The organism is Streptomyces sp. NPDC045968, assembly GCF_056430475.1.
The window spans coordinates 375,633-431,507 of sequence record NZ_JBWKLF010000004.1 but is presented as its reverse complement, the minus strand read 5'-3'; the positions used below and the strand labels follow the sequence as shown (position 1 = coordinate 431,507).

Annotated in this window: 53 protein-coding genes (1 of these 53 cut by a window edge); 27 read left to right on the top strand and 26 right to left on the bottom strand. The window is 71.7% G+C overall.

The window, feature by feature from the left end; genetic code table 11:
• The 8 genes from AC07FA_RS14815 to AC07FA_RS14780 form a co-directional block, all read left to right on the top strand.
• A protein-coding gene (locus tag AC07FA_RS14815; RefSeq protein WP_479075691.1) for a zf-HC2 domain-containing protein crosses the window boundary here: on the top strand, positions 1-606 show its 3' portion. The gene continues 351 nt to the left of window position 1, outside the view; the window shows 606 of its 957 coding nt (coding positions 352-957); its start codon lies beyond the left edge, outside the window; the stop codon is at positions 604-606.
• Complete coding sequence (locus AC07FA_RS14810; RefSeq protein WP_479075690.1) at positions 603-1,382, top strand: ABC transporter ATP-binding protein; 780 nt, start codon at positions 603-605, stop codon at positions 1,380-1,382. The genes AC07FA_RS14815 and AC07FA_RS14810 overlap by 4 nt, the downstream gene beginning before the upstream one ends.
• Positions 1,379-2,695 carry a hypothetical protein gene (locus tag AC07FA_RS14805; protein WP_479075688.1) on the top strand — a complete coding sequence of 439 codons (1,317 nt, stop codon included), beginning with the start codon at positions 1,379-1,381 and terminating at the stop codon, positions 2,693-2,695. The genes AC07FA_RS14810 and AC07FA_RS14805 overlap by 4 nt, the downstream gene beginning before the upstream one ends.
• Positions 2,696-2,769: 74 nt before the next feature.
• Positions 2,770-3,366 (top strand): hypothetical protein, encoded by a 597-nt coding sequence (locus AC07FA_RS14800; protein WP_479075943.1) that lies wholly within the window; start codon positions 2,770-2,772, stop codon positions 3,364-3,366.
• 120 nt (positions 3,367-3,486) lie between these two features.
• Positions 3,487-4,164 carry a spermine/spermidine synthase domain-containing protein gene (locus tag AC07FA_RS14795; protein ID WP_479075687.1) on the top strand — a complete coding sequence of 226 codons (678 nt, stop codon included), beginning with the start codon at positions 3,487-3,489 and terminating at the stop codon, positions 4,162-4,164.
• Positions 4,165-4,396: 232 nt separating this feature from the next.
• On the top strand, positions 4,397-5,134 hold the full coding sequence (locus AC07FA_RS14790; RefSeq protein ID WP_328905824.1) for a response regulator transcription factor: 738 nt from the start codon (positions 4,397-4,399) through the stop codon (positions 5,132-5,134).
• Positions 5,131-6,207: a HAMP domain-containing sensor histidine kinase gene (locus AC07FA_RS14785; protein ID WP_479075686.1), complete on the top strand. Its 1,077-nt coding sequence runs from the start codon at positions 5,131-5,133 to the stop codon at positions 6,205-6,207. The genes AC07FA_RS14790 and AC07FA_RS14785 overlap by 4 nt, the downstream gene beginning before the upstream one ends.
• A 258-nt stretch (positions 6,208-6,465) precedes the next feature.
• A complete protein-coding gene (locus AC07FA_RS14780) occupies positions 6,466-10,293 on the top strand; it encodes a multifunctional oxoglutarate decarboxylase/oxoglutarate dehydrogenase thiamine pyrophosphate-binding subunit/dihydrolipoyllysine-residue succinyltransferase subunit (RefSeq protein WP_479075685.1) in 3,828 nt (1,275 codons plus the stop codon).
• A gap of 87 nt (positions 10,294-10,380) precedes the next feature.
• Here AC07FA_RS14780 and fxsT read toward each other — a convergent pair whose 3' ends face one another.
• The 8 genes from fxsT to AC07FA_RS14740 form a co-directional block, all read right to left on the bottom strand.
• Positions 10,381-13,380 carry an FxSxx-COOH system tetratricopeptide repeat protein gene (gene fxsT, locus AC07FA_RS14775; RefSeq protein ID WP_479075683.1) on the bottom strand — a complete coding sequence of 1,000 codons (3,000 nt, stop codon included), beginning with the start codon at positions 13,378-13,380 and terminating at the stop codon, positions 10,381-10,383.
• 91 nt (positions 13,381-13,471) lie between these two features.
• On the bottom strand, positions 13,472-14,860 hold the full coding sequence (locus AC07FA_RS14770) for an aKG-HExxH-type peptide beta-hydroxylase (RefSeq protein WP_479075681.1): 1,389 nt from the start codon (positions 14,858-14,860) through the stop codon (positions 13,472-13,474).
• Positions 14,857-16,026, bottom strand: coding sequence for an FxsB family cyclophane-forming radical SAM/SPASM peptide maturase (locus AC07FA_RS14765; protein WP_479075679.1), 1,170 nt, complete (start codon positions 16,024-16,026; stop codon positions 14,857-14,859). Before AC07FA_RS14765 ends, AC07FA_RS14770 begins: the two co-directional genes overlap by 4 nt.
• Positions 16,027-16,258: 232 nt before the next feature.
• The gene (fxsA, locus tag AC07FA_RS14760; RefSeq protein ID WP_479075677.1) at positions 16,259-16,471 is read right to left on the bottom strand and encodes an FxSxx-COOH cyclophane-containing RiPP peptide; all 213 of its coding nucleotides are present in this window, start codon (positions 16,469-16,471) and stop codon (positions 16,259-16,261) included.
• A gap of 141 nt (positions 16,472-16,612) precedes the next feature.
• Positions 16,613-19,993, bottom strand: a complete 3,381-nt coding sequence (locus AC07FA_RS14755) for an SAV_2336 N-terminal domain-related protein (protein ID WP_479075675.1) — start codon at positions 19,991-19,993, stop codon at positions 16,613-16,615.
• 7 nt (positions 19,994-20,000) lie between these two features.
• Positions 20,001-21,026: an AAA family ATPase gene (locus AC07FA_RS14750; RefSeq protein WP_479075673.1), complete on the bottom strand. Its 1,026-nt coding sequence runs from the start codon at positions 21,024-21,026 to the stop codon at positions 20,001-20,003.
• 103 nt (positions 21,027-21,129) lie between these two features.
• Complete coding sequence (locus AC07FA_RS14745) at positions 21,130-23,172, bottom strand: VMAP-C domain-containing protein (protein ID WP_479075672.1); 2,043 nt, start codon at positions 23,170-23,172, stop codon at positions 21,130-21,132.
• Positions 23,173-23,228: 56 nt separating this feature from the next.
• Positions 23,229-23,801 (bottom strand): CU044_2847 family protein, encoded by a 573-nt coding sequence (locus AC07FA_RS14740; protein WP_479075670.1) that lies wholly within the window; start codon positions 23,799-23,801, stop codon positions 23,229-23,231.
• 171 nt (positions 23,802-23,972) lie between these two features.
• Here AC07FA_RS14740 and AC07FA_RS14735 point away from each other — a divergent pair, with 171 nt between their 5' ends.
• A complete protein-coding gene (locus AC07FA_RS14735) occupies positions 23,973-24,158 on the top strand; it encodes a DUF6104 family protein (protein WP_003966321.1) in 186 nt (61 codons plus the stop codon).
• A gap of 24 nt (positions 24,159-24,182) precedes the next feature.
• Here AC07FA_RS14735 and AC07FA_RS14730 read toward each other — a convergent pair whose 3' ends face one another.
• Positions 24,183-25,013, bottom strand: coding sequence for a hypothetical protein (locus AC07FA_RS14730; protein WP_479075669.1), 831 nt, complete (start codon positions 25,011-25,013; stop codon positions 24,183-24,185).
• A 156-nt stretch (positions 25,014-25,169) separates the two neighbouring features.
• On the opposite strand from AC07FA_RS14730, the gene AC07FA_RS14725 reads away from it, so the two are divergent.
• The gene (locus AC07FA_RS14725; protein WP_479075667.1) at positions 25,170-26,027 is read left to right on the top strand and encodes a DUF4097 family beta strand repeat-containing protein; all 858 of its coding nucleotides are present in this window, start codon (positions 25,170-25,172) and stop codon (positions 26,025-26,027) included.
• A gap of 1 nt (position 26,028) precedes the next feature.
• Entirely contained in the window at positions 26,029-27,012 is a 984-nt protein-coding gene (locus AC07FA_RS14720) for a PadR family transcriptional regulator (protein WP_479075665.1), read from the top strand.
• Between the two features lie 48 nt (positions 27,013-27,060).
• Here the strand turns inward: AC07FA_RS14720 and AC07FA_RS14715 are convergent, their stop codons facing one another.
• Positions 27,061-27,936 carry a sigma-70 family RNA polymerase sigma factor gene (locus AC07FA_RS14715; protein WP_479075664.1) on the bottom strand — a complete coding sequence of 292 codons (876 nt, stop codon included), beginning with the start codon at positions 27,934-27,936 and terminating at the stop codon, positions 27,061-27,063.
• Between the two features lie 83 nt (positions 27,937-28,019).
• Here AC07FA_RS14715 and AC07FA_RS14710 point away from each other — a divergent pair, with 83 nt between their 5' ends.
• A complete protein-coding gene (locus tag AC07FA_RS14710) occupies positions 28,020-28,478 on the top strand; it encodes a carboxymuconolactone decarboxylase family protein (RefSeq protein ID WP_479075663.1) in 459 nt (152 codons plus the stop codon).
• Between the two features lie 90 nt (positions 28,479-28,568).
• Here the strand turns inward: AC07FA_RS14710 and AC07FA_RS14705 are convergent, their stop codons facing one another.
• The 4 genes from AC07FA_RS14705 to AC07FA_RS14690 all read right to left on the bottom strand — a co-directional run bounded on the left by AC07FA_RS14705 (position 28,569) and on the right by AC07FA_RS14690 (position 31,906).
• Complete coding sequence (locus AC07FA_RS14705) at positions 28,569-29,144, bottom strand: Clp protease N-terminal domain-containing protein (protein WP_479075661.1); 576 nt, start codon at positions 29,142-29,144, stop codon at positions 28,569-28,571.
• Positions 29,144-29,353, bottom strand: a complete 210-nt coding sequence (locus tag AC07FA_RS14700) for a helix-turn-helix domain-containing protein (protein ID WP_173315878.1) — start codon at positions 29,351-29,353, stop codon at positions 29,144-29,146. Before AC07FA_RS14700 ends, AC07FA_RS14705 begins: the two co-directional genes overlap by 1 nt.
• Positions 29,354-29,444: 91 nt before the next feature.
• Positions 29,445-30,410, bottom strand: coding sequence for a zinc-binding dehydrogenase (locus tag AC07FA_RS14695; RefSeq protein WP_479075659.1), 966 nt, complete (start codon positions 30,408-30,410; stop codon positions 29,445-29,447).
• 236 nt (positions 30,411-30,646) lie between these two features.
• On the bottom strand, positions 30,647-31,906 hold the full coding sequence (locus tag AC07FA_RS14690; RefSeq protein ID WP_479075658.1) for an NAD(P)-dependent malic enzyme: 1,260 nt from the start codon (positions 31,904-31,906) through the stop codon (positions 30,647-30,649).
• Positions 31,907-32,428: 522 nt separating this feature from the next.
• Between AC07FA_RS14690 and AC07FA_RS14685 the strand changes: the two genes are divergently transcribed.
• Genes AC07FA_RS14685 through AC07FA_RS14675 form a run of 3 tightly spaced genes read left to right on the top strand, consistent with a single transcriptional unit; the run spans position 32,429 to position 35,122 of the window.
• Complete coding sequence (locus AC07FA_RS14685; RefSeq protein WP_479075656.1) at positions 32,429-33,385, top strand: ABC transporter substrate-binding protein; 957 nt, start codon at positions 32,429-32,431, stop codon at positions 33,383-33,385.
• A 28-nt stretch (positions 33,386-33,413) separates the two neighbouring features.
• Positions 33,414-34,364: an amino acid ABC transporter permease gene (locus AC07FA_RS14680; protein ID WP_479075655.1), complete on the top strand. Its 951-nt coding sequence runs from the start codon at positions 33,414-33,416 to the stop codon at positions 34,362-34,364.
• Positions 34,361-35,122, top strand: a complete 762-nt coding sequence (locus AC07FA_RS14675; RefSeq protein ID WP_479075653.1) for an amino acid ABC transporter ATP-binding protein — start codon at positions 34,361-34,363, stop codon at positions 35,120-35,122. Before AC07FA_RS14680 ends, AC07FA_RS14675 begins: the two co-directional genes overlap by 4 nt.
• A gap of 184 nt (positions 35,123-35,306) precedes the next feature.
• Here AC07FA_RS14675 and AC07FA_RS14670 read toward each other — a convergent pair whose 3' ends face one another.
• Positions 35,307-36,068: a class I SAM-dependent methyltransferase gene (locus tag AC07FA_RS14670; protein ID WP_479075651.1), complete on the bottom strand. Its 762-nt coding sequence runs from the start codon at positions 36,066-36,068 to the stop codon at positions 35,307-35,309.
• A 90-nt stretch (positions 36,069-36,158) separates the two neighbouring features.
• Here AC07FA_RS14670 and AC07FA_RS14665 point away from each other — a divergent pair, with 90 nt between their 5' ends.
• Entirely contained in the window at positions 36,159-36,788 is a 630-nt protein-coding gene (locus tag AC07FA_RS14665) for a CGNR zinc finger domain-containing protein (protein ID WP_479075650.1), read from the top strand.
• Here AC07FA_RS14665 and sodX read toward each other — a convergent pair.
• Positions 36,692-37,129: a nickel-type superoxide dismutase maturation protease gene (sodX, locus tag AC07FA_RS14660; RefSeq protein ID WP_479075648.1), complete on the bottom strand. Its 438-nt coding sequence runs from the start codon at positions 37,127-37,129 to the stop codon at positions 36,692-36,694. The genes AC07FA_RS14665 and sodX overlap by 97 nt on opposite strands.
• Before the next feature lie 181 nt (positions 37,130-37,310).
• Here sodX and sodN point away from each other — a divergent pair, with 181 nt between their 5' ends.
• Positions 37,311-37,706: a superoxide dismutase, Ni gene (sodN, locus tag AC07FA_RS14655; protein ID WP_479075646.1), complete on the top strand. Its 396-nt coding sequence runs from the start codon at positions 37,311-37,313 to the stop codon at positions 37,704-37,706.
• 154 nt (positions 37,707-37,860) lie between these two features.
• Here the strand turns inward: sodN and AC07FA_RS14650 are convergent, their stop codons facing one another.
• The 4 genes from AC07FA_RS14650 to AC07FA_RS14635 form a co-directional block, all read right to left on the bottom strand.
• Positions 37,861-38,742, bottom strand: coding sequence for an NmrA family NAD(P)-binding protein (locus tag AC07FA_RS14650; RefSeq protein WP_479075645.1), 882 nt, complete (start codon positions 38,740-38,742; stop codon positions 37,861-37,863).
• Positions 38,739-39,089: a DUF952 domain-containing protein gene (locus AC07FA_RS14645; RefSeq protein ID WP_479075644.1), complete on the bottom strand. Its 351-nt coding sequence runs from the start codon at positions 39,087-39,089 to the stop codon at positions 38,739-38,741. Before AC07FA_RS14645 ends, AC07FA_RS14650 begins: the two co-directional genes overlap by 4 nt.
• A gap of 116 nt (positions 39,090-39,205) precedes the next feature.
• A complete protein-coding gene (locus AC07FA_RS14640; RefSeq protein ID WP_479075642.1) occupies positions 39,206-40,195 on the bottom strand; it encodes an NAD-dependent epimerase/dehydratase family protein in 990 nt (329 codons plus the stop codon).
• A gap of 122 nt (positions 40,196-40,317) precedes the next feature.
• Positions 40,318-41,271 carry a LysR family transcriptional regulator gene (locus AC07FA_RS14635; RefSeq protein WP_479075640.1) on the bottom strand — a complete coding sequence of 318 codons (954 nt, stop codon included), beginning with the start codon at positions 41,269-41,271 and terminating at the stop codon, positions 40,318-40,320.
• 304 nt (positions 41,272-41,575) lie between these two features.
• Between AC07FA_RS14635 and snpA the strand changes: the two genes are divergently transcribed.
• Entirely contained in the window at positions 41,576-42,241 is a 666-nt protein-coding gene (gene snpA, locus AC07FA_RS14630) for a snapalysin (protein ID WP_479075639.1), read from the top strand.
• A 139-nt stretch (positions 42,242-42,380) separates the two neighbouring features.
• On the opposite strand, the gene AC07FA_RS14625 is transcribed toward snpA, so the two are convergent.
• The 4 genes from AC07FA_RS14625 to AC07FA_RS14610 all read right to left on the bottom strand — a co-directional run bounded on the left by AC07FA_RS14625 (position 42,381) and on the right by AC07FA_RS14610 (position 46,489).
• Positions 42,381-43,049 (bottom strand): DUF6304 family protein, encoded by a 669-nt coding sequence (locus AC07FA_RS14625; RefSeq protein ID WP_479075638.1) that lies wholly within the window; start codon positions 43,047-43,049, stop codon positions 42,381-42,383.
• 173 nt (positions 43,050-43,222) lie between these two features.
• Positions 43,223-43,819 carry a GNAT family N-acetyltransferase gene (locus AC07FA_RS14620; RefSeq protein WP_479075637.1) on the bottom strand — a complete coding sequence of 199 codons (597 nt, stop codon included), beginning with the start codon at positions 43,817-43,819 and terminating at the stop codon, positions 43,223-43,225.
• An 81-nt stretch (positions 43,820-43,900) separates the two neighbouring features.
• Positions 43,901-44,944: a family 2 encapsulin nanocompartment cargo protein polyprenyl transferase gene (locus AC07FA_RS14615; RefSeq protein WP_479075636.1), complete on the bottom strand. Its 1,044-nt coding sequence runs from the start codon at positions 44,942-44,944 to the stop codon at positions 43,901-43,903.
• A 138-nt stretch (positions 44,945-45,082) separates the two neighbouring features.
• Positions 45,083-46,489, bottom strand: a complete 1,407-nt coding sequence (locus AC07FA_RS14610) for a family 2B encapsulin nanocompartment shell protein (RefSeq protein ID WP_479075635.1) — start codon at positions 46,487-46,489, stop codon at positions 45,083-45,085.
• Between the two features lie 177 nt (positions 46,490-46,666).
• On the opposite strand from AC07FA_RS14610, the gene AC07FA_RS14605 reads away from it, so the two are divergent.
• The 4 genes from AC07FA_RS14605 (at position 46,667) to AC07FA_RS14590 (ending at position 50,007) form a co-directional block, all read left to right on the top strand.
• The gene (locus AC07FA_RS14605; RefSeq protein WP_479075633.1) at positions 46,667-47,113 is read left to right on the top strand and encodes an RrF2 family transcriptional regulator; all 447 of its coding nucleotides are present in this window, start codon (positions 46,667-46,669) and stop codon (positions 47,111-47,113) included.
• A gap of 45 nt (positions 47,114-47,158) precedes the next feature.
• Positions 47,159-48,355: a globin domain-containing protein gene (locus tag AC07FA_RS14600; protein ID WP_479075631.1), complete on the top strand. Its 1,197-nt coding sequence runs from the start codon at positions 47,159-47,161 to the stop codon at positions 48,353-48,355.
• Positions 48,356-48,497: 142 nt separating this feature from the next.
• Entirely contained in the window at positions 48,498-49,088 is a 591-nt protein-coding gene (locus AC07FA_RS14595; RefSeq protein WP_479075630.1) for an N-acetylmuramoyl-L-alanine amidase, read from the top strand.
• Between the two features lie 22 nt (positions 49,089-49,110).
• Positions 49,111-50,007: a 1-aminocyclopropane-1-carboxylate deaminase/D-cysteine desulfhydrase gene (locus AC07FA_RS14590; RefSeq protein WP_479075628.1), complete on the top strand. Its 897-nt coding sequence runs from the start codon at positions 49,111-49,113 to the stop codon at positions 50,005-50,007.
• Here AC07FA_RS14590 and AC07FA_RS14585 read toward each other — a convergent pair.
• Entirely contained in the window at positions 50,004-51,605 is a 1,602-nt protein-coding gene (locus tag AC07FA_RS14585) for a Na+/H+ antiporter (protein ID WP_479075626.1), read from the bottom strand. The genes AC07FA_RS14590 and AC07FA_RS14585 overlap by 4 nt on opposite strands.
• A 35-nt stretch (positions 51,606-51,640) precedes the next feature.
• On the opposite strand from AC07FA_RS14585, the gene AC07FA_RS14580 reads away from it, so the two are divergent.
• The 3 genes from AC07FA_RS14580 to AC07FA_RS14570 all read left to right on the top strand — a co-directional run bounded on the left by AC07FA_RS14580 (position 51,641) and on the right by AC07FA_RS14570 (position 53,496).
• Positions 51,641-51,901: a UBP-type zinc finger domain-containing protein gene (locus tag AC07FA_RS14580; RefSeq protein ID WP_479075625.1), complete on the top strand. Its 261-nt coding sequence runs from the start codon at positions 51,641-51,643 to the stop codon at positions 51,899-51,901.
• Between the two features lie 231 nt (positions 51,902-52,132).
• Entirely contained in the window at positions 52,133-52,546 is a 414-nt protein-coding gene (locus AC07FA_RS14575; RefSeq protein ID WP_003966375.1) for an ATP-binding protein, read from the top strand.
• Positions 52,543-53,496, top strand: a complete 954-nt coding sequence (locus tag AC07FA_RS14570) for an RNA polymerase sigma factor SigF (RefSeq protein ID WP_479075623.1) — start codon at positions 52,543-52,545, stop codon at positions 53,494-53,496. The genes AC07FA_RS14575 and AC07FA_RS14570 overlap by 4 nt, the downstream gene beginning before the upstream one ends.
• A gap of 26 nt (positions 53,497-53,522) precedes the next feature.
• On the opposite strand, the gene AC07FA_RS14565 is transcribed toward AC07FA_RS14570, so the two are convergent.
• Positions 53,523-53,900 carry a hypothetical protein gene (locus tag AC07FA_RS14565; protein WP_479075942.1) on the bottom strand — a complete coding sequence of 126 codons (378 nt, stop codon included), beginning with the start codon at positions 53,898-53,900 and terminating at the stop codon, positions 53,523-53,525.
• Between the two features lie 213 nt (positions 53,901-54,113).
• On the opposite strand from AC07FA_RS14565, the gene AC07FA_RS14560 reads away from it, so the two are divergent.
• Positions 54,114-55,082 carry a diacylglycerol/lipid kinase family protein gene (locus tag AC07FA_RS14560; protein WP_479075622.1) on the top strand — a complete coding sequence of 323 codons (969 nt, stop codon included), beginning with the start codon at positions 54,114-54,116 and terminating at the stop codon, positions 55,080-55,082.
• 319 nt (positions 55,083-55,401) lie between these two features.
• Complete coding sequence (locus AC07FA_RS14555; protein WP_003953983.1) at positions 55,402-55,659, top strand: WhiB family transcriptional regulator; 258 nt, start codon at positions 55,402-55,404, stop codon at positions 55,657-55,659.
• Positions 55,660-55,875 lie beyond the last annotated feature (216 nt).

Here is a 55,875-nt window from a genome sequence, read left to right as displayed (position 1 = left end):
GCCGCCGGGCCCGCCCTGCGGGGGCCCTGGTTGCTGGCGCTCGTGATCGTGGCCTCGGGGGCTCTCGCCCTGGCGTACGGGGCGGGGCTCGGCGGGTCGGTCCGGCCGTTGCTCCTCGTCGTCGCGCCCGTGCTGCCGCTCGCGGGGGTGTTCGTCTCGTACGGGCGGCACGCCGATCCCCTGTACGAGATCACCGCCGCCACCCCCGCCGGTGGACTGCGGCTGCTGCTGACCAGGACCGCCGCGGTGCTCGGGGCGAGCATCCCGGCACTGACCCTCGCCGGGGCCGCCCTGCCCCCGGAGGTGGGCGGGCCCGGGGCCGTGGCGTGGCTGCTGCCCGGGCTGGCGCTGACGCTCGCGGCCCTCGCCCTCGGTTCGTACGTCGGCTGCCGGACCGGCGCCTCGGCCGTCGCCGCGGGCTGGGCCTTCGCCGTCGCCCTTCCCTCCGTCGGCGCCTCGCCCCGGGGGCCGGCCGCGCTGGCCGCCGAGGCCGCCCCGTACTTCGCGGGGCCCGGCGTCCAGGGCTGCTGGGCGGCCGGCGCCCTGGTGTGCGCGGCTCTCCTCGCCGCACGCCGTAGATCCTTCGACCATCTGGAGACGTTGTGAGCGCAAGGGTCACCGGGCTGACCGTCCGGCACCGCAGGAAGACCGCCCTCGACGCCGTCGACCTGGACTTCGCGGCGGGCGTGCACGGACTCCTCGGCCCGAACGGCGCGGGCAAGACCTCACTGATCCGCGTGCTGGCGACCGTGGCTCCACCCGCCGGGGGGCGGGTGGAGCTGCTGGGCCACGAGGTCGGCGCCGCGTCGGGACACCGCGACCGGGCGACGGTGCGGCGCAGACTCGGCTACCTGCCGCAGGAGTTCGGCTTCTACCCGGGCTTCACGGTCCGCGAGTTCGTCGGGTACGTCGCCTGGCTCAAGGAGATGGACGGCGCGGCCACCCCCGCCGCCGTGGAGCGGGCCGTGGAGCGCGTCGGCCTGGCGGACCGGATCGACGCCAAGGTGAAGACCCTGTCGGGCGGCATGATCCGCCGTGTCGGCATCGCGCAGGCGATCGTCAACCAGCCGGACCTGCTGCTGCTCGACGAGCCGACCGCCGGTCTCGACCCGGAACAGCGGGTCGAATTCCGGGCACTGCTACGGGAGTTGGGACGTACCGCCACCGTGATCGTCTCCACCCACCTGGTGGAGGACGTCGCCGCCGCGTGCACCGACGTGACGCTGATCGAGGCGGGCCGGGTCGCCTACCGCGGCACGACCGCCGAGCTCGTCGAACTGGGCGGCGAGACCGTGGAGCCGGGCGGGCCCGACGCCAATCCCATCGAGCGCGGCTACACGGCGGCGCTGCGCGCCCACCGTACGGCGGTGACCGCCCGATGACGGACGTACTGAGCCCGCCGGACGGCGCCCGGAGTAAGACGGCCGGCGACCCGACGCGTTCCGCGCTCGGCGCCGAGCTCCGGCGGGGCTTCGCCCCCTGGACCGGGCCGGCGGTCGCTCTCACCCTCCTCGTGACCATGGCGGCCAAGGCGGGCCAGTGGCAGGGGAGCTGGGGCGAGACCCAGAGCCTGCTGCACTCCGGCGCCACCCTGCTCACCGGCCCGCTCACGGCCGCCGCGGGCTGCTGGCAGGGCGGTCGCGAGCACCGCCGCCGGACCGACGGCCTCTGGCTGTCCGTCCCCCGCAGCCGGCTGGCGCGCTCGGTGACCGCCGCCGCGCCCATCGCCGTGTGGGCGGTCGCCGGGTATCTCGTCGCGCTGGCCGGAGCGTTCGCGGCGACCTGGCCGTACACCGGGGCGGGTGGCCCCTCGCTCACGCTCGTCCTCGCGGATGTCTGCTTCCTGGTGTGCGCCGCGTTCCTGGGCTTCGTGGTGGGGCGGGTGTGCCGGTGGCGGCTGACCGCACCGGTTCTCGCGGCGGTCACGTACGTCTGCCTGGGCGCCCCTTCGTACGTCGGCTCCGACCTCCGGTACCTGAGCCCCGCCGAACAGATTCCCTTCGGGGTCCCCGTGTGGTGGTTCGGGCCGGTCATGGCCGCCTGGTCCGGCGGGCTGGCGCTCGCGCTGCTCCTCGCGTACGCGGCCCGGCACCGGTTCCTCGCCGTCGTACCGCTCGCGGTGGCCGCGTCGGTGGCGCCGCTGATCGTGCACACCGGCTCCGGCCTGTTCCGCACCGACCCGTCGGCGACGCGGCTGGTCTGCGGGGACACCACCCCGCAGATCTGCGTGAGCGCGCTGGACGAGGCGCTGCTGCCCCAGGCCTCCGAGGCCCTCGCCGGGCTGCTCTCCCGGCTGGAGGGTGTGCCGGGCGCACCCGTCCGGTACGTGGACCCCGCTGTGCGTCCACGCCGGGGCGAGTCGGCGCTGCCGCCGATGACCCGTGGATGGACCGTCGTGCGCGACGAACTCCTGCGCCCCGCCGACTACGCCACCGGCACCCTGCACGATCTGATGCCCGCCCGCGACTGCCCCGACCAGACGTACGAGGACGAGTCCGCCGCCCGGATCTGGGACACCGACCTGGCCGTCCGGACCTGGCTGGTCCCCGGGGCCGACGCGGGCTCCCCACCGGATTCACCGCATCTGGCCCTCCTGGCCCGCCTCACCGCGATGCCCGAAGCGGACCGCAGGATCTGGCTCGGCCGCTATCTGGCCTCGCACGGCTGCGATCCGAAGGAGGTTCCCCTCCTGTGACCACTCCCGCGCCCCCGGGGGTGACGGCCCCTGTGCCCGCTGCCGCGACCGCGCCGAGACACCGCGCGCGCCACCTGCCCGCGCTCTGCCTCCGCTCCCGCGCCCTGCCTCTCACCGCCGCCGCCCTGACCTGCATCGTCCTGGTCGCGGCCTGGGCCGCGGACTGGCTGGAGGACCGGCCGTACTTCGACCACACCGCGCGCGTCCCCGTCCTGGCGCTCGCCCCGCTTCTCGCCTCGGCCGCCGTCGGCACCGGCCTGCACTCGTACACCGACGAGCTGGACCGGACCGCCGTCCGCCGCTGGTGGCCGCTGCGGCTGCTGTATCTGGTGGGCCTGACCGCACTGACGGCGGGCGCGCTCGCGCTGGCCGTGCCGGGGCATCCGGAGGAGTTCGGCGCCCCCGCGATGGTCCGCAACGTCCTGGGCGCGACCGGGGTCACCGCGGCCGCGGCCGTCCTGCTCGGTGCCCGGCTGAGCTGGCTGCCGATGACCGTCTACGGCGGCGCGGTCTACCTGGCGGCGCCCCGTGCCCCGGGTGGCGCGGCGGCGTTCTGGGCGTGGCCGATGCAGCCGGGACCGCAGTCGGCCGCGTGGGCCGTGGCCCTGACGGTGTACGCGGCCGGGGCGGCGCTCCTCGTGGCGCGCGGCGCGCGTCCGGAGTCCGGCTGAGCGCCTCCGCGCACCCGATGCCCCGCCGCCGCCCCGTCAATTCGCTGGTACGGGACGGCCCCGCGCGCCAGGATGGTTCGTCGGACCGACCGCCACCACCGGAGACCGGAGAGCCACGCCATGTCCGCCAGCACCGCCCCCGTCACGCTCGACCGCCGCGAAGGACCGTTCGGCGAGGTCGTCCTGCGTGAGCGTGGGGACGACTTCGAGATCATCGCCAACGGGTGTTTCCTCATGGACACCTCCGACGGACGGTCCGAACGGCTGCTGATCGACGCGGCGCTCGCGGCGCTCCCCGCCGGCCGCACCGCTCCCGCCGTGCTCATCGGCGGCCTCGGTGTCGGGTTCTCGCTCGTCCGGGCGGCCGAGGAGGAGCGGTGGGGGCGGATCGTCGTCGTCGAGCGGGAGCAGGCCATCGTCGACTGGCACCGGCAAGGGCCGCTGGACCGGATCTCCGGCGCGGCGCTGGCCGATCCGCGGACCGAGATCGCGCACACGGACCTGGTCACCCACCTCCGTACGACCACGGAGCGTTACGACGCACTGTGCCTGGACATCGACAACGGACCCGACTGGACCGTCACAGAAGACAACGGAAGCCTCTATTCCGCCTCCGGTCTCGCGGTCTGCAAGGACCGTCTCACGCCGGGCGGAGTCCTCGCCGTGTGGTCCGCGCAACCCTCCCCGGCCTTCGAGCAGGCGATGCGGAATGCCGGATTCAGCGCGGTACGCACTGAAGAAGTAGCCGTTGCCCGAGGTGTGCCGGACGTGGTCCATCTCGCACTGCGGACCGACTGACCCCCCACCCGGTATGCACACCGCCCGCAGGCCAAGGGCCGGGAGTCCCGAGGCCGGCGATCCGGTGTCCCCGAGGAGTGAAACTCCTCACGCGGGACAACACCCTGCGTAGCCGTGGACCGCCCGCTGCCTCTACGCTGCTGACCGGCACATGGGATCACCCACGAAATTCACAAGCGAAGACCGTGCCTCCGGGGGAATGGCTCCCGCGAGAACGGGCAGGGGCGGGGCGATGGAACAGACACACACCACCCACAACGGCGTCGCGGCCACCCCGGGTGCGCAGCGCCGGGTTCTGGTGGTCGAGGACGACTCCACGATCGTGGACGCCATTGCCGCGAGACTCCGGGCCGAGGGCTTCCTGGTCCAGACCGCGCTGGACGGCCCCGCGGCCGTGGACGCGGCCGAGGCGTGGCAGCCCGACCTGATGGTGCTCGACATCATGCTCCCCGGCTTCGACGGCCTGGAGGTCTGCCGACGCGTGCAGGCCCAGCGCCCGGTGCCGGTGCTGATGCTGACGGCGCGCGACGACGAGACCGACATGCTGGTCGGGCTGGGCGTCGGCGCCGACGACTACATGACGAAACCGTTCTCCATGCGTGAGCTGGCGGCCAGGGTGCACGTCCTGCTCCGCCGGGTGGAGCGTGCGGCGCTCGCCGCGGTGACGCCGCGCAGCGGCATCCTGCGTCTCGGCGAGCTGGAGATCGACCACGCGCAGCGCCGCGTCCGGGTGCGGGCGGACGACGTCCACCTCACCCCGACCGAGTTCGACCTGCTGGTCTGCCTGGCCAACACCCCGCGCGCGGTGCTCTCCCGCGAGCAGCTGCTGGCCGAGGTCTGGGACTGGGCCGACGCCTCCGGCACCCGTACCGTCGACAGCCACATCAAGGCCCTGCGCCGGAAGATCGGTGCCGAGCGGATTCGTACCGTCCACGGCGTCGGCTACGCGCTGGAGACGCCCGCGCCATGAACCGGCCCGGCTGCCGACTCAGACCCTTCTCCATCAAGGCCAAGCTGGGCACGCTGGTCGTGATCTCGGTGTTCATCACCACCGGCCTCCTGCTCGTGGCGCTGAGGACCCGGACCGAGCTCCGGTTCATCACGGTGTTCTCGGTGATCGCGACCCTGCTGATCACCCAGTTCGTGGCACACGGTCTGACCGCGCCGCTGGACGAGATGAGGGCGGTGGCCCGGTCCATCTCGCACGGCGACTACACCACGCGGGTGAGCGGGGCCGGCCGCCGCGACGAGCTGGGCGATCTCGCCCAGACGATCAATCGCATGGCGGACGATCTGGAGGCCGAGGACCGGCACCGCAAGGAGCTGGTCGCCAACGTCTCCCATGAACTGCGCACCCCCATCGCGGCGCTGAGAGCCGTGCTGGAGAACGTCGTCGACGGGGTGTCGGCCGCCGACCCCGAGACGATGCGTACGGCGCTGAAGCAGACGGAGCGGCTGGGCAGGCTGGTGGAGACCCTGCTGGATCTCTCCCGGCTCGACAACGGAGTGGTGGTGCTGAAGGCCCGCCGCTTCGAGGTGTGGCCGTATCTCTCCGGGGTGCTGAAGGAGGCCAACCTCGCGGCGTCGCAGCGCGGGCTCTCCTCCGGCTCCGGCAACCACTCCCGCCTCGACGTCCATCTGCACCTCGACGTCTCGCCGCCCGAACTGACGGCGCACGCCGACGCGGAGCGTCTGCACCAGGTGGTCGCCAACCTCATCGACAACGCGGTCAAACACAGCCCGCCGCACGGCCGGGTCACCGTACTGGCCCGGCGCGGTGCGTACCCCGAGTCCCTGGAGCTGGAGGTCGTCGACGAGGGCCCCGGCATCCCGGAGGCCGAGCGCCACCGGGTCTTCGAGCGGTTCAACCGCGGCCAGGCCCCCTCCCCGCACGGTCCGGGCAGTGACGGCGGTACGGGACTGGGGCTGGCGATCGCCCGCTGGGCGGTCGAGCTGCACGGAGGCCGCATCGGCGTGGCCGAATCAGCACGCGGCTGCCGGATACAGGTCACTCTTCCGGGAGCCCGTCAGCCGCGAGGTTGACATAGAGTTCGAAGCGGAAGGGCACGTTCTGCGTGCGGTTCCCCGCGTGGATACGGTCGAGTGGCCGTAACCGCGCTGTCGCGTACCCGAACTGTGGCGGAACCCCGCTTGTTTCCCGCCAATTCCTGCGCCGAAACCCGGCTTCGGATGTGATGTACGCGACGAAGGCAGGCCCGGACTGCACGTTACGGCCGGGGAGGCGTAGCCTTGATTTCCGCTGTCCATCACCTTGTGAAGCGGAAGAGGGCGGTTGCCGCCGTGTCGTCTCAGTCCCCCAGTAACTCGAGCATCTCGACCGACCAATCGGAGCAGGGGAACAATCCTGCCGCCGCATTCGGCCCCAATGAGTGGCTCGTCGACGAGATCTACCAGCAGTACCTCCAGGACCCCAATTCGGTCGATCGCGCCTGGTGGGACTTCTTCGCCGACTACAAGCCGGGCGCATCCGGCACGGCGGAAAAGCCCGGCACCGCAGCCGCGGGGGCTGCGGTGACGCCGGCTCCGGCCGGGCCCGCACCGACCCAGACCACCACCGCTGTCCCGGCCGCACCCGCGCAGACCCCGGCACCGGCCGCGGCGCCTGTCGCTCCGGCCCAGCCCGCGGCGACCGCTCCGGCGGCCCCCGCACCCGCGCCCGCCGCCCCGGCGGCACCGGCGAAGGCCGCGGCGGCCCCGGCCGCCGCCCCGGCGAAGGCCGCTCCGGCGGCCGAGGACCCGGCCGGCCCTGAGTACGTGACGCTGCGCGGCCCGTCGGCCGCCGTCGCGAAGAACATGAACGCCTCCCTGGAACTGCCGACGGCCACGTCCGTCCGCGCCGTCCCGGTGAAGCTGCTCTTCGACAACCGCATCGTCATCAACAACCACCTGAAGCGCGCCCGGGGCGGGAAGATCTCCTTCACCCACCTCATCGGGTACGCGATGGTGCAGGCCCTCAAGGCCATGCCGTCGATGAACTACTCCTTCGCGGTCAAGGACGGCAAGCCGACCCTGGTCAAGCCGGAGCACGTGAACCTCGGCCTGGCCATCGACCTGGTCAAGCCCAACGGTGACCGCCAGCTCGTCGTCGCGGCCATCAAGAAGGCCGAGACGCTCAACTTCTTCGAGTTCTGGCAGGCGTACGAGGACATCGTCCGCCGTGCCCGTGTCGGCAAGCTCGGCATGGACGACTTCTCCGGGGTCACCGCCTCGCTGACCAACCCCGGCGGAATCGGCACCGTGCACTCGGTGCCCCGCCTGATGCCCGGACAGGGCCTCATCATGGGCGTCGGCGCGATGGACTACCCGGCGGAGTTCCAGGGCACGTCGCAGGACACCCTGAACAAGCTGGGCATCTCCAAGGTCATGACGCTGACCTCGACGTACGACCACCGGGTCATCCAGGGCGCCGCCTCCGGCGAGTTCCTGCGCGTCCTGAGCCAGCTCCTGCTGGGCGAGAACGAGTTCTACGACGAGATCTTCAAGGCGCTGCGCATCCCCTACGAGCCGGTCCGCTGGCTCAGGGACATCGACGCCTCGCACGACGACGACGTCACCAAGGCCGCACGGGTCTTCGAGCTGATCCACTCCTACCGGGTCCGCGGCCACGTCATGGCCGACACCGACCCGCTGGAGTACCGCCAGCGCAAGCACCCCGACCTCGACATCACCGAGCACGGCCTCACCCTGTGGGACCTTGAGCGGGACTTCGCGGTCGGCGGTTTCGCCGGCAAGACGATGATGAAGCTCCGCGACATCCTCGGCGTCCTGCGTGAGTCGTACTGCCGCACCACCGGCATCGAGTTCATGCACATCCAGGAGCCGAAGGAGCGCAAGTGGCTCCAGGACCGGGTGGAGCGTCCGCGCCCCGCTCCGGAGCGCGAGGAGCAGCTGCGGATCCTGCGCCGCCTCAACGCCGCCGAGGCGTTCGAGACGTTCCTTCAGACGAAGTACGTCGGCCAGAAGCGGTTCTCGCTGGAGGGCGGCGAGTCCGTCATCCCGCTGCTCGACGCGGTCATCGACTCCGCCGCCGAGGCCCGCCTCGACGAGGTCGTCATCGGCATGGCCCACCGCGGCCGGCTGAACGTCCTGGCGAACATCGTCGGCAAGTCGTACGCGCAGATCTTCCGGGAGTTCGAGGGCAACCTCGACCCGCGGTCGATGCACGGCTCCGGCGACGTCAAGTACCACCTGGGCGCCGAGGGCACCTTCACGGGGCTGGACGGTGAGCAGATCAAGGTCTCGCTGGCCGCCAACCCCTCGCACCTGGAGGCCGTCGACCCGGTCCTGGAGGGCATCGCCCGCGCCAAGCAGGACATCATCAACAAGGGCGGTACGGACTTCACGGTCCTGCCCGTCGCGCTCCACGGCGACGCGGCCTTCGCCGGCCAGGGCGTCGTCGCCGAGACGCTCAACATGTCGCAGCTGCGCGGCTACCGCACCGGCGGCACGGTGCACGTGGTGATCAACAACCAGGTCGGCTTCACCGCCGCCCCGGAGTCCTCGCGCTCCTCGATGTACGCCACCGACGTGGCGCGCATGATCGAGGCGCCGATCATCCACGTCAACGGTGACGACCCGGAGGCCGTGGTCCGCGTCGCGCGGCTCGCCTTCGAGTACCGGCAGACGTTCAACAAGGACGTCGTGATCGACCTCATCTGCTACCGCCGCCGCGGTCACAACGAGGGCGACAACCCGGAGTTCACCAACCCGCAGATGTACACCCTGATCGACAAGAAGCGCTCGGTGCGCAAGCTCTACACCGAGTCCCTCATCGGTCGCGGCGACATCACGCTGGAGGAGGCCGAGCAGGCGCTCCAGGACTTCCAGGGCCAGCTGGAGAAGGTCTTCGCGGAGGTCCGCGAGGCCACCTCGGCGCCGTCCCAGCCGCACATCCCGGACGTCCAGGCCGAGTTCCCGGTCACCGTGAACACCGCGATCTCCACCGAGGTCGTCAAGGCCATCGCCGAGTCGCAGGTGAACATCCCCGACGGGATCACCGTCCACCCGCGCCTGATGCCGCAGATGCAGCGTCGCGCCGCCTCCGTGGAGAACGGCACGATCGACTGGGGCATGGGCGAGACCCTCGCCATCGGATCGCTGCTGATGGAGGGCACCCCGGTCCGGCTCGCCGGCCAGGACACCCGCCGCGGCACGTTCGGCCAGCGTCACGCGGTGCTCGTCGACCAGAAGACCGGCGAGGACTACACCCCGCTGCTCTACCTCGCCGAGGACCAGGCCCGTTACAACGTCTACGACTCGCTGCTCAGCGAGTACGCGGCGATGGGCTTCGAGTACGGCTACTCGCTGGCCCGCCCGGAGTCGCTGGTCATCTGGGAGGCCCAGTTCGGTGACTTCGTCAACGGCGCGCAGACCGTCGTGGACGAGTTCATCTCGTCGGCCGAGCAGAAGTGGGGCCAGACCTCCGGCGTCACGCTGCTCCTGCCGCACGGCTACGAGGGCCAGGGCCCGGACCACTCGTCCGCCCGCCCGGAGCGCTTCCTCCAGATGTGCGCGCAGGACAACATGACGGTGGCCATGCCCACGCTGCCGTCGAACTACTTCCACCTTCTGCGGTGGCAGGTGCACAACCCGCACCACAAGCCGCTGATCGTCTTCACGCCGAAGTCGATGCTCCGCCTCAAGGCGGCGGCGTCGAAGGTGGAGGAGTTCACCACCGGCGGCTTCCGCCCGGTGATCGGCGACGAGACGGTGACTCCCGAGAACGTCCGCAAGGTCGTCTTCTGCGCCGGCAAGGTCTACTACGACCTGGACGCCGAGCGCGAGAAGCGCGGGGTCACGGACACGGCGATCATCCGTCTGGAGCGTCTGTACCCGCTGCCGGGTGCCGAGATCCAGGCCGAGATCGCCAAGTACCCGAACGCCGAGAAGTACCTCTGGGCCCAGGAGGAGCCGGCCAACCAGGGTGCGTGGCCGTTCATCGCGCTCAACCTGATCGACCACCTGGACCTGGCCGTCGGCGCCGACGTCCCGCACGGTGAGCGCCTGCGCCGCATCTCGCGGCCGCACGGCTCGTCCCCGGCGGTCGGCTCGGCCAAGCGCCACCAGGCCGAGCAGGCTCAGCTGCTCGCCGAGGTGTTCGAGGCCTGATCAGCCGCCGCACGAACCGAAGGGCCCGGTCACGCAAGTCCACTTGCGTGACCGGGCCCTTCGGCCTGTCGGGGGTGTGGGTGCCGGTCAGATCATCTGGGGCTCGAAGTCCCAGAACGGCCGGTTCCGTGAACGGGCGGACACGGTGTGGACGTGCTGCGCGCCGAGGGTCGTCCCCAGGTCGGCCAGGGCCTCCGTCTCGACCTTCTCCGCCCGCAGCCGGTCTCGCAGACCGCGCAGGTCCGCCGCGTGCGCGATCCTGGCGGACAGGGTCAGCGGGTGGGTCCTGCCGAGGGCCTCGGTGGCGCGGGTGACCGTCAGCTCGGTGAGCGCGGCGGCCGATTCCGGGTCGCCCACCAGATTGCGCAGCGCCGAGGCGTTGATCGCGCAGCCCAGGGTCCAGGGGTGGTTCTCACCCACGGCCCGCGTCATGTCCGCGAGTGCCTGTTCGGCGAGCTGGTGGGCCTGGTCCCGCTCGCCGACATTGCGCAGGATCAGGGCGTGGTTGGCCCGGCTTCCCGCGACGTACTGGTGGCCCTCGCCGAGCATCATCAGATACCCGTTGACGACGTAATCGCTTATGGTCCTGGCCTGGTCGATGTCGGCGTGCTCGCGGGCGAAGCAGCTCTGGCCGGCCGCGAACATCAGGGTCAGCGGGTCCTGCTCGCCGAGGACGCGTTCGCAGCGTTCCAGGACCCGGGTGAACGCCGTCGCGGCCTTGCCGCGCTCGCCGGAGCGGTAGCGGCAGAGCGCCAGGTTGAACTCGGCGAGCAGGGTCTGCGGGTTGTCCTCGCCCAGCGCGATCCGGTGCACCCGCGCGCTCTGCGCCTGGAGCGACTCGGCCTCGTTGTATCGGCCGAGGAGCCGCAGGTCGGTGGCGTAGTTGATCTCAGAGATGAGGGTCCAGCCGTGCCGCGCCTTGAGCAGCTGGCGGCGGGCCTCCAGGGTGCGCCGGTTGAGCTCCAGGGACTCCTCGTACCGTCCGAGCAGGCGCAGTGAAATGGCCAGGTTGTTCTGGGCGTTGACGGTACGGGCGTCCTGCTCACCGAGCAGGTCGCGGTAGGACCCCAGGAGCCATCGGGAGAGCTCCAGCGCCTCGTCGTAGCGGCCCAGGCCGCGGAGGTCGGCGGCGAGGCCGTTGGCGGCCCGCAGGTGCTCCAGGTCCTCCGCGCCGCGCTCGGCGCGCAGATGGTCGACGACGGCCCGTTCCATGGCCTCCGTCTCGGCGTAGTCGCCCACCGCCCGCAGCAGGTTGGCGTAGTTGTAGCTGAGGTCCCACACCCGGGGGTGGGTCTCACCGAGCAGTTCCCGCCAGGCGGTCATGGCCCGCTCGCCGAGCTTGATGCCGGCCCGGTACTCCCCGGAGAAGTACATGTAGCGCAGGCAGTTGAGGACCAGCGTCTGTACGGCGGGGTCCCTGCTCCGGAGGACCTCGGCCCACTTCAGGTGGGGGGCGATCTCGGCGTACGCGGGCCAGTACACGGCGTCGATGGGACGCCCGGGGTCGGCGGCGGCCAGGGCCTTGCGGACGACGTCGATGAACTCCTGACGGTCCCGTTCGGGCATGTCGGTGCCGACGATCTTGTGGACCATGCGGTGCAGATAGATCGACTCGCCCGAGGAGGCGGCCTCCTCCACCGAGGACTCGTGGGACTCCAGCCGGACGACGGAGTACTGCCGCAGCTGACCGATCGCGCGGTTCCACAGCAGCGGGTCGTTCATCAGGCCGGAGAGCTGCTCGGGCAGATCACCGGGCGGCATCTCTTTCAGGAGCCGTACGGGGATGGACCCGGGGGCGAAGAAGCTGCACAGCCGCAGCAGGTCGACGGACTCGGGGACGGTCTCCCTGAGCTTGTTCAGCAGTATCGACCAGGCGGTCTGGAAGGCCAGCGGGAAGTCCGCGGACACCTTGACCACGTCCTGGTCGATGCCGCCTTCGAGGAGTTCGATGTACTCCGCGACCGACATGTCGGAGTCGTTGAGCCAGCCGGCCGTCTGGTCGAGGAGCAGCGGGAGGTCTTCCAGCGCGTTGGCCAGCTGATCGGCCTCGGTGTGCGTGAGGCGTGGAGCGCGGCGCCGGATGAAGGAGACCGATTCGTCGCGGTCGTAGACCGGAACCTCCACCAGGTGGCTGTTGTGCTCGCGCCATTCCGGGTTGCGGGAGGTGATCAGCACGTGTCCCGGGCCGGTCGGTACGAGGTCCCAGATCTGGTCGGGGTCGTCGGCGCCGTCCAGGATCAGCAGCCAGTGGGAGTGCGGCTGGCCGCGCCGCAGCGAGTCACGGACGGCGCGCAGCCGCTCCCCGTACTCGGCTCCGGTGACCAGGCCCAGTTCCGGGGCGAGTTCGGCGAGGCGCTGGCGGTAGAGGGCGCGGCGGTCTGCGGGCACCCACCAGACCACGTCGTAGTCGGAGCCGAAGCGGTAGACGTACTCCGCGGCCAGCTGCGTCTTGCCCACGCCGGACATGCCGTGCAGCGTGACGACGCCGGCACCGGGGCCCGCGCCCTGGAGGGCGTGGTAGGCCTCGCTGAGCAGGGCCTCACGGCCGGTGAACCGGGTGTTGCGGCGGGGCACCCGGCTGCTCCACACCTCGGGGGTGTCGGCCGGGAAGCGCGGCCCTGGCCGCCCCCCTTCCGTGCGGGGCAGCGGCTCGGTGGGCAGGCCGAGGTGGGCGAGCATGCGCCGCTCCGCCTCGTCCTCACCGACGTTGGTCAGATCGGCGGCGCCGAAGACCGAGGTGGCACCGGGCAGCGCGGAGGTGGTCACGGAGACGGCGGCGAAGCGCTCGGCCTCCGGAGCAACCACCGTGCGCAGCGCGCGGTTCCACTCGTCGTGGCTGCGGGGTCCCAGCTGGAAGTACCAGTCGCTCAGCACGACGAGGATGCGGCCGGGAGCCAGCATCACGTTCCGCAGTTCGTCCTCGAGAGTGGCCCCCGCCTGGGGGTCCCACCGCTGGTAGACGACCCGTACACCACGCCGTTCGAGACGGTCGCCGATCCAGGCCGCCCAGGCCCGGTTGAACCCGGCGAAACTAATGGTGACGGAATGCGTCCCGGTTGCTCCAACTTGCTTACGCGCTACGGGCATTCAACCGTCTCCCTGCATCGTTATAAGCCTAATCAACATACACCGACGACCGGACGGGTCCGCATGTTCCCGCAGTGACCGCAGCGCCTGTTCACCGTCGTTTCGAGTCGTTCCTCTGCTGCCATATCACCCGGGCCGTACGGACATACGCCCTCGCCCGCGCCTGATGCCCCGTTGGGGCCGGAGATTCCGCCAGACGGTGGTAGAGCGTGATCAACTCGTTGACGATCACCCGCCCCTCGGGCGTCAGGGCCCCGGACCCGGCCAGGACGGGCAGGACGGCACCCACCTGTTCGCGTCTGCGGGCGTGTTCGGACCAGGCCAGGTCCCGCCGGTCGGCGCGTTCGGCGCCGAGTGCGCACTGCTGCCAGTAGTCGGCCAGGGCGGCATGCGACACGGCGCCCTGGAGGAGCCCGTCGAAGGGGCGCGGGTCGGGCCGCCAGGGCGCGAAGTACCGCGCGTCCGGCCCCTCGTGGTGCAGCGGGGCCATCGCGCTCAGTGCGGCGATCTTGGTGTGCTGGAGTTCGTGCACGAGGGTGGAGGCGAAGTGGGCGGGTGTGGCGGGCCGGCTGCTGAGCACGGCGCCGAACGCCTCGCGCCGGGTGCCGCTGCAGTGCGCCGCCCCGCCGCCGGCCCGGCCGGAACCGGGCGGCGGGGTGAGGGGCACGAGACAGCGCAGCAGCACGGCGGCCTCGGTCAGCCGCTGGTGGCCGCCGGTACGCAGCTCGGCCGCCACGCCCGCCCAGGATTCCGCCCAGCTCCTGCGGTCCTGGCCGTCGACCCGGACGGCGGCGCTCAGTCCGTGGGGTTCGGGGCTGTCGCCGGCCGTCCGGTACGGATCGAGGTCGTCCATCGGGACGGGGGCGGCGCCGGACAGCAGCGGCGGCAGGGTGCGCGTCGGCCGCCAGCGCGGGTCCCAGGAGCGCGCCGTGCCGGATTCGAGCTCCACCACGATCTCCGCCACGCCCTCCTGACGGAACGTCACCTCAGCCTTGGCCGCGTCGACGCGCACCTCGCCGGGCCGGACGTCCAGCGCCCCGAGGGTGGGGAGGGACAGCACCGGTCCCCGTGTGGTGAGCCGGGCGGAGAAGGACAGCCGGGCACGGATCGCGGCGGCCGCCGCGAGCGCCCCCAAGTGGTCGAGGTCGGTGAGGAGTTCGGGTCCGGGGGCGGCGCCGGTGAGACCGTGCAGGCAGCGCAGGGCCCAGGGGCCGACGAGCGGGTAGAGCAGTACGGAGCGGGTGGCGGCCCGGTCGGCGCGGTCGGCTGCCTCCAGCAGTGCCCAGTCGGCGGCGACACGCTGCCGCGGCCCGGGCGGACAGACCGTGTCCGGCGCCTGGGACGCCGCGTCGAGCAGGGCCCGCAGGAGGACGAAGCGGCGCGTGTCCTGGTCGCGTACGAGCAGGCCGAGGGTGTCGGCGTCGCCTTCCGTGCGGCCGAGCGCGCGCAGTGCTCCTTCGGGCAGGGCCGCCGGGCTCACGCGGGGTCTCCCGCGGCGGCGTCGGCCAGCCGTCCGGCGATGTGGCGGATCAGCCGGTCGAGGTCGGCGCAGTAGACGGACGGGTTGGTGAAGCCGTGCCCCGCGCGGTAGCGGTGGGCGTAGTGGCCGCCGCCGCAGACCGTGAGCAGGGGGCAGCCGCGGCAGACCGGCGCGAGCGCGTGGGCGCCCGCCTGGCGGGCGGCCACGCCGGGGTGGCGCAGCGCCTCGTCGAAGGTGTGGCGGAAGACGTCGAGTCCGGTGGCCGCCGCCGTGTCGTAGGCGGACTTGAGCGAGTCGACCTGCTCGATGGCTCCGTCGGTCTCCACCACGACGGCGTTGACCGGGTCGAGGCCGAGGGATTCCGTGGCGGCGGGCAGCCCCAGCAGCAGGGCGAGGCACTCCTCGAAGAGCCGGACCCGGGTCTCGCGGCGCCCGGCCGGCCACCAGCGGTCGAAGACGGCGCACAGCCAGTCGCCGTACGGGGTGGGCCGGCCGGAGCCGACGGGCCGTGCCGGGGGCTCGGCCGGGGCGGGCAGTCCCGGGGGCGGTGCGGTCCAGTTGCCGTGCGGCAGCAGCAGGTCCAGGGCCGGGGGCCGCAGGGCGAGCAGCGACTCGTACATCTCGACCGGGTCGGTGCTCGGGTCGACCACGGTGAGGATGCCCGCGTACGCCTGCGGATGCCGCTCGGCGAGGAGCCGGGCGCCGCGCGACGCGGCGGGCCAGGAGGGGCGTCCCGCGTGGTCCAGACGCTGGGTGTTGTGGGCGGCCAGACCGCCGTCGAGGCTGATGCCGACGCGTATGCCGTGCCGGGCGAGGGTGGCGACGCGTGTGTCGGTGAGCAGGGTGGCGTTGGTCTGCACGGTGGTCCGGACGGTGCAGGGGCCAGGGACCCGTGCGCGTACCCGGACGGCGAAGGCGGCGAGCCGGTCCGCGCCCGCGAGCAGCGGTTCGCCGCCGTGCAGGACGAGCGCGACCTCGCTGAGCCGGTGGGTCGCCGCGTGCTCGCCGATGCGGGTGGCCGCGTGGTCCAGGACGGCGGGCGACGCGGCGGCGGGACGGTCGCGCCAGGTGTCGTCGGGGCCCTCGTAGAGGTAGCAGTACCGGCAGGCCAGATTGCAGCGTCCGTGCACCTTGACGATGAACTGTCCGAAAGGGACGGGGGTCACGGGGCCGCTGCGCGGCGCGGCGCTAGAGGTCGCCTTCCGGGACACTCCGGCACCCCCATGCTGTCCAGGCCCGCGTACGACCCCCGCCACCGGCCCGGGTACGGCCCCCGGCACCGGCCCGAATCGAGTATCCCTGGCCTGATACGAGCGCAAACCCGGCGGGGCGAGCACGTCCTGTTCCCGGGGACTCCCCGGCCGAAACCGACCGGGTCGCCCTGCCCGGGCACCCCGTTCAGAAGGCGCTCGTGAAACCCCACAGCGTCTCCCGCGGCTGCTCCGCCCGGTCCCGCAGATCCGCGACCACCGCGGAGAGCACGGGGTGGTCGAGGGTCCGCAGGGCCGCCAGATCGAGCCCGAGCAGGTCCGGCAGCGCCTCGGGTGCGCTGTCCGTCCCGGCGTGCGACGCCATGTCCGGCTCGGTGTTCTCGACGATCGACTGGTCCATCACGACTCCCCGTTGCTGTCGTACTCGGTTCGCGGCCGTGCGCCCGCCCATGGGCGCACACCCCTGACGTACTCCCCGTGGAACAGGGCTCCGAGCGCTCGCCGTTGAACGCTCATCGCCCCAGCACGCACCGTCGGACGCTCATGGCCCGAGCGCGAGCAGCCGCCCCTCGGTCGACTCGCCCTGCGCACCGCCTCCGTCGGGCAGCTTGCGCCACTCCTGGCGGGCGGCCCGGTACGCGTCGCGCGCGGCTCTGGGACGTCCCGCCTCCTCATAGGTCATACCCCGCCAGTGGTTGGCTGTAGCACCCAACTCCACCGCCTGTGCGCGTTCTTGCGGACCGTCCAGCTCCGCTTCCGCGGTCCTGGCGCACTCGGCCGCGTCACGGAACACCTCCGCCGCGTCGTCGAGCCGGGCCGGACGCTGGAGCACGCGGTAGGCGTCGAGATGGGAGCGGCCCAGTTCCAGCCAGCACCGCGCCGCCATCAGCGGTTCGCGCGCCTCCTGCGCGGCGAGGCCGAACAGATGCTCCGCCTCCCGCAGATCCACCCGGTCCTCGGTGGCACGGTGGCGCAGCATCACGGCACGTCCGAGGGCGAGCAGCCGGCCCGCCTGGCGCGGGCTGCCCGCCGCCGTCTCCGTACGGCAGTCGCGCAGCACCCGTACGGCCGAGCCGATCCAGGCGCGTCCGTCGGGCAGTTCGGCCCGGCGCAGCAGGGCGTTCCCCCATTCCGCGAGGAGGTCGGCGTGGTCCTGCGAGTCGCGGGGAACACCGCGGGCCGCCCGGGTGAACCAGTCGGCCGCCGTGACCAGTTCGGACGGGTCGCCGTTCTGCTCGTACCGTGCGACGTGGACGCGGGCCGCCCTGGTCTGGAGCTGGGCGCGCATCCGCTGTTCCCGTACGGTCTCCAGGGCCTGTTCGATCAGGGTCGCGGCCTCGTCCGGCGCGTCGCCGCAGCTCAGCAGCGCGTCCACCAGGTCCAGCAGGATCCGCACCTGGGTGCCGGTCGTGTGCTGGGGGCCGCTGGGGGCGAACGCCTTGCGCAGCGAGCGGGCAGCCTGGCGGGCGTACACCCGGGACTGCTCGGTGTCGTTGGTCGCGCCGGTCAGCCGGAGCAGCACACGGCCGTGGGTCAGCACCAGGCTCGTGGGGCGGTTCTCCTGGTCGGGCCAGACGTCGGCGAACGCCTCCAGCATGCCGACGGCCGCCTGGAGCAGGGCGGTGTCGCCGCCGAGCCGCCACTGCGCCTCCAGGGCCCGCACCCGCTCCAGCGTGAGCCGCAGGGCCTCCGCCGGGTCCAGGCCGGGAGCGGCGCAGGCCACGGTGTACTCGCGGTCCGCGCGGCGCAGCAGGTCCAGGGCGCCGCGCCGGTCCCCGCGCCGCCGCCGGTCGTCCGCGGCGGCGTGCAGCACCTTGGCCAGGACCGCCCGTTCGCGTACGGCCCCGGGGTGGGAGGCGGCACGCTCGGCGGCCTCCTCGGACTCCCGCAGCAGGTCGCTGCCGCCCTGCACCTCCCAGAGCCGCAGCAGACAGCGCGCGTACTCGGCCCACAGCTCCGGGTCGGAGACCGAGACCTGGTCCCGGTAGGTGGCGCCGCGCAGCAGCTGCACGGCGTCGATCAGATACTGCACCATGCTGTCCGACTCGAACTGCCGCAGCAGTGCGCGGGCCCGGACCACCGCCGTGGTGGTCGTCGGGTCGGGCTCGTCGCGCCCGCGCCGCTCGCCGTAGTACGCGAACTGCTCGGGCAGCGGCATGAACCGCTCCAGGACGCGCGCCGCGACCTCCGCGAAGGGGTGCGGGGCGCGCGAGCCGCCGTTCTCCCCGTCCGCCTCGGCGTCGGCATCCGGGTCAGGATCGCCGCCGGCCGGGCGTCCCGTGCGGTAGGCGGAACCGGTCCGCGCGTCGCCCAGTTGGGCCAGGGCCAGCGCCGGGAAGTTCGGGCCCGCCTTGCCGAAGCGCTGCTCGATGTACTCCGAGCAGTGTTTGAGTACGAGCAGGGCCTCGTCCCGGCCGAGCGGTCCGAGCAGCGCCTCCTGGACGCCGGGCGTGAACTCGTACCACTGCCCGCCCTCCGCGCCGTCGTTCCTGCTGCGGGTCAGCAGCCCGCTGAGCAGCACCTCGGCCAGTTCGGAGGGGCCCGAGTCCGGCAGCATGGTCCGCTGCACCAGCTGCATCACCGGCAGATAGAGCGGCGCGGCGGCGAGGTAGACGGCCAGTTGCCCGGCGGCCGGGGAGGCCGCCGAGCGGAACCTGCTGACCAGTTGGAGCGAGGACGGCCGGCTGCCGGTGCGCGGCGGTGCGGCCGCGGGCTGGTCGGCGCGCACCCAGCCGACGGCTCCGGAGATACGCCCCCCTCCGGTGCCGGCGAGCAGCCCGGCCCAGGCGGCCAGGGCGCCGGCCACGGGTGGCAGCACGGGGACGGCCAGCGCGCCGTCGGGCGGCTTCGGGAGTGCTCCGCCGTCCGCGGCGACCTTGATCACGGCTCCGGCGCTGCCCTCGCCGCGGGAGAGGACGCCGTAGGTGACGGGCAGTCCTGTGCGGTTCCACATGCGCTGCGGCAGCGGTTGCAGGACGGCGGTGGGGGCCTGGCGGGCCAGGTGGTGTAGCAGCCGGTGGGCCTGCCCGCTGTGCCATATGGGTCCGGCGCAGTCACTGACCAGGACGGTGACCCGGCGGCCGGTGGGGTCGCTGAGCCGTTCGGCGGAGTTCAGCGGCGCCGCGCCCGGGTCGGGGCTGCGGCTCACGGCGGGCGCGCCGTCGGGCCCCTGGTGCAGATAGCGCACCTGGACGTCCCGGAAGGCCCCCAACTGGCTGAATATCTGCTGGAATTCGGTGAACATCCGGTCCCAGACCCGCATGGACGACGAGGCGTCCATGACGAACTGGAGGAGTGCGTCGGCGCGGGCCACCCCACGGAACACCGGAATGATCAGTCCCCCGGCGCGTGCGCTGAGTTCCGCTGTCGCCACCTCGTCCAGCGTGGTGCGCAGCGGCGGCGCGGCGGGCCGGTAGCGCTGCAACGGACGCAGGGCACGCTGGAGTTCGAGCAGGGCGGGCAGGGCCGGCGCCGCCGGGACGCCCAGCGGAAGCGCGGACGCGCCGCCCGCCCGGCCGACGCGGTGCCCGGTGCCGCCCGAGCGGTCCGGATCGTCCGCGCGCGGCCCGTCCGGGACCGGGTACAGGGAGATGCGGCGGTCCGGGCCGGCGGGCTCCGGCCGCTCCGGAGCCTCTTCCTCCGGCGGCTCCCCCGGCGCGCCCGTGCGGCCGGCGGGGCCGGTGGCGGGGCCGGTGGCCGTCGCCCCGCCCGGCCTGCCGCTGTGCGCGGCCGGTCCTTCGGCACCGTCCGGCGACGCACCGGGGACCTGGGTCCACCGGGCCAGCCAGAGGGCGTCGCAGAGCTGCTCGGCGTCGGGGTCCAGCCCACCCTCACGGAGGCGGGCGACGAGCGCGGTCAGCAGGTGCCCGTCGTGGCGCTCCGGACCCCCGTCCGGTCCGTGCCGTCCCGTGACGTCGGGCATCAGTGCATCACCTCGGCCGGTCGAGTCGCTGGATGAGCAGGTCGGCGAGGCGGTCACGGCCGGCCGGGGCAGCGGCGCCGGTGAGGTAGATCGCGTTCAACAGCTGGTCGGTGGCGAGCAGTTCACCGCGTGAACGCTCCAGGAAGTGCGTGATGAGGTCGTCCCCCGAGCGGGCCGCCTCGTCCCCGAGGTGCGCGCGTACGAACGTGGCCAGCCGCTGGTGGTCGGGGCGGCCGAGCTCCAGGTGGATGCAGCGCCGCATCAGGGGGGCGGGGAAATCGCGCTCGCCGTTGCTCGTGAGGACGATGAAGGGGAAGGCCGAGCACTGCACCCGGCCGCCCTTGATCGCGACCTTGTTCCCGTCGTTGTCGAGGACCACCGCCTCCCCGTCGGGCAGCCGGTCGGCGATCCGCTCCAGCTCCGGAATGGCGAACTCGCCCTCCTCCAGGACGTTCAGGAGGTCGTTCGGCAGGTCGATGTCGCTCTTGTCCAGCTCGTCGATGAGCAGCACCCGCGGCCGGTCGGATGGCAGCAGTGCCGTACCGAGCGGCCCGAGCCGGATATAGCTGCCGATGCCGTCCGTCGGGTCGGCTCCGGCCGCGGCGACGGCCCCGCCGTGCGCGGCGATCTGGACGTCCTGGAGCCTGGCGATGGCGTCGTAGTGGTACAGCCCGTCGAGCAGCGTGGAGCGGCTGACGATGGGCCAGCGCAGCACGCGGCCGAGGCCCAGTTCATGGGCGACCGAGTGGGCCAGGGTGCTCTTTCCGGCGCCCGGGCTGCCGGTGACCAGCAGCGGCCTGCGGAGGTAGAGCGCGGCGTTGATCATTTCGAGTTCCTCGGCGCCCGGCCGGTGCAGCTCGGCCATGTGCCGGTGACTGCCCAGCCGCCGGTCGGCGGAGCCGTCGGCCTCACCGTCCACGGGGGTGCCGCGACCGGCGAAGTCCCGCCAGGGCGGCGGCGCGGGCAGCCGTTCCAGACCCTCGTGCGGTTCGCCGGCGCCTCGGTAGATGAGCCACTCACTGGGTTCACTCATAGCGTTCCTCGTCGTCGCTCGTCCAGCGGGGAGGCGGTTGCCAGGCGTGCTTCACGGTAGCGAGCCGGTGCACGCACCGTAAGGGGCGGGCCGGAGCCTGCGGTCATGGCGCCTCCAGGAGCTGTTCGGATCCGGGCAGGGGCTGGTGCGGATCGTCGTAATAGAGCGTCACGCCGTCCGACCAGTACGTCTCGATACGGCCCGCATGGACACCCTTCCTCAACTCGTGCAGTTTGTACGGCAGTTGCTCGACCGCACGGGTCTGCCCCACCGTGTCGGCCGCCCGCCGGTGGAACTCCGTACAGACCGCACCGCCCTCTCCTCCGCGCCGGCGCCACAGCGCCACACCGAATCCGCTGCTCAGCAGCCGGTCGAGCCCCGCCGCGGCGTCGGGCCGGGCGTCCGTGCCGTAGTGGCACAAGAGAGGGACCGTGCCGTACGCCAGGGTGCGCAGGGCGTCGGCCTCCGGAACGCGCACCGTGATCCCGCCCTCGCAGTCGAGCGCTTCGGCACGCATCATGGCCGCCCCCGTGCGGTTCCAGCGCGCCTTGCGCTCCTTCAGCCATTCCTCGCTCCTCGGCGGCTGGTCGGAGCGGCGGACGACGACGGGGCGTACGGCTCCGAGCGGCGGATCGCCTGGGGACAGCCGCCAGCTGTCGACGTCCAGATCCAGCAGCGACCGGCCGACCGCGACCTGGAGCACGGCGGGCCCGTCCGGCTCGTCGCACCGCCGGAACGCCTCGGCCAGCGGCGCGGCGAGCCGACCCGGCAGATCGGCCAGGGCGGTGCCCCGGACGTCCTCCTCCACGGGCAGGAAGTCCCCGAGGGTGTCGCCGACACTGATCCGCCAGTCGTAACGGCCCTGCTCCCAGCCGCGCAGTTCCAGCGCCAGCAGCACGAAGAGCCGCTCCCTGTGCCGGGCCGCTTCGGCCGGGGGTGCGGCGGCCCCGCGGTGCTCCAGGTCCGGGCGGTGGCGGGCCGCGCTCCAGAGCACGGCCAGTTCCTTGCGGAAGGTCCTGGAGAGATGGTCGTCGGCCATCCTGCGGACCCACTCCCACAGGGACTGCGCGGCGGCCGCGGCGGGCGGGGAACCGTGGGGCCGGTCGGCGGCGATGACCGCCATGCAGTAGCGCAGGACCAGTTCGAGCGCGCCGTCGCCGTCGCGCACCTCGTACAGCGCGCCGAGACCGTCCCGCCAGCCGCGCGGAGCGGGGCGGTGGTCGCGCGAGTGGACGTCCGGAAGTCCGTCCAGGAGGTCGAGCAGGCCGCGGGTGCTGACCGGCGGCGGGAATTCGGCGAGTCGGCCGAGCAGGTCGATGCGCTGCTTCGGGCTGAGGGCGCGCCCCGGCCTGACCGGGAGTTCGCTCTGGGTGTCGGCCCAGGTCCGCTCGGTGCTTGCGGGGCTGTTGTGGCGGTCGGCGTGGTAGCGGTCGTGGGCGTGGAAGACCGCCTGATACGTGTCGGCGGGCGGGTCCCCGGGCGTGGTGCCCGGTACGGGCATGGTGCGCAGCCGTTCGATGCCGATGGCCGTGCCGCCCTGCTCGCCGTCGAGCCGTGACTTGAGGACGCCGACCACCTCGCCCCTGGCCAGGTCGACGACGGGGCCGCCGGACATGCCCGGTTCCAGCCAGTCCCCGCCCAGCCGGATCTGCTGCTCGGCGTCGGCCGGCCCGCCGAACATGCCCTTGACCGTGCAGTCGCCGGTCACCGCCGCCGGCCGGCCGTCGCGCGGACCGGTCCAGCCCACGTAGTGGACGGTGCCGCCGGGCAGCATGGCGGCCGGGCGCTCGGTGACGTACACACAGGCGTGGTCGACGGGCCGCAGCAGACGGATGAGGGCCAGGTCGGGAGCGGCCCAGCCGGTGGCGGGGCGGCTCCCCGGGCCACCGGGCCCGTCGGGGCCGGGCTCGGGGAGTGTCGCGACGACCGTCCCCGCGACGGACGTCTCGGCGGCGCTGTCGCGGTCCGCCCTGAACACCACGTCCACTTCACGCCCCTCCCCCCGCATCGCGACGTGCGCGCATGTGAGGACCCAGCTCGGGGCGATGAAGAAGCCGCTGCCCAGGAAGCCCCTGCCGGTTCCGTCAGGGGCATACCCGGGCTCCGGCCGATGGATGCGTACGGTCGCCGCCATCACGAGGTTCATCAGGGCGAGGGTGGTGCGGTCCCATCCGCCCTCTGCGCCCCCTCCGGCCGCCCCTGTCATGATCTGCTGCCGCCGGGCGCGGGGCCGCCGCCGGGATGCGCCGCTGCGCCGGTGGGCGCACCGGCGGTCGGTTCGCCGGCGGGTGCGCCCGTGGACCGAGCGGAGGCGGGCGGGGCCGACGGAACGGGTGGGACGCGTGGGGCCGACGGGGACGAGGGGCGCGGCGGAGGCGCCTGCGCGGGCACCGGGGGTGTGATCGGCGGGTCGACGGGCGGTCCGCCGCCGTTCCAGGTGAGCGTGACCTTGATGCCGCCCTTGGCCTCGCCGTCCGCCAGCAGTCCGACGACCTTGCCCGCCCTGGCCGTGAGCTCGATGCCGAACTCCACACTGACCTCGTCGGGCCGCACGGCCCGCAGGGACTCGGTGAGCGACCGCGCGACGCTGGTCACGACTCCCGTCAGGCTCTCGACCCGGGCCTGCACCTGATCGGCCAGGTCCCCGTAGCCGATGTCCGTGTAGGCCAGACCGCCTGCGGGCCGCTCCAGTTCCTCCGCCCCGGAGATCCTCGCCCAGACCGGCGTCCCGTCCGGCATCTCAATGCGCGTAATTCGGGCCTCACTGTCACCCATGACACCCCCCGTTCCCCAACTCCCCGCAGGTTAGCGGGAGTACGCGGCCGGTGCGAGGGGCGTGGTGCAGGACGCCGGGGTGCCGGGCGACGGTTCCCGGCCATGTTCCGTCCGGGCACGCCCTACCCTGGTGAGGACCATCACCGTTCTCACCCGGAGCGAGCGCAGCACATGTATTTCACCGATCGTGGCATCGAGGAGCTGGAGAAGCGGCGCGGCGAGGAGGAGGTCACCTTCGAGTGGCTGGCCGAGCAGCTGCGTACGTTCGTCGACCTCAACCCCGACTTCGAGGTCCCGGTCGAGCGTCTCGCCACGTGGCTGGCCCGGCTGGACGACGAGGACGACGAGGACGCGTAGGAGCGGTCGGGTCCGCAGGGCGGCCTACGCTTCCGCTTCGTCCCTGATCCGGTTGTAGGCCAGTCCCAGCGCGCCCTGGGCGAGCAGCACCGCGCCCGCCACCAGCCAGCCGCCGCTGCGCTGCCTGACGCCCGCCAGCAGCAGCGGAACACCCACGACGAGCTGGGTGGCGGCGATCGCGCGGGCCCTGGGGCCGCGCACCCAGGGGCCGAGACTCCCGCTCTCGACGGCGTCGAGTTCGACGCGTACGGCATCGCGCCAGCCGGCCCACTCGATCCGTTCCGTTTCGCGCTGGGCACCGGCGGCGGCACGCAGCCGGTCGGCGGATTCGCCGGGGCCGAGTCCGGGCGGCAGAGCCACTCCCGTGCGGGCGAGGACGGCGAGCAGCCCCCGCAGCCGGGCGCCCGCGTCCGCTTCGGGGTCCGGGAGGGTCAGCGCCTCCAGCGCCTGGACGTCCAGGACGGGATCGAGGCCGAGGCGGGCCGCGAACGTACGCATGGCCTCGTCCTCGCCGACGGGGGTGCCGTCGGCGAGCCAGACGTAGCCGACGGGGCGGCGGAATCCGGACGCGAGGGTGTAACCGGCCCGGTCGCCGTCCCACCACAGCGCGAGAACCGGCCAGGTGGACCCGACCGCGAGCGCGGCCGCCCACCCGCCCAGAATCCGGTCGACGGGCTCTGCCCCGCTCTCGCCGGTCCCCTCGTCCCGCCAGGGCTCGCCCTCCGGTACGAGCACACTCCAGTCGGCCCCGGCGGGCGTGAGCACCATCGGCTCGCGCAGGAGATGGGCCGGCGGCCGTACGGTCTCGGGGGCGGCCCGGCACAGCAGCAGCGCTCCCACGGGTGTCGCGTTCATGCGTCACACGCTAGGGCAGTTTGCCCTTGTTCGGCGCGCTTTGACTCCCGAATCCTCGCCCCCGCGCAGCCTTGACTTCTCCAAGCCGCGATATAGCGTGTTCCACAGCAGACGCGATATGTTGCGTCACCTGCCGCCCAACGGAAGGTCAGATCCATGCCGGTGTCCACGTGGGCCATCGCCGGGCCTCGGAAGCTCACCTTCGACGACCCGCTGACAGCGCTGCGTGTGCGCATCGTCAACGGCGCGGTCAACGTGGTCGGCACGGAGGAAGAGCACGCCCGTCTCGACATCTCCGACGTCGAGGGCCCACCGCTCGTCGTGACCCAGGAGGACGGCGTCCTCACCGTGGCCTACGAGGACCTGCCCTGGCAGGGGTTCCTCAAGTGGCTCGACCCCAAGCACCGCAGGCGCCGCGCGGTCGTCTCGCTCGCCGTACCGGCCGGCTCGTCCGTCGAGGTCGGCGTCGTCGGCGCCGCAGCGGTCGTCTCCGGCATCCGGGGACGTACGGAGGTGCGCGGGGTCAGCGGCGACACCACCCTCGTCGGCCTCTCCGGCGCGGTGCACGGGGAAACCGTCTCCGGCAGCCTGGAGGCCCAGGCCGTCACGGGCGATCTCCGCTTCCACTCCGTGTCCGGCGATCTGACGGTCGTCGACGGCGCCGGAAGTTCCGTACGCGCCGAAACGGTCAGCGGTGACATGGTGCTGGATCTCGACCCGTCCGGGAAGCCCACCGACATCAGGCTGGCCACGCTCTCCGGTGAGATCGCCGTCCGGCTGCCGCACCCCGCCGACGCGAAGGTCGAGGCGAACACCACGAGCGGCACCGTCTCCAACGCCTTCGAGGACCTGCGGGTCACCGGCACGTGGGGCTCGAAGAAGATCACCGGAACCCTGGGCGCCGGCACGGGAACGCTGCGCGCGACGACCGTCTCCGGCTCGATCGCCCTGCTGCGCCGCCCACCGGCCGAGGACGGCCCGTACGACTCCGAGCCGACCGGAAAGGTGCTCTGACATGGCCCCCGTATTCGCCCACGGCCGCCTGCGTCTCTACCTGCTCAAGCTGCTGGACGAGGCCCCCCGCCACGGCTACGAGGTGATCCGGCTCCTGGAGGAACGCTTCCAGGGGCTGTACGCACCGTCCGCGGGCACCGTCTATCCGCGCCTCGCCAAACTGGAGGCCGAGGGCCTGGTCACCCATGCCACCGAGGGCGGCCGCAAGGTCTACTCGATCACCGACGCCGGGCGCGCGGAGCTGGCGGGCCGCAGCGGTGAACTGGCCGATCTGGAGCTGGAGATCCGCGAGTCGGTCGCCGAGCTGGCGGCGGAGATCCGCGACGACGTGCGCGGGGCGGCGGGCAGGCTGCGCAGCGACATGCGGGCGGCGGCCTCGGAGTCCCGGCACACCTCTGGCACCAAGGGCGGGTGGGAGGCAGGCGCCGACCTCGGCGACCTCGGCAACAGCGAGGCGTGGCGGCTGGCGAAGGAAGAGCTGCGCAAGGCCAAGCAGGAGTGGAAGGAGCAGGCCCGCCGGGCGAAGGACGAGTCGCGGCGCGCCCGCGAGGACGCCCAGCAGGCCCGCCGCCAGGCGAAGGAGGCCCACGAGAGGGCGAGCGAGCAGGTCCAGAACGCCGCACGTCAGGTCCAGGAGCACTTCGCGCGGGGCGACTGGCCCACGGGCGTACGGGAGGGTCTGGCGGAGATCACCGGCCAGCTGGGGAGCTTCGCCAGAACCGGCACCTGGCCCCCCTACAGCAAGCCGGAAACCACCGACACCGAACCCGGCCCGGAGTGGGGCAAGGACACCACGGGCTCGGGCGACCCGGCCCGCGACCTGGACCGCCTGCTGGACCGCTTCCGCGACGAGATCCGCGACGCGGCCCGGGACCGGGGCGTCACGGAGGACCAACTGACGGAAGCCCGCCGCCACCTGGCGACGGCGGCGACCCATATCGGCGCGGTGCTGCGGAAGCCGGACGAGAACGGGACGAAGGCCTGAGGCGCCGGGGCCGCCGCATCGAGGACGAACGGCCGTCGCCGCAGGGATTCACACCGGGTCCGGCAGCTCCATGAGCGCGAGTGCGTCCGGGTCGGTCACGGCGGTGATCTCGGTGATGCGGCCGTCGGCGACGGTGAAGGCGAGGACGGAGAGCGGGGTGCCGTCTTCGTTCCAGGAGATGACGCCCGGGCGGCCGTTGACGGTCGCCGCGTGTCCTCGTGCCGCGCTGCCGGCCACGCGCGCGCGGGTGGCGACTTCGGTGGCTCCGATCGTGACGAACCGGCCGTTCGGCGTGTGGACGGTGAACTTCACCTCGGGGTGGAGAACCTGTAGCAGCTGCTCGAACCGGCCGTCACCGGCCGCGGCCAGGAAGGCCTGGACCACCTCGCGTTGTCGGCGTCCGGCGTCCGGCAGCCGCTGGGCGCCCTTTACTTTCCTGCGGGCGCGGCTGGTGAGCATTTTGGTGGCGTCGGTGGATTTGCCGAGAATGGTGCCGATCTCCTCATGGGGCACGGCGAACACGTCGTGCAGCACGAACGCCAGCCGCTCGTCAGGGCGCAGCGAGTCGAGGACCGTGAGGAGCGCGAGGCCGACGGAGTCCCCGAGTGCCACGAGGTCTTCCGGAGCGGGAGCGTCGTCGAGCGTCACGGTGACGCCGGATACCGGGTCGTCCAAGGAGACCTCCGGGCGGGTCCGGCCCGACCGGAGGACATCGATGCTGATGCGGCCGACCACGGTCGTCAGCCAGCCGCCGAGGTTGTCGATGGTGGCGGTGTCCTGGCGGGAGAGACGCAGCCACGCCTCCTGGACCACGTCTTCCGCGTCGGCGTGTGATCCGAGCACGCGGTAGGCGACGCCTCGAAGCCGTTCGCGCTGGGCCTCGAAGGCGTCGACGACCGGATCCGTGGGATGGGTGCCGGGCATGTTGTTACCTCCCTGAAAGCTGCTCCGTCACAGGAATGACGGGCACGAGCCCGGCGACGTAACGCGATGGAGGAAGCACCCCCATGGAAAACCGGCTCAAGAACAAGAACACGGACAACGCCGATGTGTGGACCGCGGTCCAGCACCTCCACAAGGCGATCGCCGCCGGGGGCGTCGACCCGAAGCTGCTTGCCCTGGTCCACCTGCGCGCCAGCCAGATCAACAGCTGTTCGGCGTGCATCCACGCCAGTGTCGCCGGGGCGAAGAAGGCCGGTGAAACCGACGAGCGGCTGCACAACGTAGCGGGCTGGCGTGAGGCGCCGTTCTACACCGACGCGGAGCGCGCGGCACTGGCGCTGGCCGAGGGCGCCACCCGGCTGCAGGACGGTGCGGAGGGCGTCACCGACGAGATCTGGGAAGAGGTCAACGTCCACTTCACCGAGGAGCAGATCGGCGCGATCAACCTGGAGATCGCGCTGACCAACTTCTTCAACCGGCTCAACCGCACCGTCAGGGAGCCGGCCGGCCAGACCTGGGGCTGAGCCGGGCGGGTCCCTTCAGGCGCCGGACAGGCCTGCACGACTGTCCGGCGCCTGGGCTGCCGGCACCCGCCAGACGGCACGCGCCCCCGGTCAGCCCGCCTTCGCCTGCCCCTCTCCCCCGGTTCCGTACATCGCCCGTTCCACCGTCGCGTACGTCGCCCCGTGTTCCGCGAGGACGTCCGCGACCACGCCGGGGCGGGCCGTGAGGGCCAGCAGGAGGTGTTCCTCGCCGATGAAGCGGTCGCCGCGGCCCAGGGCGACCCGCAGGGAGTTCTCCAGGATGCCCTTCGCGCCGCGCGTGAAGGGGCGGTGCCCCGACCACCACCGCCGGCCCTTGTGGTCGTCACCGGCCAGCGCGCCCTCGCCGTGCGCCCCCTCGACCCGGGCCACGATCTCACTGACATCGATCCCGATGCCGGCGAGCGCGTCCGTGTCCGCCCTGGTCAGGCCGCCCCGCCGACGGGCGTCGGCGAGGGCCGCCTCCACCGAGGCGCGGCGGTCGGTGAGACCGAGCGTCGCGGCGGCGAAGGACGCCCGGCTGCCCTCCTGGTCCAGCAGCGCGAGCAGCAGATGCTCCTCGGTCACCGCGTCGGCTCCGGCCCGTTCGGCATGGGTGGCCGCCCCCGTCACGGTGGCGCGGGCTCCCCGGGTGAATCGCTCGAACATCAAAGCCTCCCGTGCTTCTTGTGGACGGCCTGCCGGCTCACACCCAGCTCGGCCGCGATCTCCTGCCACGACCAGCCCTGCGCGCGGGCGCTTCTCACCTGTACGGCTTCCAGCTGCTCCAGCAGCCGCCGCAGCGCGGCGACGGCCCGCAGCCCGACACGCGGGTCACGGTCACCGGCACGCGCGGCAAGATCCGTTGCTTCGGTCATGACGTCAACTTACGTTGACAATCGGAAGGCGTCAACCACCATTGACAGAAGCGGCGGCCGGAGAAGGTGCCGGGAGGACGTCAGGGGGGCCTCAGGAGGACGTCAGCACGATCTTCCCGAACTGGTCACCGGAGGCCAGCCGTTCGAACCCTTCCCGGGCCCGGTCGAGCGGCAGCACCTCGTCGATCACGGGCCGCACACCGGTCGCCGCACAGAACGACAGCAGGCTCTCCAGCTCCTCCTTCGAGCCCATCGTCGAGCCGACGACCTTCAGCTCCAGGAAGAAGATCCGGGTCAGCTCGGCGTGCGCGGGGCGGTCACCGCTGGTGGCGCCGGAGATGACCAGGGTCCCGCCGGGCCGCAGGGACTTCACCGAGTGCGACCACGTGGCAGCGCCCACCGTCTCGATGACCGCGTCCACGCGGTGCGGGAGACGGGCACCGGACTCGAACGCCTCGACGGCACCGAGTTCGACGGCCCGCTTGCGCTTGGCCTCGTCGCGGCTGGTGGCGTAGACCCGCAGCCCGGCCGCCTTGCCGAGGACGATCGCCGCGGTGGCGACGCCACCGCCCGCGCCCTGGACGAGCACGGAGTCACCGGGACGCACCCCGGCGTTGGTGAAGAGCATCCGGTACGCGGTGAGCCAGGCGGTCGGCAGACAGGCGGCCTCTTCGAAGGAGAGCTCCTTGGGCTTCGCCAGCACGTTCCAGGACGGAACGGTGACCTGCTCGGCGAAGGTGCCCTGATAGCGCTCGGTGAGGATGGAGCGCGGCTCGTTCGCACCGACTCCGTGCCCCGTCTGGCCGATGACGGAGTGCAGGACGACCTCGTTGCCGTCCTGGTCGATTCCCGCGGCGTCGCAGCCGAGGATCATCGGCAGCTTGTCCTCGGCGAGGCCGACGCCCCGCAGGGACCAGAGGTCGTGGTGGTTGAGGGAGGCGGCCCTGACATTGACGGTGGTCCAGCCGGGACGCGCCTCGGGCGCGGGGCGTTCACCCAGCTCGAGTCCGTTGAGGGGCTGGTCGCGGTCGATACGTGCGGCGTAGGCGGCGAACATGGCCCTGACGATAGGGCGGAGCGCGTCGCGGCGTAACCGGCCAGGGGTGTGACCCTCACCGCGCGGGCGGGGGCTTCACACACGGCCCGGCACATCCCAGCCGGCCCGGACATCCCGGCCCGTCCGGCGTTCGAGGGCCGGGGCCCGGGGCGGAGCCCCGGGTACGGGAAGGGGCGGGGTGGGGAACAGGCGCGCCGCAGGCGCACCGCCCCACCCCGCCCCACCCGCCCACTGACTCAGCGCCGAGCGACGCCCTCGGCCCGCGCGGCCGCGGCAACAGCCGCGGTGACCGCAGGCGCGACCCGCTCGTCGAACGGCGACGGAATCACGTAGTCCGCCGCGAGCTCGTCACCCACGACATCCGCCAGCGCGTTCGCCGCGGCGATCTTCATGCCCTCCGTGATCCGGGAGGCCCGGACCTGGAGCGCGCCCGCGAAGATGCCCGGGAAGGCCAGCACGTTGTTGATCTGGTTGGGGTAGTCCGAACGCCCGGTCGCCACCACGGCCGCGTACTTGTGCGCGATGTCGGGGTGGACCTCGGGCGTCGGGTTCGCCATCGCGAAGACGAACGCACCGGGAGCCATCGAGGCGACGGCCGGCTCGGGCACCGTGCCGCCGGAGACGCCGATGAAGACGTCGGCGCCGGCCAGCGCCGTCTCCAGCGGGCCGGAGATGCCCGCCTTGTTGGTGATCTCGGCGAGCTCGCGCTTCACGTCCGTCAGGTCCTCGCGGTCCCGGCTGACGATGCCCTTGCGGTCGGCGACGGCGATGTCACCGATGCCCGCCTCCAGCAGGAACTTGGCGATGGCCACTCCGGCCGCTCCGGCGCCGGAGATGACGCCGCGCAGGTCACCCAGGGTCCGGCCGGAGAGCTTCGCGGCGTTACGCAGGGCCGCGAGCGTCACGACGGCGGTGCCGTGCTGGTCGTCGTGGAAGACCGGGATGTCCAGGCGCTCCTGGAGCTTGCGCTCGATCTCGAAGCAGCGGGGCGCGGAGATGTCCTCCAGGTTGACCCCGCCGAAGGACGGCGCGAGCCGCACGACGGTCTCGACGATCTCGTCCGCGTCCGTCGTGGCGAGCGCGATCGGGACCGCGTCGACGCCGCCGAACTGCTTGAACAGGATCGCCTTGCCCTCCATCACGGGGAGGGACGCCTCGGGACCGATGTCCCCGAGGCCGAGGACCGCGGTGCCGTCCGTCACGACCGCCACGACCTGCGACTTCCAGGTGTAGTCGTTGACGAGCTCCGGGTTCTCGGCGATGGCGCTGCACACCTTGGCCACGCCGGGCGTGTACGCGAGGGACAGGTCGTCCTTGTCCCGCAGGGGGACGGTGGCCTGGATGGCCATCTTGCCGCCGCGGTGCAGGGCGAACGCCGGATCGAAGGGCTCGTCCGGAGCGCCGGTCAGGCTGCCCGTACCGCTGATGTCGTTGTCCGCACTGGCCGCACCGTGCGTCTTGCTGTCGCTGCGAGGATTGACGATCTCCGCTGCCATGGTATTGACCCCTTAAGTCTTCATCGTTTGAGGGTGGCCACTCCTGGTTGAGGAGGGGTGGGCGGGGACCGCGTACGTGCCTGGCACCGAACGGGTGGCCCGTTCCGCCAGGGGAGGTACATACGCGCGGGCGCGCCGCACACGCGCCCTGAGCCCCGGATGAGGGGTGTAAACGTCTTTCTTACCGGATGAACCGCACCTCGGACGAGTCGGTATCCACGCGGTGACATGACTCATAGTCGAATATCGGGACAAGTCCACTCAGCGGCATAAACGTCGTCCAGCAGTCGAGACACGCCGGAGATTCTCCGGTCGAAAGACGGAATTCCAACAGAAGGTCCGGCCTTGATGTACCGGCCTGTTGAGGTACGGGGGTGGCCCGTTATCCGATTTTGACATGCCCGGCACCCTGAATGGGCTAGTCCGAATGGCAAGATGCCTGAATCACACAGGGCGGCGACACCCGACAGGACGTTCGCACCCACCTGGCAGCTCACCCTCACCACGCCGGAGGACCCCACCATGACCGCAAGCACCACTCGTCGCACGACCGCTAAGTCCCGGATTGCAGCGGTCGGCGCCATCGCGGTCGCCGGCACCATGCTGCTGACCGCGTGCGGCGACCAGACCGACAGCGGCACCAAGAGCTCCGAGACGTCCGCGACCAAGGACGCCCCCCTCGCCGATCTCCTCCCGCAGGACATCAAGGACAAGGGCGTCGTCAAGGTCGGTTCGGACATTGCGTACCCGCCGGTTGAATTCAAGGACAATTCCGGCAAGGTCGTCGGCATCGACCCCGATCTCGGCGCCGCACTGGGCAAGCAGCTCGGCGTGAAGTTCCAGTTCGAGAACGGCACCTTCGACACGCTGATCACGGGTCTGCGCTCGAAGCGTTACGACCTCGCGATGTCGGCCATGACGGACACCAAGGACCGCCAGAACGGCGTCGACTCGGAGACCGGCAAGAAGGTCGGCGAGGGCGTCGACTTCGTCGACTACTTCACCGCCGGCGTGTCGATCTACACCAAGAAGGGCGACACCCAGGGCATCAGCACCTGGGCCGACCTCTGCGGCAAGAAGATCGCCGTCCAGCGCGGCACCGTCTCGCACGACCTCGCCAAGTCGGAGACCAAGAAGTGCACCGGCGGCAAGAAGATCGCCATCGAGGCGTTCGACACCGACCTGGAGGCCCAGACCCGGCTGCGCGGCGGCGGCGCCGACGCCGGCTCCTCGGACTTCCCGGTCGCCGCGTACGCGGTGAAGACCTCGGGCGGCGGCAAGGACTTCGAGATCGTCGGCGACCAGGTCGAGGCCGCCCCGTACGGCATTGCGGTCGCGAAGGGCAACGACAAGCTCACCAAGGCCGTCCAGGCGGCCCTCGACGCGATCATCAAGAACGGCGAGTACGAGAAGATCATCGCCAAGTGGGGCGTCGACGCCGGCGCGGTCACCGAGGCCAAGATCAACGGCGGCTCCTGACCCGGACCGGCGCTGAAAGGCATCACCTGTGACTGACATCAAGAAGACGGGCCCGGCCGACGAGCCGCCCACTCCCCCCACCCCGGCAGGCGGACCGGAGGCCATCAAGGCCATCCCGGTCCGGCACTACGGGCGCTACCTCTCCGCGACGATCGCGATCGTCGCGTTCGCGGCGATCGTCTACGCCTTCTCCCAGGGCAAGATCAACTGGGACGCGATCCCGGACTACTTCTTCGACGACCGCATCCTCAGGGGTGTCGGGCAGACTCTGCTGCTGACCGCCCTGTCGATGGTGATCGGCGTGGTCGGCGGCATCCTGCTGGCCGTCATGCGCCTGTCGAAGAACCCGGTGACCTCGTCCATCGCGTGGTTCTACATCTGGTTCTTCCGCGGCACCCCGGTCCTGGTCCAGCTGTTCGTCTGGTTCAACCTGGGACTGGTCTTCGAGTACATCAACCTCGGGCCGGTCTACAAGGACGAGTGGGCGTCGTTCATGACGCCGCTGCTGACCGCGCTGCTCGGTCTGGGCCTCAACGAGGCCGCGTACATGGCCGAGATCTGCCGTGCGGGTCTGCTCTCGGTCGACGAGGGCCAGACGGAGGCCTCGCAGGCGCTGGGCATGAGCCACAGCAAGACCCTGCGCCGCATCGTGGTCCCGCAGGCGATGCGCGTGATCGTGCCGCCGACGGGCAACGAAGTCATCAACATGCTCAAGACGACCTCACTGGTCGCCGCCGTGCAGTTCACCGAACTGTTCCGGTACGCCCAGGACATCGGGCAGACATCCGGCGCCCCGGTGGAGATGTACTTCCTCGCCGCGGCCTGGTACTTGATCATGACCTCGGTACTGAGCGTCGGCCAGTACTACCTGGAGCGGTACTACGCACGGGGTTCGAGCCGGACCCTGCCGCCGACACCGCTGCAGAAGATCCGGGCCAACGTCCTGTCCCTGGGCCGCCCGAAGGGAGGCATGGCATGACCGCCATGGTGAAGGCCGAGGGCGTACACAAGTCCTTCGGCGCCGCGCACATCCTCAAGGGCATCGACCTGGAGGTGGCCAAGGGCGAGGTCTTCTGCCTCATCGGCCCCTCCGGCTCCGGCAAGTCGACCTTCCTCCGGTGCATCAACCACCTGGAGCAGGTCACCGCCGGCCGGCTGTACGTCGACGGCGAGCTCGTCGGCTACCGCCAGAAGGGCGACAAGCTCTACGAGCTCAAGGACAGCGAAGTCGCTCTGAAGCGCCGTGACATCGGCATGGTCTTCCAGCGCTTCAACCTGTTCCCCCACATGACGGCGATGGAGAACGTCATGGAGGCGCCGGTCCAGGTCAAGGGCGAGTCGAGGTCCGTCGCCCGCGAGCGCGCCCTCAGCCTGCTGGACCGGGTCGGCCTCTCGGACAAGGCCAAGAACTACCCGTCGCAGCTCTCCGGCGGACAGCAGCAGCGGGTGGCCATCGCCCGCGCGCTGGCCATGGAGCCGAAGCTGATGCTCTTCGACGAGCCGACGTCCGCGCTCGACCCGGAGCTGGTCGGTGACGTCCTGGACGTCATGCGCGGTCTGGCCGAGGACGGCATGACGATGATCGTCGTCACGCACGAGATGGGCTTCGCCCGCGAGGTCGGCGACGCGCTGGTCTTCATGGACGACGGCGTGGTGGTCGAGTCCGGCCACCCGCGCGACGTACTGACCAACCCGCAGCACGACCGGACGAAGTCGTTCCTGTCCAAGGTGCTCTAGCCGGTACGAGGAGGGGCGGTACGGACTCGACGTCCGTACCGCCCCTTCCCCGTACCCCCGCCTCTTCTCCTGCTCCGGCACCAGCTCGGGGCTCAGCATCACCGTGCGCAGCTGCTCACGGCTGAGCGCCGGCGTCCTGAGAAGCGGACCCTGAGAGCGGTGCCCGCACCGCCCCTCTCCGCCCCTACTTGACGGCGAGCACCAGGCTGTCCGACGGCGAGGCCCAGACCGGGCGGGCCTCCGCGAACCCGGCTTCGATCAGGGTGCGGGCGTGCCACTGTGCGGACGGCATGTCGCCGTCGGCGTGCTCCCCGTAGATCGCGAACCGCTCGGCGGTGGGTCCGGCGAGCACCGGGTCCTTGGCGGCGAGGGCCCACCAGTCGGCCCAGTCGAGGACGCCCGCCGCCTTGGCGCGGTCCATCCCGGCGTGGCGGTGGGCGCGTTCGGCCGCGTTGATACGCGGGGTCCCGGCGTCGATCATCCGGTCCGCGTTCATGAACAGGCCGCCGTCGCGGACGAGTTGCCCGATGCGCCCGTACAGTGCGGCCAGCGGTTCGCTGTGCAGCCAGTGCAGTGCCGTGGCGGTCAGGACGGCATCGTAGGAGTCGAAGGGGAGCCGCTCCGCCCAGGCGGGGTCCTTCAGGTCGGCGGTGACGAAGGTGACCCGGTCGTCGCCCTCGAAGGTGCCACGGGCGATCGCGAGCAGCGCGGGGTCGAGGTCGACGCCCGTACTGGTCGCCTTCGGGAACCGCTTGAGGAGCCGGTCCGTGATACTTCCCGTACCGCACGCCAGGTCGAGTACGCGCGGCTCGGGCCCCACCACGGCCTCGACCATGTCCAGCATCACCCGGAACCGCTCCTCGCGGTCCGGCATGTACCACTCCTGCTGCCGGTCCCAGCTCGCCTGCCATGCCGGCCAGTCGGCACCCATCACTGTTTCCGTCACCCGAACCTCCACGTAATACCCAATTGCCGCGACCACCTATTACACTGGTCTCGATGCATCGACCTTAGACCGACGCCGTAAGGACTACAAGTGGAACTGGCCTATTACTCGGACTACGCCGTGCGCCTGGTCAACACCGAGGAGCCGGCCCGCAACAAGGACGGCCTCACCTCGGTCGATGCCGTCCGTGAGCTCTTCGGCGCGAACGCCCAGGCCGCCCGGCGCGCCACCGACGCGGACGTGACCCGGTTCCGGTCCGTACGGGCACGGCTGCGCGCGGTCTTCGAGGCGGCCGACGGCGGCGACGAGACCCTCGCGGTGGACCTGCTCAACTCACTGCTGCTGGAGTTCCCGGTGAGCCCGCAGATCTCCGGCCACGACACCCGGGACGAGGACGGCAAGCCGGACTGGCACATGCATCTGGCCGACCATCCCTCGAACGCGACGGCCGGTTACGCCGCGATCGCGGTGATGGGCCTCGCCTTCCACCTCACCTCGCACGGCGTCGACCGGCTCGGCCTGTGCGAGGCCGTACCGTGCCGCAACGCCTACCTCGACACCTCGACCAACCGGTCACGGCGCTACTGCTCGGACCGCTGCGCGACCCGGGCCAACGTGGCCGCCTACCGGGCCCGCAAACGCCTGGAGACCGAACGGTCGGCGGATACGGGCCTCAGCGCGGACGCCGCCCAGCCCAGCACGCGGAGCACCGACCTCTGATCCTTCTTCAGCGGCCGGAACCGGGCCCGCGCCCGGGCCAGCACCAGCTCCTCGGGCACCGCCCCGTAGTCGGTGCTGTCCCCGCCCGCGAACGTGTTGTCACCGAGCACCCACCAGCCTGCCCCGCGGCGCTCGGCGGCACGCTTCACGACCAGCAGATCCTGCTGGAACGGATGCCGCAGGATCACCACGTCCCCCGGACGCACCGGCGCTCCGAACTGCACGAGCAGCCAGTCCCCGTGGTAGAGCGTCGGCACCATCGAAGGCCCCGTCACCTCGACCACCTGGAACCGCGCCCGCGCGGCCCGTCCTCGCCCCGGCCCCTGTGTCAGCCCCGGCATCTCCCTGGCACCTCCCGGTCCGTCCTCCAGTACACGCCACGCACGGCGCTCCGTACATTCGGCCACTGGTCCCATCCTCACCCTGGACTTTTGGCCTAAGCCCATGGGGGCACCCGCAAAAACCCGGGTCTCACGGAGTAATGTCCCACCTGAGAAGACGATCACGAGGAAGGACAGCTCCATGCTTTCCCGCCTGTTTGCCCCCAAGGTGAAGGTCAGCGCACACTGCGACCTGCCCTGCGGTGTGTATGACCCGGCCCAGGCCCGCATCGAGGCGGAGTCCGTCAAGGCCGTCCAGGAGAAGTACCAGGCCAACGAGGACGCGGACTTCCGCACGCGCGCCATCCTGATCAAGGAACAGCGCGCCGAGCTCGCGAAGCACCACGTCTCGGTGCTCTGGAGCGACTACTTCAAGCCCCCGCACTTCGAGAAGTACCCGGAGCTGCACCAGCTGGTCAACGACACCCTGAAGGCGCTCTCCGCGGCCAAGGGCTCGAACGACCCGGCGACGGGCCAGAAGGCTCTGGACCTGATTGCCCAGATCGACGCCATCTTCAAGGAGACGAAGAAGGCTTGATCACCTTCCCCTGAACCCCGCGGCTCCGCCGCAGGTCGATCGGGATGCCGGAAGGGCCCAACCGCTTCAGGCGGTTGGGCCCTTCCGTGTTACGCCGACGGGGTGACCGGGCACGCATGAGTCCGGTCGGGGCCCCGCCGCGAGAGGACGGCCGTCAGCCGTTGACCAGCAAGTGCCGGTAGCTGTCCGGGTTCTCGTCCAGATAGGTGGCGAAGCTCTTGGCGGGGTGGCCGGTGAGGGCCGGCACGGCGTCCGAGACCGTGGCCATCTCGCCGGCCGCGATCGCCTCGTACGAGGTCACCCAGCCGGCCACTTCCCAGTCCTCGGCACCGTACGAGGCACGGGAGGCGTACGCCTCCTGCGTGGTCTCGGGGACGTACCGGACCGGCCGGCCGGTGCGGCGGGCGAGTTCTTCCGCCGCCTCGGCGAGCGTGAACGCCTCGGGTCCCGTGAGGTCGTGGACGGCGCCGTCGTGGGTGGTGCCCTCGTCGAGCAGTACGGCCGCGGCGGCGTCGGCGATGTCCTCGTGCGCGACCGCCGCCACCCGGCCGTCGCCGCCCGGGCCCCGCAGGACGCCGTCCGCGCTCGTCATCGCCGGGAGCGCGGCGAGATACCAGCTGTCGCGCAGGAAGGTGTGGCGCACATCGGCCACCCGGATGTGCGCCTCGGTGTGCCAGTGGTCGCGCGCGAAGGTGAACGTCGCGTCGGGGGCCGCGCCGAGGAACGACACGTACACGATCCGTTCGACGCCCACCGCCACCGCGGCGTCCACGGCCGTGGTGTGTTCGCGTACACGGTCCGGGCTCTCGTGCGCGGAGACGAGGAAGAGCGTGTGCGCTCCGTCGAGGGCGCGGCGCATCGCCTCGCCGTCGCCGTAGGGGGCGGCCGGGGCCGCGTCGGCGCCGGGCAGGTCGGGCAGCCTGGACGGGTCGCGGCCGAGGAGCCGGACGGGGACGCCGGTCCGGGCGAGCCGTCTCGCCACCCGTCCGCCGACCGCGCCGCTCGCACCGGTCACCGCGATGAGGGGGCCGTTCACTGGAGGTCGTTGTCCTTTCCTTGCCAGGGGAGCACGTCCACGACCGCGTCCACCGGGAGCGGCCCGTAGAGGTGCGGGAACTCCACGCCACCGGGCGCCATCGCCTCGTACCGCACGGGCGCCGTGAGCCGGCCGGTGTCGATGACCAGCACCACCAGGTCCTCGCCATCGTCCCCGTACAGCGCCTTGGCCACGCCGGCGAGCTGATGGGGCAGCGAACAGTGGATGAAGCCCTCCTCCTGGAGGGTCCGGCCGCGCGTGGACATCTCGTACGTCCCGGTTTCGCGGGCGGCCTCCCAGAGGGGTGCTTCGGTGAGGTGCAGCAGGTGCTGAGACGGTGGGGCCATCGGGCCACGCTAGCGGCCCGCCGACGCCCGCGCCGCGACGCGGGCTGCGCGCCGCGGCGAATGCCCCTCCGTCGGCCCCCGGCCGGCCCGTCCCGTCGCCCGCCCGGCCCGCCCGCTCAGCCGGCCAGGAGCCTCGTCTCCAGTCGCGGGTCGAGGCCGACCTGCGGGCGGTCCGGCCGCTGCGGCGCCGTGCCGCCCTGCTCGACCAGCCACGTCCAGGTGTCGGCGACCGTCTCGCCCACCGGCCGGCAGCGCAGTCCGGCCGCGTGCGCCTTGGTGACATCGCCCTGGTGCAGGGTGTCGTACAGCTCCCCGGCGGGCAGCCAGACCGGCAGGTCGCTCCAGGGCTCGACGCCCGCCGCGAGCAGCGTGCCGGGGTCGGTCCACCGCAGGTCGGCATCGGAGCCCGTGACCCGTACACAGGTGTCGAGCAGCTCGCCCATGGTGGTGTGGCCGGGATGACTGACGGTGTTGTACGGGCCGTGCAGGCCGTTCGCCGCGGCGTCCAGGAGCCAGCTCGCCAGGTCGCGGGCGTCGATGTACTGGAGGCCGGCATCCCGGGGCCCCGGTGCGATCACCGGGCCGCCGCGGGCGATCCGTCCCAGCCACCAGGGCAGTCGGCCGATGTTCTCGCCCGGACCGATGATGAGCCCGGCCCGCGCCAGCAGGGCGCGGTCACCGAACGCATCGAGCGCGGCCAGTTCGCCGCCCCGCTTGGCCAGGGCGTACGAGACGTCTCCGCCGGCGTCGGGCGAGGCACCGTCCACCAGGGGGCCGTCCTCCGCGAGACCGGCCGGGGCGGGGTAGTCGTACACCGAACGGCTGGACACGTACGTGTAATGCCCCGCCCGCCCGGCCAGCAGCCGGGCGGCGTCCCGGACGGCCGAGGGGGCGCCGCTCCAGGTGTCGACGACCAGGTCCCAGCTCCCCTCGGCCAGCGCCGCCAGGCCGCCCTCCGTGGTGCGGTCGCCGGTCAGGACCGCCGCGCCGGGCGGCGGCGCGTGATGCCCCCGGTGGAACACCGTGACCTGCCACCCCCGGTCCAGCGCCTCTTCGGTGACGGCGCGTCCGACGAATTCCGTACCACCCAGTATCAAGAGCTTCATACGGCGACTCTGCGGGGCGGGCGGCCGGTTGGGAACGGTGCCTCGCTACGGGCAGAATCCGCGTGTCGCACGACGGTTCGTGCCGTAGGGAACCGGGCGCCGCGCAGGTCCGCGGCCGTGTGTCAGTGCGCGCGGGCGAGCGGGCTGCGGTGGCGCACGAGCCACTGGTGGTAGGAGGCCGCCCGCCGGGCCGCTTCACGGTAGGCCGCCTCCAGTTCGCCGTACACCACGGCCGTGTCGGTTTCCGGCCGGGAGACCAGCAGCAGGCGTACGCCGAGGGGGTCGTCGCGGATCGGGCGGATCGCCATGTCCTCGCGCGGCCCGGAGGTGGGCTGGCAGGGGGCGACCACCTCACCGATGACGACGAGGGAGGCGGCGGTGAGGTAGTCGCCGTGCAGGACGGGCGGATCGAGCCCGGCGGCGCCGAGGACTCTCCGTACGCCGTCCCACTCGCCGTCCACCGTGGGGTCGACCATCCACCGGTCGGCGGCCAGGTCCCCGAGGTCCACGACCGGGCAGGCGGCCGCCGGGTGGTCCCGGGCCAGCGAGATGAACTGCGGTTCCCGGTCGAGGAGCACGTGCTGGCGCAGACCGTCCGGAACGGCGAGCGGACAGCCCTCCACCTCGTGCACGAAGGCGACGTCGAGGCGGCCCGCCTCGACGCTGCGGAGCAGGGCGTGGGCGGAGACGTCGACGCGCAGCGAGATGTCGGTGCCGGGCAGCCCGGCCCGGAGTCCGCGCAGCCAGCCGCCGATGACACGGCTCGCGGTGGAGCCGATGCGCAGGAGCGGGCCGCCCTCCCTGGCCGCGTCGGCTTCCGCCAGGGCTTCGCTGACGAGTGCGCTCATGCCGTCGACGAGGGGGCGGGCACGGCTGAGGACGGACCGGCCCAGCGGGGTCGGCCGGCAACCGGTGCGTTCGCGGCGGAACAGTTCGGCGCCGAGGGTGTTCTCGATCCGCCGCAGCTGAGTCGTCAGGGAGGGCTGGCTGACGCCGAGCTGCCGGGCCGCGCGGTGCAGGCTTCCCGTGTCGGCGATGGCGCAGAGCGCCCTGAGGTGCCTCACCTCAAGCTCCATGCTGTGAGGGTAGGGCGGCCGCGCCAGGTCGCACCAGACGTCCCAACCGCACCAAAGGGCGGCAATTCAGCGACTGTTGGGGCGACGGCCCGGCGGAGGTCGTGTGGGGTCGGTGTGCGGACGATAGGGCGGTGCTATCGCCGGTTGACATCATCCGCACTGGCCCCGCGTGCCTCCACACTCTCTCCGTACCGCACCCGTACCGAGTCCGCACACCGGACAGGTTCGCCCTCCTGGCCGGCCTGACGATGTGCCGGACGCCAATTCAGCGGACGGGTTCATCGGACAGCTAGGAGAGCCCCCCATGAGACACCTCCGCACCTCCTTCGCATCGGCTGCCGTCGGCCTCGGCCTCGGCCTCGTCGCCGCCCTGGGCACGACTCCCGCGACCGCCGCCGCTCCCCCCACCACCACCTCGTCGACGGCTGCGCAGGGTTACGCCGCGTACGCCGGATCGAGTGAGAACGCCGCCGCGAACCGGGCGTTCTTCGAGGCCGTCATGAAGTCCGTCGCCGAGAAGCGGGCCGCCAACCCGGGCGCCGCTTCGGTCACGGTCGTCTACAGCGCCGCCAACGCGCCGACCTTCCGCAACCAGATAGCCACCAGCACCCGGATCTGGAACGGCTCGGTCTCCAACGTCCAGCTCCAGGAGGGCTCGAACGCCGACTTCGCGTACTACGAGGGCAATGACTCCCGAGGTTCGTACGCGAGCACCGACGGTCACGGCAGCGGCTACATCTTCCTGGACTACCGGCAGAACCAGCAGTACAACTCGACGCGCGTCACGGCCCACGAGACCGGGCACGTGCTCGGCCTTCCGGACCACTACACCGGGCCGTGCAGCGAGCTGATGTCCGGCGGCGGCCCCGGCACGTCGTGCACCAACGCCTATCCGAACGCCACGGAGCGCTCGCGGGTGAACTACCTCTGGCAGAACGGCTTCGCGGCCGCTCTGGCCGACGCGTCCTGACGGCCGCGCCGTGGTCCTGACGGCCTCGCCGTTGCTCTGACGGCCTCGCCGTCGTCCTGACGCGAGGGGCCTCTCCTGGTCGGGAGCGGCCCCTCGTGGGCGGGAGCGCGTCCAGGCCCTGGCGCGCTCCTCGTCCGGATCAGGCGTGCTCCAGGGGGAACGCGCCCCGGTGCCCGGTGCCCGCCCCTTCCGCCGGCCGGGCCTCGAACTCCCGGCAGCTCCAGATCTCCTGGACGAAGCCGGTACGCCGGTCCCACAGCTCGGCGACGTCTCCGCCGTCCGCGGCGCCGCGGTACTCGTCCTTGACCTCGCGGAAGCAGGCAAGAGCACCGGAGAGTCCGCGGACCGGCACGGGGAAGTAGTCGGAGAACGCGCAGGCGATACAGGTCTGGAGGCGAATCCCCTCCGGGAGGACGCGCTGGATGGTGGCGAGGGCCGCCGCGAAGTCACCTGCGGCGCGGGCCGATTCGTACACCGCGCCGTCCAGATGCAGCGCGAGCGCCAGGTCCGGGTCGGAGCGGCGCAGCGACAGCAGGCAGCTGAGCGTGGCCTGCCGGAGAGTGCCGGTCACGAGGACCGGGAGCGGGAGATCCCACTCCAGTACGCAGTCGTCGAGCACGCCGTCCGCCAGGGTGAACTCCGCACCCTCCGGCGGAACGCCGGCCACGGGACCGAGGCCGTCGAAGCTCTCGCCCTCGAAGTCCACACCTCTGATCCGGATGCGGAGTTGTTGTCCGTCCGTGGTGAGAATGACGGCAGCGGAGCCGTGACGGTCCCGGTACCAGCCTGCCCACGACTCATCTGTCATGAGCAGGGACTGTAGCCCGTATCCGGCGCCGCCTCGGTGGCACCCTCCGCTTCCTTCCCGGCGGCGCCGACCTGCGGTCCGGCCGACCGGTCCCGACTTCCGCCGGGCGGGCCGTCGGGCGCGTTGCCGGGCGGGTCTTCGGGCGGTCGCTGGGCGGGACTTCAGGCGGGTCTTCAGGCGGGCCGGGGTTCACGCCACATGGGCCACATCGACGGCCCGTCGGGCAGATCGACCGTCCGGCCCATGAAGGTGAAGCCCAGCCGCTCGTAGAGCCCGCGGCTCCGCTCGCTGCTCGCCTCCAGATAGGCCGGGACCCCCTCGCGGTCGCACCGCTGAAGGACCTCCTCGATCAGGGCGGCCCCGAGACCCTCCCCCTGGCGCTCGGGGGACACCCCGATCATCAGCAGGTACTCATGGGCGCGGTCGTGCGGATGGACGGCGCCCGTCAGCCTCCCTACCAGTTCGGCCCTTTCGTTGTCGGGGTCGGCGGTCTCCCGCATCAGCGCGGGGGTGGGGTCCTCCTCCTCGGGCGCCCCCGCGGGCACTGTCAGCCACAGGGCGGCGGCCGTGCCGTCCTCCAGCAGATCGATGTGGCCCTCGTCGAGCGCGGCGTCGACGAAGACGCCGAGGAACCTGCCGTGCACCGCACGGCGGTGCTCCTCGTCCGGGAAGACCCAGCTGCTCACGGGGTCGTTGTGGAACGCCTCGTCCAGAATCCTCGCGACCTGATCCCGGTCCCGCTCGTCCGCCTGCCGCATTCGTACGCCCATGCCCGGCTCCCGCCCCGTCCCGTCCGACCTCAACCGTCCCGCCGCATCCTAGAGTTGGGCCGGCCAGGCGGTTGCGCGAGGTCAGTGCGTCCGGCGGGTGACGAACTCCGCGAGGGCCAGCAGGTCCCCGGCCGAGGCCAGATCGGGAACCGCCCGCGAGAGATGGTGGACGGCCCGCGCCATCCGGTCCCCCGCACAGATCTGCGCCCAGTCCCGCCCGCCGGCCCGGTCCACCGCGTCGGCCGCCCGGCTCACCTCGCCGGGGGTCGTCATGGGGCCCCGGTAGAGCGCGGCCAGTTCGGCGGCGGCCGGAGTGCCGGAGGTGAGCGCGGCCACCACCGGAAGCGACTTCTTGTGGGCGACCAGGTCCGCGCCGACGGGCTTCCCCGTACGGGCCGTGTCGCCCCAGATGCCGATCAGGTCGTCGATGAGCTGGAAGGCGAGTCCCGCCTCGCGGCCGAAGCCGTCCATGCCACCGACCGCCCGCTCGTCCGCCCCCGCGTAGAGCGCGCCGAGGGCACAGGCACAGCCCAGCAGCGCACCGGTCTTGGCCGTCGCCATGGTGAGGCACTCGTCCAGCGAGACGTCGTCCGGTCCGCGCTCCTCGAAGGCACAGTCGGCCTGCTGCCCGGCACAGAGCTCGATGACGCAGGTGGAGAGCCGCGCCGAGGCCCTCGCGGAGGCCGGGTGCGGATCGTCCGCCAGCAGTCGCTGGGCGAGAGCGAGCATGGCGTCGCCCGTGATGACGGCGTCCGGGACACCGAAGACCGCCCAGGCGGTGGGCCGGTGACGGCGGGTGGCGTCCTCGTCGATCACATCGTCGTGGAGCAGGGTGAAGTTGTGCGCCAGCTCCACGGCGACGGCGGCTCTCACGGCACGGTCCGGGTCCCCTCCCATCGCGCGTGCGGCGGCGAGTACGAGCGCGGGTCTGATGGCCTTGCCCGCCTGTCCCGAGGCGGGACTGCCGTCCGCGTTCTCCCAGCCGAAGTGGTACATCGCGACCCGCCGTATGCCACCGGGCAACGACTCCACGGCTGAGCGCAGATGCGGATCGACGGCGCTGCGGGTGCGCTCCAGGAGGACTGCGGCCTCATGGCCTTCCGTCGCGGCGTCCGTACTCGTCATGGTCACGGTCTCTCCTCTTGAGTCGCCCATCGGGCTCCACCGGGTGCCCGGCCGCCGCCGCGGCCGGGCACCTCGGTGGATGTGTGCGGTGTGGCGGGGTGGAGGGCCCGGACGCCCCCGTCCGGGCCCTCCCAGGGGTCACCGCCAGCGGCTGACCTCGACGTTCTCCAGCACGCCGAGGGCGTCCGGCACGAGGATGGCCGCGGAGTAGTAGGCCGTGACGAGGTACGAGATGATCGCCTGCTCGTCGATGCCCATGAAGCGGACCGACAGGCTCGGCTCGATCTCGTCCGGGATGCCGCTCTGCTGGAGTCCGACGACGCCCTGTTCGGCTTCGCCGGTCCTCATGCAGATGATGGACGTGGTGCGGGCGTCGGTGACGGGGATCTTGTTGGACGGGAAGATCGGCACCCCGCGCCAGGCCGGCACGTGGTGTCCGCCGATCTCCACGCTCTCCGGCACCAGACCGCGCTTGTTGCACTCACGGCCGAAGGCGGCGATGGCCCGCGGGTGGGCGAGGAAGAGCTTCGAACCGCGCCGGCGGGACAGCAGCTCGTCCATGTCGTCGGGGCCGGGGGCCCCGTCGTGCGGCTGGATGCGCTGGCCGTAGTCGCAGTTGTTGAGCAGTCCGAACTCCCGGTTGTTGATGAGCTCGTGCTCCTGGCGCTCGCGCAGCGCCTCCACCGTGAGCCGCAACTGCTGCTCGGTCTGGTTCATCGGCTGGTTGTAGAGGTCGGCGACCCTGCTGTGGACCTTCAGCACGGTCTGGGCGACGCTCAGCTCGTACTCCCGCGGCGCCGAGTCGTAGTCGACGAACGTGTGCGGGACGACCGGCTCCCCGACATGGCCGGCGGAGAGGTCGATCGCCGCCTCGCCGTAGTGGTTGGTGCGCTGGTGCGGGATGGAGAGCAGCCCCGCGAGGTGGTCGCGGAGCGAGTCGGCGCGGGCCGCGAGGTTGAGCACGTCGGAGCGTCGCAAGGTGAGCAGGGTGCAGGCGGTGACGGCCCTGGCCGTGTACTCCCAGTTGGCGTCGCCGTCGATCAGGGAATGGTCGCCGAAATAGGCGCCGTCCGCGAGGACGCCGAGTACCGTCTCGTCCCCGTAGAGCCCGGAGCCGATCTTCTCGACCTTGCCGTGCGCGAGCAGGAAGACCCGGTCCGCCGCGTCCCCGGAGGCTGCGAGCACCTCCCCCGGCTCGACGTCACGCTGCTCGCACCGCCGTGCCAGTTCGGCCAGCACCTCCTCGTCGCCGAACTCGCGCAGCGCGGGCAGTTCACCGAGCTCGGCGGGGATCACCGTGACCCGGTCGCCGGTCTGCACAAAGGTCACACGGCCGTCACCGACGGAGTAGCTCAGCCGGCGGTTCACCCTGTACGTACCGCCCTGTACCTGCACCCACGGCAGCATGCGCAGCAGCCACCGCGAGGTGATCTCCTGCATCTGCGGCGCGGACTTGGTGGTCGTCGCGAGGTTCCGCGCGGCCGCCGTGCCCAGACTCTGCTGCGGCGGGACCTGCGTGTCGCGAACCTCTTCACCAACGGACATCTGACGGTCCTCTCGATAAGGGCTGACCTGTGCGAAAAAGCCTTTCAGCAGGAGCGGTCGACGCGCCATTACACAAAAGAGTGCGACTAATCCCCCTTCGGCGGGGCATGTTGCGTACCGTCGCCGCGCGTCCCTTTTAACTTGCATCTGAGATGCAAGTTATCTAGCGTGAGCGCCATGCGGCTGACGAGATTCACCGACGTGGCCCTGCGCGTTCTCATGCGGCTGGCCGTCGCGGAGACCGACGACCCGCCGACCACCCGCGAGGTGGCGGACACCATGCGGGTCCCGTACACCCACGCCACCAAGGTGGTCGCCAGGCTCCAGCACCTCGGCCTGGTCGACGCACGGCGCGGCAGGGGCGGTGGTCTCGCCCTCACGGAAACCGGACGTACGGCGTCCATCGGCGCGCTCGTACGGGAGCTGGAGGGCCCTGACGACGTGGTCGAGTGCGAGGGCGGCGCCCCGTGCCCGCTCCGCTCGGCCTGCGTGCTGCGCGGCGCCCTTCGCCGGGCACAGGAGGCCTTCTACGCCTCGCTCGACCCGCTCACCGTGACCGAACTCGTCTCCACGCCCACCGGACCGCTGCTGATCGGCATCAGCAGCGGCCCGGTCCGGGACTGACACTCCGCCTCCCCCACTTCAGACCCCGCACCCAGGAGTTCACCGATGCTCTCCGACACGTCGACCGTCACCGTCCGCGCCACGCTGCCCGCTGTGGGAGCGGCCGTCGGAGACATCGCGGACCTCTTCTACCGGAAGCTGTTCGACGCCCACCCGGATCTGCTGCGTGACCTCTTCAACCGGGGCAACCAGGCGTCCGGCGCGCAGCGCCAGGCGCTCGCCGGATCGATCGCCGCCTTCGCCACGCACCTCGTCGAGCACCCGGACACCCGGCCGGACGTGATGCTGAGCCGCATCGCCCACAAGCACGCCTCGCTCGGCGTGACGGCGGCGCAGTACAAGGTCGTGCACACCCACCTCTTCGCCGCCATCGCCGAGGTGCTCGGCGAAGCGGTCACCCCGGAGGTCGCAGCCGCCTGGGACGAGGTCTACTGGCTGATGGCCAACGCCCTGGTCGCCGTCGAGGGACGGCTGTACGCCCAGCAGGGCGTCGTGGCGGGGGACGTCTGGCGCGCGTGGGAGGTGGTCGGGCGGACCGAGGAGACCGAGGAGGTCGTCACCTTCCGCATCCGTCCCGCCGACGGCGCGCCCGCACCCGCCTTCCGGCCCGGCCAGTACGTCTCCGTACAGGTGGAACTCCCCGACGGAGCCCGGCAGATACGCCAGTACAGCCTGTCGTGCGCCCCGGGTTCACCGCTGCGCTCGATCACCGTCAAGAGGGTGCGCGGCGGTGACTCCCCCGAGGGTGAGGTCTCGCGGCACCTGCACGCCCACACCCGGCCCGGTGACCGGCTGCGCGTCTCCGTCCCCTACGGGGACCTGGTGCTCGACGCCATCGACGCCCCGCTGCTCCTCGCCTCGGCGGGTATCGGCTGCACCCCGATGCTGTCGATGCTGGACCACCTGGCGTCCACCGGTCACCGTGCACCCGTCACGGTCGTGCACGGCGACCGGTCCCCCGCCACCCACGCGATGCGGTCCGAGCACGCCCTGCTCACCGGCCGACTCCCCGACGCGGCCGCGCACTTCTGGTACGAGAACCCCGGGCCCGGTCACCCCGCCGACCGCACGGGCCTGGTCGACCTGACGGAGCTCGCGGTCCCCGCCGGCACCCACGCGTACCTCTGCGGCCCGCTGCCGTTCATGCGCACCGTCCGCGCCCAGCTGCTGACCAAGGGGCTTCCCGCGGCGGACATCCACTACGAGGTGTTCGGACCCGACCTGTGGCTCGCCCAGGGCTGAGCACGGACGGGGCGATTCCGCAGGCTGCTCGCGGATTCTGTCCGAATCGGCTCGCACGCTGTCCGAACAGATGGTCCGCCGGGCCCGGTTCGGGTACAAGCCCTGTACGGCACTCTCCCCCCATGCGCAAAAGGAGTCGGCCATGTCCTCACCCATGTCCGCGAGCAGCTTCCTCAACGCCCTGAAGGACGAAGGGCTCACTGTCGTCCAGGTCGGCGACTGGCGTACCCACAACCGCAACCACAAGGGCCCCTGGGGGCCGGTGCACGGCGTGATGATCCATCACACGGTGACCAAGGGCACCGCCCGCACGGTCGAGATCTGCCGTGACGGCTACGCGAGCCTCCCGGGCCCGCTCTGCCACGGCGTGATCGCCAAGGACGGCCGGGTCCACCTGGTCGGCTACGGGCGCGCCAACCACGCCGGTCTCGGCGACGACGAGGTCCTGCGTGCCGTCATCGCAGAGAAACGTCTTCCCTCGGACAACGAGGCCAACACCGACGGGAACCGGTACTTCTACGGATTCGAGTGCGAGAACCTCGGCGACGGCAAGGACCCCTGGCCCGCCGTCCAGCTCGAAGCCATCGAACGGGCGGCGGCAGCGGTCTGCCGCTATCACCACTGGGGTGCCCCGTCGGTGATCGGCCACCGGGAGTGGCAGCCCGGCAAGGTCGACCCGCGCGGCTTCTCCATGACCTCCATGCGGGCCCGTATCCACGAACGCCTGAAGTGACCCGCTGCGGGACAATGCACGTGTGCCCCCTGAAACACCCGGTACGCCCCGGCTGCGACCGGCCCTCCCCTCACCGCTCGTGCAGGCCGGGGACGAGCGCTTCGCGCGCCGGGGCGTACAGCTGCTGCTCAAGCGCGACGACCTGATCCATCCCGATCTGCCGGGCAACAAATGGCGGAAGCTCTCGCTGAACCTGGCCTCCGCCGCCGGCCGTACCGTGCTGACCTTCGGCGGCGCCTACTCCAACCACCTGCGCGCCACGGCCGCCGCCGGGCGGCTGCTCGGCTTCCGCACCGTCGGCGTGGTGCGCGGCGACGAGCTGGCGCACCGGCCGCTCAACCCGTCACTCGCCCAGTGCGCGGCCGACGGCATGCGTCTGCACTTCGTGGACCGGGCCACGTACCGCTCGAAGACCGATCCTGACGTCCTGGGCGGGCTGCTGAGCCTCTTCGGGGAGTGCAGTGTCATCCCGGAGGGCGGCAGCAACGCGCTGGCCGCACAGGGCTGCACAGCGCTCGGGCACGAACTGCGCGGCCTGACCGACGTGGCCGCGGTCGCCTGCGGGACCGGCGGCACCCTCGCCGGCCTCGCCGCCGGTCTCGGGCCGGGTCAGCGCGCCCTGGGTGTCCCGGTCCTTCGCGGCGGCTTCCTCGGGGAGTCGGTACGGAGGTTGCAGCAGGAGGCGTTCGGCGGGCCCGCAGGGCAGTGGTCGCTGGACGAACGGTTCCACTTCGGCGGCTACGCCCGTACGCCCCCGGAGCTGCACGCCTTCGCCGACGACTTCGAGGACCGGCACGGGCTGCGCGTCGAGCGGCTCTACGTGGCCAAGCTCCTGTACGCGCTGACCACGCTCACCGAGGAGGGCGCGTTCGCCCCGGGCACCCGCGTGACCGCCGTCGTCACGGGCGCGCCCTTCTAGGCGTCGTCCGTCTCGCGGTAGGCCGCCGCCTCCTCCAGGTCGAGCCGGCGCAGCAGCGTGCGCATCATCTCGTCGTCGATGCGGCGCTCGTCCCTCAGCCGGACGAACACCTCGCGTTCGGCGTCGATCATCTCGCGTGCGAGCCGCCGGTAGGTGTCGTCAGCGGACTCCCCGGTGACCGGGTTGGCCGCGCCGAGCCGCTCCCAGACGGCGTTGCGGCGGCGCTCCAGGACCGTGCGCAGCCGGTCGGCGAGCGGTCCGGGCAGACAGTTGCTCCGGTCGGCGAGCATGTCGTCCAGGCGGGCCTCGGCGGCCGTGGACGCCTGGCTCTGGGCCTGCGCCTCGGCCAGCGTCTCCGCCCGCAGGTCCCGCCCCGGGAGCTTCAGCACGCGCACCAGGAGCGGCAGCGTCAGGCCCTGGATGACCAGGGTGCCGATGACGGTCGTGAAGGTCAGGAACAGCACCAGGTTGCGGGCCGGGAAGTCCTCGCCGTCGTCCAAGGCCATCGGGATGGAGAAGGCGATGGCGAGCGAGACGACGCCCCGCATCCCCGCCCAGCCGACGATCAGGGGCGCTGTCCAGTTGGTCTCGGGCTCGCGCTCCCTGATGCGTCTGAACAGCCACCGCGGCAGATAGGTCGCCGGATAGACCCAGACGAAGCGCACCACGACGACGGCGAGGAACACGGCGAAGGCGTACCAGAGCGCCTCACCCACGCTGTACGTTCCGAGGCCCTTCAGTACGAAGGACAGTTGCAGGCCGATCAGCGTGAAGACGACGGACTCCAGGACGAAGGCGACCATCTTCCAGACCGCCGCCTCCTGGAGACGCGTCGCGAAGTCGACCTGCCAGGAGCGGTGTCCCAGGTACAGGGCGACGACGACCACCGCGAGGACTCCGGAGGCGTGCACCCGCTCCGCCGCCGCGTAGGCCACGAAGGGGATCAGCAGGGACAGGGTGTTCTGGAGCAGGGCTTCCTTCAGGTGCGTACGGAGCCAGTGCAGCGGCACCATCAGCAGCAGACCGACTCCCACCCCGCCGACCGCGGCCAGCAGGAACTCACCGATCCCCGCGCCCCAGCTGACGCCTTCGCCGACGGCCGCGGCGACGGCCACCTTGAAGGCGGTGATCGCGGTGGCGTCGTTCACCAGGGACTCGCCCTGGAGGATCGTGGTCACCCTGGCGGGCAGCCCCACCCGGCGCGCGATCGCCGCGGCCGTGACGGCGTCCGGCGGGGCGATCACCGCGCCGAGCACCAGGGCGGCGGTCAGCGGGAGACCGGGCACCAGCAGATAGGCCAGCCAGCCGACCGCGAGTGTGGCGAAGAGCACGTACCCGACCGACAGCAGGGCGATCGGCCGGACGTTGGCCCGCAGATCGAGGTACGAGCTGTCCACCGCGGCCGTGTAGAGCAGCGGCGGCAGGAGCAGCGGCAGCACGATGTGCGCGTCCAGGGTGTACGTCGGCACACCGGGCAGGTACGAGGCCAGCAGCCCCACGACGACCAGCAGCAGCGGGGCGGGCACGGGGGTCCTGCGTGCGGCCCCGGCCACCGCGGCACTGGCCGCGACCAGTGCCACCAGCGGCAATGCGTCCATCTCACGGTCCTCACATCCGTCGTAACCTGCACATCATGAGTGAGTGCCCGCATCTTCAGGAACTTCCGCACCCCGAGCCCGTCCCGCTCAGTGAGACCTGCACGGAATGCCGGGCGGTCGGCAGCCACCCCGTGCAACTGCGGCTCTGTCTCGTCTGCGGGCACGTCGGATGCTGCGATTCCTCGCCGCTGCGGCACGCGACGGCACACTTCGAGGAGACCGGTCACGCGGTGATGCGGAGCTTCGAAGCGGGCGAGAGCTGGCGTTGGTGCTTCGTGGACGGTTCGATCGTCTGACGTCTGGGTACGTCAAACCGGCGCCGGTTCTTCGCAATTGACCGCCGCAGACCCCTAGCCACTGTGCGTACTCATGGGCTTACCATGAGTGACGACCATCGGGTGGGGTCTCGGCGACACGGCATCATGGATCGCGATAGCGTCGCCGAACCAAGAACCAACGACGGACCGCATGGCTTCGGGCCACCCTCCCGGAGCCTCGAAAGAGTTTGTGCCACCTTGGAGGTGAGGGTGTCCCAGATCGCAGGCGAGCCCGGGAATCAGGACTTCGTAGAGGTCCGGCTGCCCGCTGCGGGTGCCTACCTGTCGGTGCTGCGAACGGCCACGGCCGGTCTCGCAGCGCGTTTGGACTTCACTCTCGACGAGATCGAGGATCTTCGTATCGCGGTCGACGAGGCCTGCGCGATCCTGCTTCAGCAGGCCGTGCCGGGTTCCGTCCTCAGCTGCGTGTTCCGGCTCGTCGACGACTCACTCGAGGTGACGGTGTCGGCACCCACGACGGACGGCCGCGCCCCGGAGCGCGACACCTTCGCCTGGACGGTGCTCTCGGCACTGGCCGGAAAAGTCGACTCCACGGTGGCGGATGACCGTACGGTCAGCATCAGCCTCTACAAACAGCGCGGCGCGGGACCCGGGCCGGCGTGAGCGACGGGAACGGGGACGGACCTGTGCGGGACGAGACGATCCGCCCCGGGGTGGTGCGCGCGACAGGCATCCCGGAGCAACAGGCCAGGCCGCATCCGGAGGACGGGGCGGACGGGACGCAAGGCCGTACGGCCGCGGTGGAGCAGTCGCAGGCAGAGCGGACGGTCCAGATGAGCGAGCACGGGCATCACGATCCACGCGACCGCAGCGCGGCGCGGGCACTCTTCATCGAGCTGCGGGAGCTGCCCGACGGCTCGCCCGAGAAGGCGGAGCTGCGCAACCGGCTGGTGCGGATGCACCTGCCGCTCGTGGAGCACCTGGCCCGCCGGTTCCGCAACCGCGGCGAGCCGCTGGACGATCTCACCCAGGTCGCCACGATCGGTCTGATCAAGTCGGTGGACCGGTTCGACCCGGACCGCGGCGTGGAGTTCTCGACGTACGCGACCCCGACGGTGGTCGGGGAGATCAAGCGCCACTTCCGTGACAAGGGCTGGGCCGTACGGGTGCCGCGGCGCCTCCAGGAGCTCCGGCTCTCGCTGACCACGGCCACCGCCGAGCTCTCCCAGCAGCACGGCCGTTCGCCGACGGTGCACGAGCTGGCGGAGCGGCTGGGCATCTCCGAGGAAGAGGTCCTGGAGGGCCTGGAATCGGCCAATGCCTACAGCACGCTGTCGCTGGACGTCCCGGACACGGACGACGAGTCCCCGGCGGTCGCGGACACGCTGGGCTCGGAGGACGAGGCGCTGGAGGGCGTCGAGTACCGGGAGTCGCTGAAGCCGCTGCTGGAGGACCTTCCGCCGCGCGAGAAGCGCATTCTGCTGCTGCGCTTCTTCGGGAACATGACCCAGTCGCAGATCGCGCAGGAGGTCGGCATCTCGCAGATGCACGTCTCGCGCCTGCTGGCCCGCACGCTCGCGCAGCTGCGCGAGCGCCTTCTCGTCGAGGAGTAGGCCCGGCCTGGAGTGAGTCCCGGGGCTCAGGCGTCGGGGGTCGTACGCGGCCCCCGGATGCCCAGTGCCTGCGTGGTCGCCGGGTTGAGCAGCAGCACCAGCGCGGTCACGGCGACGGCCGCGAGCGCGATGCCCGCGGGGATGAGCGCGCCCTGCGAGCGCAGCAGCGTCCAGGCGACCGGCAGCGCCATCAGCTGGGTGATGAGCGCGGGCCCGCGGCTCCAGCTGCGCCGCAGCAGCAGCCCGCGCGCGGCGACCAGCGGAATCAGGCCAAGTGCGACGAGCGTGAGCCCGCCCATCTCCGCCTGCTGGGGGCTGTCGGGCCGGCCGAGCAGTCCCATGACCACCATGTAGATCCCGCCGACGAGCAGCGCCGCCCCTTCGAGGGCGTTGAGTCCGGCCACGGCGGCGATCCTGCCCGGCTTCTCCGGCCCGGCCGGCGGCGGGGAAGAGGGCGTGTTCTCCTGAATGCTCACGCTATGCAGGTTGGCATCCTTCCCGGCCGGAAGTGAAGCCGGGGTCCTGGCGCGCCGCCGGCATTCACCGCCCGTCACCGAGCGTGAGCGCAGGGGTGCGCGACTTCTGGCCGGTACCTCGCGGTAGGTAGTCTGGCGGACATGCGCGCACTCCTCGTGGTCAACCCAGCTGCCACCACTACCAGTGCGCGGACGCGCGACGTGCTGATTCACGCTCTGGCGAGCGAGATGAAGATCGAAGCCGTGAGCACGGAGTACCGCGGGCACGCCCGCGACCTGGGCCGACGGGCCGCGGACTCCGACGACATCGACCTGGTGGTCGCCCTCGGGGGTGACGGCACGGTCAACGAGGTCGTGAACGGGCTGCTGCACAAGGGACCCGACGTGGACAACCTGCCGAGCCTGGCCGTGGTCCCCGGCGGCTCCACCAATGTCTTCGCGCGCGCCCTGGGCCTCCCCAACGACGCCGTGGAGGCCACCGGCGCCATTCTGGACGCCCTCGCGCAGCGCAGTGAGCGCACGGTCGGTCTGGGCCTCGCGGCCGGCACACCGGGCACGGAGGACGAGTCCGTGCCGGAACGCTGGTTCACTTTCTGTGCCGGTCTCGGATTCGACGCGGGTGTGATCGGCCGGGTCGAACAGAAACGCGAACGCGGCAAGCGTTCCACGCACGCGCTCTATGTGCGTCAGGTGGTCCGCCAGTTCCTGGAGGAGCCCCACCGGCGGCACGGACTGATCACGCTCGACGTGCCCGGGCAGGACCCCGTCACGGACCTCGCGCTGTCCATAATCTGCAACACCGCCCCCTGGACCTACCTGGGCAATCGCCCGATGTACGCCTCTCCGAAGGCGTCCTTCGACACGGCCCTGGACGTGCTCGGTCTGAAGCGTCTCTCCACCCCCGCGGTCGCCCGTTACGCGACCCAGTTGCTCACGTCGAGCCCGGAGAAGGGTCCACACGGCAAGCACGCGGTTTCACTTCACGACCTCACCGACTTCACCTTGCATTCAAAGGCCCCACTGCCCTTCCAGATGGACGGTGACCACCTCGGACTGCGTACGAGCGTGACGTTCACAGGCGTACGCCGTGCACTGCGTGTGATTGTGTGAGTAGAAGAGCCCAAAGTCCTTTAACTCGAACGTTTGGGCTGGCCCCCACCCCATGGAAGTACGGCTGTGACCTAGCCGACACCGAGGAATCAAAAAAAACTTTCCAGAAGGGGTTGTATCCGCCGCCGAGGTTTGCGAATCTCTACATGGCGATCGGGACGGCCCGCAACACCGGCCTCCACTGAGAGCCAGAACCCCTCCTCACTGACAAGACCACAACCAGTTCATCTGGAAGTCGGCCCTGTGTCTGCGGGGGGATTCGTGAAAGCGTTCACATTCACAAGCAACAAGCTTGAAATACCAAGGAGAGGTAGCAGCCATGGACTGGCGTCACAACGCCGTTTGTCGTGAGGAAGACCCGGAGCTGTTCTTCCCCATCGGCAACACCGGTCCTGCGCTGCTGCAGATCGAGGAAGCCAAGGCCGTCTGCCGTCGCTGCCCCGTCATGGAGCAGTGCCTGCAGTGGGCGCTCGAGTCCGGCCAGGACTCCGGCGTCTGGGGTGGCCTCAGCGAGGACGAGCGCCGCGCGATGAAGCGCCGTGCCGCTCGCAACCGGGCGCGTAACGCCAGCGCCTGACCGACGCCCCCCGCGAGCCTCAGCCCGGCGGCGCGTACAGAGCGTACGCACAGCCCCGCCTTCGAGTCGCAGCGCGCAGTACCCCGTAGCGCATCGCAACGTGCACCAAGCAGTGGGGGCGGAGGAGGGACAAGGGGCGGGGGCCATGAGGGGGGTGGGGGGGTGGGTGGGCAAGAAGAAAGGGGGGTACAGGGGGAGATGGGGGTGCTGATCCTG

Coding starts and splice junctions, on each gene's coding strand:
- AC07FA_RS14745 (WP_479075672.1), bottom strand. CDS start 23,172: ATGAACCTCGTGATGGCGGCGACCGTACGCATCCATCGGCCGGAGCCC.
- AC07FA_RS14795 (WP_479075687.1), top strand. CDS start 3,487: ATGTCCGCCAGCACCGCCCCCGTCACGCTCGACCGCCGCGAAGGACCG.
- AC07FA_RS14715 (WP_479075664.1), bottom strand. CDS start 27,936: ATGCCCGGCACCCATCCCACGGATCCGGTCGTCGACGCCTTCGAGGCC.
- AC07FA_RS14600 (WP_479075631.1), top strand. CDS start 47,159: ATGCTCTCCGACACGTCGACCGTCACCGTCCGCGCCACGCTGCCCGCT.
- AC07FA_RS14750 (WP_479075673.1), bottom strand. CDS start 21,026: ATGAGTGAACCCAGTGAGTGGCTCATCTACCGAGGCGCCGGCGAACCG.
- AC07FA_RS14695 (WP_479075659.1), bottom strand. CDS start 30,410: ATGTTCGCCGCCTACGCCGCACGTATCGACCGCGACCAGCCCCTCAAC.
- AC07FA_RS14640 (WP_479075642.1), bottom strand. CDS start 40,195: ATGAAGCTCTTGATACTGGGTGGTACGGAATTCGTCGGACGCGCCGTC.
- AC07FA_RS14685 (WP_479075656.1), top strand. CDS start 32,429: ATGACCGCAAGCACCACTCGTCGCACGACCGCTAAGTCCCGGATTGCA.
- AC07FA_RS14610 (WP_479075635.1), bottom strand. CDS start 46,489: ATGTCCGTTGGTGAAGAGGTTCGCGACACGCAGGTCCCGCCGCAGCAG.
- AC07FA_RS14690 (WP_479075658.1), bottom strand. CDS start 31,906: ATGGCAGCGGAGATCGTCAATCCTCGCAGCGACAGCAAGACGCACGGT.
- AC07FA_RS14700 (WP_173315878.1), bottom strand. CDS start 29,353: ATGACCGAAGCAACGGATCTTGCCGCGCGTGCCGGTGACCGTGACCCG.
- AC07FA_RS14805 (WP_479075688.1), top strand. CDS start 1,379: ATGACGGACGTACTGAGCCCGCCGGACGGCGCCCGGAGTAAGACGGCC.
- fxsA (WP_479075677.1), bottom strand. CDS start 16,471: ATGGACCAGTCGATCGTCGAGAACACCGAGCCGGACATGGCGTCGCAC.
- AC07FA_RS14755 (WP_479075675.1), bottom strand. CDS start 19,993: ATGCCCGACGTCACGGGACGGCACGGACCGGACGGGGGTCCGGAGCGC.
- AC07FA_RS14790 (WP_328905824.1), top strand. CDS start 4,397: ATGGAACAGACACACACCACCCACAACGGCGTCGCGGCCACCCCGGGT.
- snpA (WP_479075639.1), top strand. CDS start 41,576: ATGAGACACCTCCGCACCTCCTTCGCATCGGCTGCCGTCGGCCTCGGC.
- AC07FA_RS14560 (WP_479075622.1), top strand. CDS start 54,114: ATGCGCGCACTCCTCGTGGTCAACCCAGCTGCCACCACTACCAGTGCG.
- AC07FA_RS14675 (WP_479075653.1), top strand. CDS start 34,361: ATGACCGCCATGGTGAAGGCCGAGGGCGTACACAAGTCCTTCGGCGCC.
- sodX (WP_479075648.1), bottom strand. CDS start 37,129: ATGCCGGGGCTGACACAGGGGCCGGGGCGAGGACGGGCCGCGCGGGCG.
- AC07FA_RS14730 (WP_479075669.1), bottom strand. CDS start 25,013: ATGAACGCGACACCCGTGGGAGCGCTGCTGCTGTGCCGGGCCGCCCCC.
- sodN (WP_479075646.1), top strand. CDS start 37,311: ATGCTTTCCCGCCTGTTTGCCCCCAAGGTGAAGGTCAGCGCACACTGC.
- AC07FA_RS14785 (WP_479075686.1), top strand. CDS start 5,131: ATGAACCGGCCCGGCTGCCGACTCAGACCCTTCTCCATCAAGGCCAAG.
- AC07FA_RS14620 (WP_479075637.1), bottom strand. CDS start 43,819: ATGGGCGTACGAATGCGGCAGGCGGACGAGCGGGACCGGGATCAGGTC.
- AC07FA_RS14720 (WP_479075665.1), top strand. CDS start 26,029: ATGGCCCCCGTATTCGCCCACGGCCGCCTGCGTCTCTACCTGCTCAAG.
- fxsT (WP_479075683.1), bottom strand. CDS start 13,380: ATGCCCGTAGCGCGTAAGCAAGTTGGAGCAACCGGGACGCATTCCGTC.
- AC07FA_RS14605 (WP_479075633.1), top strand. CDS start 46,667: ATGCGGCTGACGAGATTCACCGACGTGGCCCTGCGCGTTCTCATGCGG.
- AC07FA_RS14710 (WP_479075663.1), top strand. CDS start 28,020: ATGGAAAACCGGCTCAAGAACAAGAACACGGACAACGCCGATGTGTGG.
- AC07FA_RS14595 (WP_479075630.1), top strand. CDS start 48,498: ATGTCCTCACCCATGTCCGCGAGCAGCTTCCTCAACGCCCTGAAGGAC.
- AC07FA_RS14635 (WP_479075640.1), bottom strand. CDS start 41,271: ATGGAGCTTGAGGTGAGGCACCTCAGGGCGCTCTGCGCCATCGCCGAC.
- AC07FA_RS14645 (WP_479075644.1), bottom strand. CDS start 39,089: ATGGCCCCACCGTCTCAGCACCTGCTGCACCTCACCGAAGCACCCCTC.
- AC07FA_RS14725 (WP_479075667.1), top strand. CDS start 25,170: ATGCCGGTGTCCACGTGGGCCATCGCCGGGCCTCGGAAGCTCACCTTC.
- AC07FA_RS14625 (WP_479075638.1), bottom strand. CDS start 43,049: ATGACAGATGAGTCGTGGGCAGGCTGGTACCGGGACCGTCACGGCTCC.
- AC07FA_RS14555 (WP_003953983.1), top strand. CDS start 55,402: ATGGACTGGCGTCACAACGCCGTTTGTCGTGAGGAAGACCCGGAGCTG.
- AC07FA_RS14580 (WP_479075625.1), top strand. CDS start 51,641: ATGAGTGAGTGCCCGCATCTTCAGGAACTTCCGCACCCCGAGCCCGTC.
- AC07FA_RS14740 (WP_479075670.1), bottom strand. CDS start 23,801: ATGGGTGACAGTGAGGCCCGAATTACGCGCATTGAGATGCCGGACGGG.
- AC07FA_RS14615 (WP_479075636.1), bottom strand. CDS start 44,944: ATGACGAGTACGGACGCCGCGACGGAAGGCCATGAGGCCGCAGTCCTC.
- AC07FA_RS14585 (WP_479075626.1), bottom strand. CDS start 51,605: ATGGACGCATTGCCGCTGGTGGCACTGGTCGCGGCCAGTGCCGCGGTG.
- AC07FA_RS14735 (WP_003966321.1), top strand. CDS start 23,973: ATGTATTTCACCGATCGTGGCATCGAGGAGCTGGAGAAGCGGCGCGGC.
- AC07FA_RS14705 (WP_479075661.1), bottom strand. CDS start 29,144: ATGTTCGAGCGATTCACCCGGGGAGCCCGCGCCACCGTGACGGGGGCG.